The sequence below is a fragment of the Streptomyces sp. ADI95-16 genome, assembly GCF_003721495.1.
In the GTDB taxonomy this organism is placed as follows: domain Bacteria; phylum Actinomycetota; class Actinomycetes; order Streptomycetales; family Streptomycetaceae; genus Streptomyces; species Streptomyces goshikiensis.
Window position 1 is genome coordinate 5,246,700 of the sequence record NZ_CP033581.1, and the last position, 57,176, is coordinate 5,303,875.

The 57,176-nt window shown below is 71.4% G+C and carries 52 protein-coding genes and 1 pseudogene (2 of these 53 cut by a window edge); 33 read left to right on the forward strand and 20 right to left on the reverse strand.

Annotated features, from left to right (window positions below; all coding sequences use genetic code 11):
• Positions 1-142, forward strand: the 3' portion of a protein-coding gene (locus EES41_RS23590) for a SpoIIE family protein phosphatase (protein WP_123080216.1). 2,414 nt of this gene lie to the left of the window's left edge; the window shows 142 of its 2,556 coding nt (coding positions 2,415-2,556); the start codon falls outside the window, past its left edge; its stop codon occupies positions 140-142.
• Positions 143-269: 127 nt separating this feature from the next.
• Here the strand turns inward: EES41_RS23590 and EES41_RS23595 are convergent, their stop codons facing one another.
• The 6 genes from EES41_RS23595 to EES41_RS23625 form a co-directional block, all read right to left on the reverse strand.
• Complete coding sequence (locus tag EES41_RS23595) at positions 270-989, reverse strand: PspA/IM30 family protein (RefSeq protein ID WP_123080217.1); 720 nt, start codon at positions 987-989, stop codon at positions 270-272.
• A gap of 50 nt (positions 990-1,039) precedes the next feature.
• Positions 1,040-3,097 (reverse strand): TPM domain-containing protein, encoded by a 2,058-nt coding sequence (locus EES41_RS23600; protein WP_254211782.1) that lies wholly within the window; start codon positions 3,095-3,097, stop codon positions 1,040-1,042.
• A 280-nt stretch (positions 3,098-3,377) separates the two neighbouring features.
• A complete protein-coding gene (locus EES41_RS23610; RefSeq protein ID WP_123080220.1) occupies positions 3,378-4,151 on the reverse strand; it encodes a succinate dehydrogenase/fumarate reductase iron-sulfur subunit in 774 nt (257 codons plus the stop codon).
• Positions 4,148-6,046, reverse strand: a complete 1,899-nt coding sequence (locus tag EES41_RS23615) for a fumarate reductase/succinate dehydrogenase flavoprotein subunit (RefSeq protein ID WP_073795197.1) — start codon at positions 6,044-6,046, stop codon at positions 4,148-4,150. The genes EES41_RS23610 and EES41_RS23615 overlap by 4 nt, the downstream gene beginning before the upstream one ends.
• A gap of 1 nt (position 6,047) precedes the next feature.
• Positions 6,048-6,869 carry a hypothetical protein gene (locus EES41_RS23620; RefSeq protein ID WP_073795198.1) on the reverse strand — a complete coding sequence of 274 codons (822 nt, stop codon included), beginning with the start codon at positions 6,867-6,869 and terminating at the stop codon, positions 6,048-6,050.
• A 51-nt stretch (positions 6,870-6,920) separates the two neighbouring features.
• Entirely contained in the window at positions 6,921-7,148 is a 228-nt protein-coding gene (locus EES41_RS23625; protein ID WP_008737273.1) for a hypothetical protein, read from the reverse strand.
• A 370-nt stretch (positions 7,149-7,518) separates the two neighbouring features.
• Between EES41_RS23625 and EES41_RS23630 the strand changes: the two genes are divergently transcribed.
• The 8 genes from EES41_RS23630 to EES41_RS23665 all read left to right on the forward strand — a co-directional run bounded on the left by EES41_RS23630 (position 7,519) and on the right by EES41_RS23665 (position 19,333).
• Positions 7,519-9,891, forward strand: coding sequence for an ABC transporter family substrate-binding protein (locus tag EES41_RS23630; protein WP_123080221.1), 2,373 nt, complete (start codon positions 7,519-7,521; stop codon positions 9,889-9,891).
• 329 nt (positions 9,892-10,220) lie between these two features.
• Positions 10,221-12,125: a translational GTPase TypA gene (typA, locus tag EES41_RS23635; RefSeq protein ID WP_008737269.1), complete on the forward strand. Its 1,905-nt coding sequence runs from the start codon at positions 10,221-10,223 to the stop codon at positions 12,123-12,125.
• 438 nt (positions 12,126-12,563) lie between these two features.
• Positions 12,564-14,183 (forward strand): ABC transporter substrate-binding protein, encoded by a 1,620-nt coding sequence (locus EES41_RS23640; protein WP_008737265.1) that lies wholly within the window; start codon positions 12,564-12,566, stop codon positions 14,181-14,183.
• Positions 14,184-14,277: 94 nt separating this feature from the next.
• On the forward strand, positions 14,278-15,222 hold the full coding sequence (locus tag EES41_RS23645; protein WP_008737263.1) for an ABC transporter permease: 945 nt from the start codon (positions 14,278-14,280) through the stop codon (positions 15,220-15,222).
• On the forward strand, positions 15,215-16,171 hold the full coding sequence (locus EES41_RS23650) for an ABC transporter permease (protein ID WP_008737261.1): 957 nt from the start codon (positions 15,215-15,217) through the stop codon (positions 16,169-16,171). The genes EES41_RS23645 and EES41_RS23650 overlap by 8 nt, the downstream gene beginning before the upstream one ends.
• A gap of 13 nt (positions 16,172-16,184) precedes the next feature.
• Complete coding sequence (locus EES41_RS23655) at positions 16,185-17,240, forward strand: ABC transporter ATP-binding protein (protein WP_008737259.1); 1,056 nt, start codon at positions 16,185-16,187, stop codon at positions 17,238-17,240.
• Positions 17,233-18,285 (forward strand): ABC transporter ATP-binding protein, encoded by a 1,053-nt coding sequence (locus tag EES41_RS23660; protein WP_008737258.1) that lies wholly within the window; start codon positions 17,233-17,235, stop codon positions 18,283-18,285. Before EES41_RS23655 ends, EES41_RS23660 begins: the two co-directional genes overlap by 8 nt.
• Before the next feature lie 127 nt (positions 18,286-18,412).
• Complete coding sequence (locus tag EES41_RS23665; RefSeq protein ID WP_037790886.1) at positions 18,413-19,333, forward strand: N-acetyltransferase; 921 nt, start codon at positions 18,413-18,415, stop codon at positions 19,331-19,333.
• Here the strand turns inward: EES41_RS23665 and EES41_RS23670 are convergent.
• The 6 genes from EES41_RS23670 to EES41_RS41580 all read right to left on the reverse strand — a co-directional run bounded on the left by EES41_RS23670 (position 19,300) and on the right by EES41_RS41580 (position 27,432).
• Positions 19,300-19,932 (reverse strand): GNAT family N-acetyltransferase, encoded by a 633-nt coding sequence (locus tag EES41_RS23670; protein WP_123080222.1) that lies wholly within the window; start codon positions 19,930-19,932, stop codon positions 19,300-19,302. The two genes, EES41_RS23665 and EES41_RS23670, sit on opposite strands and share 34 nt — an antisense overlap.
• On the reverse strand, positions 19,920-21,719 hold the full coding sequence (locus EES41_RS23675; RefSeq protein ID WP_123080223.1) for an ABC transporter ATP-binding protein: 1,800 nt from the start codon (positions 21,717-21,719) through the stop codon (positions 19,920-19,922). The genes EES41_RS23670 and EES41_RS23675 overlap by 13 nt, the downstream gene beginning before the upstream one ends.
• Positions 21,716-22,705 (reverse strand): thiopeptide-type bacteriocin biosynthesis protein, encoded by a 990-nt coding sequence (locus EES41_RS23680; protein WP_164495933.1) that lies wholly within the window; start codon positions 22,703-22,705, stop codon positions 21,716-21,718. The genes EES41_RS23675 and EES41_RS23680 overlap by 4 nt, the downstream gene beginning before the upstream one ends.
• Positions 22,706-22,719: 14 nt before the next feature.
• Complete coding sequence (locus EES41_RS23685) at positions 22,720-24,054, reverse strand: lanthionine synthetase C family protein (protein ID WP_123080225.1); 1,335 nt, start codon at positions 24,052-24,054, stop codon at positions 22,720-22,722.
• Entirely contained in the window at positions 24,051-27,179 is a 3,129-nt protein-coding gene (locus tag EES41_RS23690) for a lantibiotic dehydratase (RefSeq protein WP_123080226.1), read from the reverse strand. The genes EES41_RS23685 and EES41_RS23690 overlap by 4 nt, the downstream gene beginning before the upstream one ends.
• A gap of 91 nt (positions 27,180-27,270) precedes the next feature.
• Positions 27,271-27,432 carry a hypothetical protein gene (locus EES41_RS41580; protein WP_164495935.1) on the reverse strand — a complete coding sequence of 54 codons (162 nt, stop codon included), beginning with the start codon at positions 27,430-27,432 and terminating at the stop codon, positions 27,271-27,273.
• A gap of 416 nt (positions 27,433-27,848) precedes the next feature.
• Here EES41_RS41580 and EES41_RS23695 point away from each other — a divergent pair, with 416 nt between their 5' ends.
• Genes EES41_RS23695 through EES41_RS23715 form a run of 5 tightly spaced genes read left to right on the forward strand, consistent with a single transcriptional unit; the run spans position 27,849 to position 33,631 of the window.
• On the forward strand, positions 27,849-29,483 hold the full coding sequence (locus tag EES41_RS23695; RefSeq protein ID WP_123080227.1) for an ABC transporter substrate-binding protein: 1,635 nt from the start codon (positions 27,849-27,851) through the stop codon (positions 29,481-29,483).
• Between the two features lie 30 nt (positions 29,484-29,513).
• A complete protein-coding gene (locus tag EES41_RS23700; RefSeq protein ID WP_008737237.1) occupies positions 29,514-30,437 on the forward strand; it encodes an ABC transporter permease in 924 nt (307 codons plus the stop codon).
• Positions 30,430-31,464: an ABC transporter permease gene (locus EES41_RS23705; RefSeq protein WP_245252342.1), complete on the forward strand. Its 1,035-nt coding sequence runs from the start codon at positions 30,430-30,432 to the stop codon at positions 31,462-31,464. The genes EES41_RS23700 and EES41_RS23705 overlap by 8 nt, the downstream gene beginning before the upstream one ends.
• Before the next feature lie 12 nt (positions 31,465-31,476).
• Positions 31,477-32,451 (forward strand): ABC transporter ATP-binding protein, encoded by a 975-nt coding sequence (locus EES41_RS23710; RefSeq protein ID WP_123080228.1) that lies wholly within the window; start codon positions 31,477-31,479, stop codon positions 32,449-32,451.
• Positions 32,444-33,631: an ABC transporter ATP-binding protein gene (locus EES41_RS23715; protein WP_123080229.1), complete on the forward strand. Its 1,188-nt coding sequence runs from the start codon at positions 32,444-32,446 to the stop codon at positions 33,629-33,631. The genes EES41_RS23710 and EES41_RS23715 overlap by 8 nt, the downstream gene beginning before the upstream one ends.
• Positions 33,632-33,650: 19 nt before the next feature.
• Here EES41_RS23715 and EES41_RS23720 read toward each other — a convergent pair whose 3' ends face one another.
• A complete protein-coding gene (locus EES41_RS23720) occupies positions 33,651-34,151 on the reverse strand; it encodes a DinB family protein (RefSeq protein WP_164495936.1) in 501 nt (166 codons plus the stop codon).
• Between the two features lie 333 nt (positions 34,152-34,484).
• Between EES41_RS23720 and EES41_RS23725 the strand changes: the two genes are divergently transcribed.
• The 8 genes from EES41_RS23725 (at position 34,485) to EES41_RS23760 (ending at position 42,201) form a co-directional block, all read left to right on the forward strand.
• Positions 34,485-34,679, forward strand: coding sequence for a hypothetical protein (locus tag EES41_RS23725; RefSeq protein WP_008737225.1), 195 nt, complete (start codon positions 34,485-34,487; stop codon positions 34,677-34,679).
• 70 nt (positions 34,680-34,749) lie between these two features.
• Positions 34,750-35,646 (forward strand): N-acetyl-1-D-myo-inositol-2-amino-2-deoxy-alpha-D-glucopyranoside deacetylase, encoded by an 897-nt coding sequence (mshB, locus tag EES41_RS23730; RefSeq protein ID WP_123080231.1) that lies wholly within the window; start codon positions 34,750-34,752, stop codon positions 35,644-35,646.
• Positions 35,643-36,041 carry a DUF6113 family protein gene (locus EES41_RS23735; protein ID WP_123080232.1) on the forward strand — a complete coding sequence of 133 codons (399 nt, stop codon included), beginning with the start codon at positions 35,643-35,645 and terminating at the stop codon, positions 36,039-36,041. The genes mshB and EES41_RS23735 overlap by 4 nt, the downstream gene beginning before the upstream one ends.
• Positions 36,042-36,406: 365 nt before the next feature.
• Positions 36,407-38,473 (forward strand): hypothetical protein, encoded by a 2,067-nt coding sequence (locus EES41_RS43130; RefSeq protein ID WP_367995785.1) that lies wholly within the window; start codon positions 36,407-36,409, stop codon positions 38,471-38,473.
• Positions 38,474-38,664: 191 nt separating this feature from the next.
• Entirely contained in the window at positions 38,665-39,624 is a 960-nt protein-coding gene (locus EES41_RS23745; RefSeq protein WP_123080233.1) for an ABC transporter ATP-binding protein, read from the forward strand.
• On the forward strand, positions 39,618-40,373 hold the full coding sequence (locus EES41_RS23750; protein WP_123080234.1) for an ABC transporter permease: 756 nt from the start codon (positions 39,618-39,620) through the stop codon (positions 40,371-40,373). Before EES41_RS23745 ends, EES41_RS23750 begins: the two co-directional genes overlap by 7 nt.
• Before the next feature lie 86 nt (positions 40,374-40,459).
• Positions 40,460-41,587, forward strand: coding sequence for a sensor histidine kinase (locus EES41_RS23755; RefSeq protein ID WP_123082655.1), 1,128 nt, complete (start codon positions 40,460-40,462; stop codon positions 41,585-41,587).
• Entirely contained in the window at positions 41,584-42,201 is a 618-nt protein-coding gene (locus EES41_RS23760; RefSeq protein WP_123080235.1) for a response regulator transcription factor, read from the forward strand. The genes EES41_RS23755 and EES41_RS23760 overlap by 4 nt, the downstream gene beginning before the upstream one ends.
• Before the next feature lie 370 nt (positions 42,202-42,571).
• Here EES41_RS23760 and EES41_RS23765 read toward each other — a convergent pair whose 3' ends face one another.
• Together EES41_RS23765 and EES41_RS23770 are read right to left on the reverse strand one after the other, a co-directional pair.
• On the reverse strand, positions 42,572-43,375 hold the full coding sequence (locus tag EES41_RS23765) for a transglutaminase-like domain-containing protein (RefSeq protein ID WP_123080236.1): 804 nt from the start codon (positions 43,373-43,375) through the stop codon (positions 42,572-42,574).
• Positions 43,372-44,355: a GNAT family N-acetyltransferase gene (locus tag EES41_RS23770; protein ID WP_123080237.1), complete on the reverse strand. Its 984-nt coding sequence runs from the start codon at positions 44,353-44,355 to the stop codon at positions 43,372-43,374. The genes EES41_RS23765 and EES41_RS23770 overlap by 4 nt, the downstream gene beginning before the upstream one ends.
• Before the next feature lie 117 nt (positions 44,356-44,472).
• Here EES41_RS23770 and fdxA point away from each other — a divergent pair, with 117 nt between their 5' ends.
• Positions 44,473-44,799, forward strand: a complete 327-nt coding sequence (gene fdxA / locus EES41_RS23775; protein WP_008737202.1) for a ferredoxin — start codon at positions 44,473-44,475, stop codon at positions 44,797-44,799.
• 146 nt (positions 44,800-44,945) lie between these two features.
• The gene (dapC, locus tag EES41_RS23780) at positions 44,946-46,040 is read left to right on the forward strand and encodes a succinyldiaminopimelate transaminase (RefSeq protein ID WP_123080238.1); all 1,095 of its coding nucleotides are present in this window, start codon (positions 44,946-44,948) and stop codon (positions 46,038-46,040) included.
• Positions 46,041-46,128: 88 nt separating this feature from the next.
• Here dapC and EES41_RS23785 read toward each other — a convergent pair whose 3' ends face one another.
• Complete coding sequence (locus tag EES41_RS23785; protein WP_123080239.1) at positions 46,129-46,455, reverse strand: ATP-binding protein; 327 nt, start codon at positions 46,453-46,455, stop codon at positions 46,129-46,131.
• A gap of 226 nt (positions 46,456-46,681) precedes the next feature.
• Positions 46,682-47,653, reverse strand: a complete 972-nt coding sequence (locus EES41_RS23790) for a hypothetical protein (RefSeq protein ID WP_123080240.1) — start codon at positions 47,651-47,653, stop codon at positions 46,682-46,684.
• A gap of 87 nt (positions 47,654-47,740) precedes the next feature.
• On the opposite strand from EES41_RS23790, the gene dapE reads away from it, so the two are divergent.
• Together dapE and EES41_RS23800 are read left to right on the forward strand one after the other, a co-directional pair.
• Complete coding sequence (dapE, locus tag EES41_RS23795; RefSeq protein ID WP_123080241.1) at positions 47,741-48,820, forward strand: succinyl-diaminopimelate desuccinylase; 1,080 nt, start codon at positions 47,741-47,743, stop codon at positions 48,818-48,820.
• A 64-nt stretch (positions 48,821-48,884) separates the two neighbouring features.
• Positions 48,885-49,643: a TIGR00730 family Rossman fold protein gene (locus tag EES41_RS23800; protein WP_123080242.1), complete on the forward strand. Its 759-nt coding sequence runs from the start codon at positions 48,885-48,887 to the stop codon at positions 49,641-49,643.
• A gap of 13 nt (positions 49,644-49,656) precedes the next feature.
• Here EES41_RS23800 and folP read toward each other — a convergent pair whose 3' ends face one another.
• Entirely contained in the window at positions 49,657-50,517 is an 861-nt protein-coding gene (folP, locus tag EES41_RS23805) for a dihydropteroate synthase (RefSeq protein WP_008737191.1), read from the reverse strand.
• 85 nt (positions 50,518-50,602) lie between these two features.
• Here folP and EES41_RS23810 point away from each other — a divergent pair, with 85 nt between their 5' ends.
• A complete protein-coding gene (locus EES41_RS23810; RefSeq protein ID WP_123080243.1) occupies positions 50,603-50,950 on the forward strand; it encodes a DivIVA domain-containing protein in 348 nt (115 codons plus the stop codon).
• Positions 50,947-51,534 carry a DNA-3-methyladenine glycosylase I gene (locus tag EES41_RS23815; RefSeq protein WP_123080244.1) on the forward strand — a complete coding sequence of 196 codons (588 nt, stop codon included), beginning with the start codon at positions 50,947-50,949 and terminating at the stop codon, positions 51,532-51,534. Before EES41_RS23810 ends, EES41_RS23815 begins: the two co-directional genes overlap by 4 nt.
• A 6-nt stretch (positions 51,535-51,540) precedes the next feature.
• Here EES41_RS23815 and EES41_RS23820 read toward each other — a convergent pair whose 3' ends face one another.
• Positions 51,541-52,344 (reverse strand): enoyl-CoA hydratase/isomerase family protein, encoded by an 804-nt coding sequence (locus tag EES41_RS23820; protein ID WP_123080245.1) that lies wholly within the window; start codon positions 52,342-52,344, stop codon positions 51,541-51,543.
• 333 nt (positions 52,345-52,677) lie between these two features.
• Between EES41_RS23820 and EES41_RS23825 the strand changes: the two genes are divergently transcribed.
• Complete coding sequence (locus EES41_RS23825; RefSeq protein WP_003966491.1) at positions 52,678-52,845, forward strand: DUF3117 domain-containing protein; 168 nt, start codon at positions 52,678-52,680, stop codon at positions 52,843-52,845.
• 169 nt (positions 52,846-53,014) lie between these two features.
• Here EES41_RS23825 and EES41_RS23830 read toward each other — a convergent pair whose 3' ends face one another.
• The gene (locus tag EES41_RS23830; protein ID WP_123080246.1) at positions 53,015-53,677 is read right to left on the reverse strand and encodes an O-methyltransferase; all 663 of its coding nucleotides are present in this window, start codon (positions 53,675-53,677) and stop codon (positions 53,015-53,017) included.
• A gap of 190 nt (positions 53,678-53,867) precedes the next feature.
• Here EES41_RS23830 and sigE point away from each other — a divergent pair, with 190 nt between their 5' ends.
• The 4 genes and pseudogenes from sigE to EES41_RS23850 all read left to right on the forward strand — a co-directional run.
• A complete protein-coding gene (sigE, locus tag EES41_RS23835; protein ID WP_174261724.1) occupies positions 53,868-54,644 on the forward strand; it encodes an RNA polymerase sigma factor SigE in 777 nt (258 codons plus the stop codon).
• A pseudogene (locus EES41_RS23840) lies at positions 54,641-55,138 on the forward strand (zf-HC2 domain-containing protein); the annotation flags it as partial. The gene sigE and the pseudogene EES41_RS23840, both read left to right, overlap by 4 nt.
• Positions 55,139-55,381: 243 nt before the next feature.
• Positions 55,382-56,767 carry a S1C family serine protease gene (locus tag EES41_RS23845; protein ID WP_123080248.1) on the forward strand — a complete coding sequence of 462 codons (1,386 nt, stop codon included), beginning with the start codon at positions 55,382-55,384 and terminating at the stop codon, positions 56,765-56,767.
• A gap of 134 nt (positions 56,768-56,901) precedes the next feature.
• Positions 56,902-57,176 carry the 5' portion of a sec-independent translocase gene (locus EES41_RS23850; RefSeq protein WP_123080249.1) on the forward strand. The gene runs 172 nt beyond the window's last position, so 275 of the gene's 447 nt are visible here — the first part of the coding sequence; the start codon lies at positions 56,902-56,904; its stop codon lies off the right edge, out of view.

Genomic DNA, 57,176 nt, shown 5'->3' on the forward strand with positions numbered 1-57,176 from the left:
GGTCGGCATGCTGTCGGCGGGCTGGGGCACGCGGCGGACCCACCGGGGGAAGACGGTGTGGTTCGAGCTCCCGCTGCCGGGGGCTGACGGGGAGTCCGTCTCGGAGCTGTCGGCGGAGCAACTGCTGAACATGTACGGCTGACCGGGTCCCTCCGGGGGCGTGCCGATCCCATGCCGGTGCCGGTGCCGTGCCGCCCGTGCCGACCCCGTGCCGCCCGTGCCGGGGGCCGGCCCCCGGACCCGGCCCTCCAACGGCTGGACGGGCCGGATCAGCGGGACTTGAGGGCCGCCAGGCGGGCTTCGATCTCCGAGGACGTGCCGAGGTCGTCCAAGGCTTCGAACTGGGCGTCCAGGGAGGAGGCCGCCAGTTCCTGCTTGCCCAGGGCCTTGGCCTCCTCCCGGCGGACCTTGTCCTCGAAGCGGGCCAGGTCGCTCGTCGGGTCCATCACGTCGATGTTCTTCACCGCGTCCATCATCGTGTTCTGCGCCTGCGCCGTCTTCGCCCGCGCGACCAGCTCGTCGCGCTTCGCCTTCAGCTCCGTCAGCTTGTTCCGCATCGAATCCAGCCCGGACTTCAGCTTGGCCACGACCTCCGTCTGCGCCGCGATCGTCGGCTCCGCCGTCTTCGCCTCCTTCTCCGACTGGAGCTGGCGGCCCAGCGCGACCTTCGCGAGGCCGTCGAACGTGTCGGCGCTGCCGGCGTCCCCCGCCGCCCCGGACGCCCGCAGTTCGTCCGCCTTCCGGCTCGCCGCGAGCGCCTTGCGGCCCCACTCCGCGGCCGCGTCCACGTCCTCCGTGTGGTCCGCCTCCAGCATCCGCAGGTTGCCGATGGTCGTCGCGACCGCCGTCTCCGCCTCCGTGATGTTGTTCGTGTAGTCGCGGATCAGCTGGTCCAGCATCTTCTGCGGATCCTCCGCCTGGTCCAGCAGGGCGTTGATGTTGGCTTTCGCCAGCTGGGTGACGCGGCCGAGGACGGTCTGCTTGCTCATGATCGTGATCTCCTTGGGTGAAGGGGTGCGGCGCATCGGTCGCGGCCGCCTCAGAAGCGGCCGCCGCCGCCCATCCGGCCGCGCGTGCCGCCGCCGCCGAAGGAGCCCGGGCCGGGTCCGCCGCCCCCGCCGAAACCGCCGCCGCCGAAACCGCCGCCGCCGAAGCCGCCCCGGCCGCCGCCGCCCCCGCCGCGCAGGATCTCGCCGAGGATGATCCCGCCGAGCACCGCGCCGCCCATCCCGCCGCCCTGCCGCCGGCCGCCACCGCCGGCGTAGGGGTCCTGGTAGCCCCGTACGTCCTGTTCCGCCAGCTGCTGCGCCTGCCGCGCCAGCGCGTCCGCCTGCTGGGCCTCGGCGAGGGCCGCCGCCGGATCCGAGTCCGTCAGGGCCAGCGACCGCTCCAGGTGGCGCTGCGCCTCCGCGAGCCGGGTCCGGGCCTGGCTGCCGACCGCGCCCCGGCTGGTGGTGACGTAGTCCGCCGCCGCGCCGATCGCGCTGCGGGCCGTCAGCAGCGCCTGGTCCAGCAGCGCCACCGCCCGCCGGCGCCCCGATTCGCGCTCGCGCGCCCCCGCCAGGGCCTCGTCGAGGGCCGCGTCCGCCTCCTCGGTGCGCCGCAGCGCGTCGATCGGGTCGTAGCGGCCGCCCGCCCGCTCCCGCCGTACGTCGGCCAGGACCGCCTCCGCCCGGCCGATCCGGCCGCGCAGGTCCGCCGTGGAGATCCCCTCGGCGGTGCCGCTCAGCAGGCCGCGCGCGTCCGCGAGGTCCGTCTGCGTCTCGGTGAGCGCGCCGTCCAGTTTCCCGGCCGCCTCCGCGAGTTCCTTCGCCCGCCGCTCCACCGCGTCCACCAGGGTCGCCACCTGGTCCACCGCGCCCTCGGCGGCCCGTACGTGCACGGCCGCCCTGCCGTTGTCCCCGGCGTCGATCGCGACCCGCGCCTCGCCGAGGTTGGTCGTCGCGAACAGCAGCCGGGCCTTGGCCTGTTCGGCGTTGGAGGCCACCGGGGCCGAGGCCGAGTCCGCGTACCGGCCGGCGAGGGCGGTCAGGGTGGCCTCCGCCGTCGTCGTACGGCCGGCCAGCTCACTGAAGTGCGCCTCTACGGTGGCCAGCGCCGCCGGGGCGTTCTTCTCCAGGTCCCGCAGCCGGTCGAAGTCCGCCGACTCGGCGTCGAGCCGCCGGTTCGCCTCCGTACAGCGGGCCACGATCTCGTCCAGCATCCGCCGCCGGGTCGCGTCGTCCTCCGGGTAGGCGTCGTCGAGCTGCTGGCGCAGCCGGAAGGCCTGGGTGAGCTCGCTCTTGGCGTGCTCCAGGGCGGCGGTGAAGGTGCCGACCGCCTCGTCGCCGAACTGGGCCGAGGCGAAGCCGAGTTCCTCGGTGCTGGTGCGGACCGCGTCGTCGGTGTCCACCAGCAACGCCTTGGCCTTGGAGTCGAGTTCCGGCAGCGGCAGGGCGGTCGTGGTGGCCGGCTGGGCGCCCCAGCCGGTGGTGCCCCTCGTACCGGCCCCGGTCCTGCGCCGGCGCCGGGTGTACGCGAACGCCCCGAGGGCGCCCGCCGCGCCGACGACGACCACCGGGAGCACGAAGTCCCCGGCCCCGCTCTGGCCGCCCGCCCCGCCGCCCGGGTCCGCCTCGCCCGGGGTGATCTTCGGGACGGGTACGGGCTGCCCGCCGAGCACCGCGGCGTAGCCGTTCGCCGCGCCGATCGCGGCGCCCGCCCAGTCGTTCTGCCGCAGGGCGGGCTCGATGGCGGTACGGGCCACCGCCGCGAGCTGCTCCTGGGTGAACCCGGAGTCCACGTCGGCCGAATAGGCGTACTGCCGGGCCCCGGTCGCCACCGCGAGCAGTACGTCGTCCTGGCCGAGGCCGTTCTTCTGCGCGGTGGCGTCGGCCCAGCTCTGGGCGGAGCGGCCGGAGAAGTCGTTCACGTAGGTGACGAAGAGCTGGATCTTCCGGTCCGCGTACAGCTTGTCAAGCGCGGCCACGACGGCCGGCCGCCGGTCGCCGAGGGCGCCGACGCGGTCGGTGATCTGGCCCTGCGCGGACAGCGTGACGGGATCGTCCGCCCGGGCCGAAGGCGCCCCGGCCACCCCCCACCCGCCGAACGCGAGCAGCGCGGCGGCGAGGGCGGACAGCGTCCTGCTACTCGGCGGGGTCACATTTGGGAGATTATGGGCGCTTCCCCGCCCCCGCACCCGGAGTGGCCCCGACCGGGCGGGGGCGGGGCCACCCCCGCCGGTTCGGGGAGGCGGAGGGCGAGGGCGACGCCGTCGCCGGAAGGCGCGGCGGCGCCCTGGAGGGCGGTGTGCTCCCCCTGCCGGACCGGGCGGCCGGGCGTCATGCCCGGGCCCGCCGGATGATCCCCCACCCACACCGTGCGTTCGGCCGGGGCCGCTACGGGGTGGTCCGGCGGCGGATCTTGTTCCCGAGCCACACCAGCGGGTCGTACGCGCGGTCCACGGCTCGCTCCTTCAGCGGGATCAGCGCATTGTCGGTGATCTTGATGCCCTCGGGGCAGACCTCCGTACAGCACTTGGTGATGTTGCAGAGGCCGAGCCCGTGGTCCTCCTGGGCGGCGCGCTTGCGGTCCAGGCCCGCCTCCTGCGCCGCGTCCAGCGGGTGCATGTCCAGTTCGGCCACCCGCATCAGGAAGCGCGGTCCCGCGAACGCGGGCTTGTTCTCCTCGTGGTCCCGCACCACATGGCAGGTGTCCTGGCACAGGAAGCACTCGATGCACTTGCGGAACTCCTGCGAGCGCTCCACGTCCTCCTGCCGCATCCGGTACGCGCCCGGCGCCACCCCCTGCGGCGGCACGAAGGCCGGCACCTCCCGCGCCTTGCGGTAGTTGAACGACACGTCCGTCACCAGGTCCCGGATCACCGGGAAGGCCCGCAGCGGGGTGACGCTGATCGTCTCCTCCCGGGTGAAGGCCGACATCCGGGTCATGCACATCAGCCGCGGCCGCCCGTTGACCTCCGCGCTGCACGAGCCGCACTTGCCGGCCTTGCAGTTCCAGCGGACCGCCAGGTCCGGGACCTGGGTCGCCTGGAGCCGGTGGACGATGTCCAGGACCACCTCGCCGTCGTGCACCTCGACGGTGAAGTCCCGCAGCTCGCCGCCCTCCGTGTCGCCCCGCCAGATCCGGAAGCGGGCGTCGTAGGTAGTCACTCGTAGAGCTCCTCTTCGGCGAGGTACTTGACCAGCTCGTCCTTCTCGAACAGCGCGAGCAGGTCGGGGCGGATGGGTTCGGTACGGGTGCGGACGAGGGCGATCCGGCCGGCCGCCGGATCGGCGGGCGCCGGGTCCACCGGGCGGCACAGCAGGTTCACCGGCCGCCAGTCCCGCTCCATCGAGGGGCAGTCCTCGCGGGTGTGCCCGCCGCGGCTCTCGGTGCGTTCCAGGGCCGCGCGGGCCACGCACTCGCTGACCAGCAGCATGTTCCGCAGGTCCAGGGCGAGGTGCCAGCCCGGGTTGAACTGCCGGTGCCCCTCGACGCCGGCCCGGGCCGCCCGTACCCGCAGGGCGGCGAGCCTCTCCAGGGCCTCGGCCATCTCGCCCGCGCGGCGGATGATGCCGACCAGGTCGTTCATGGTCGTCTGGAGCTCCTGGTGGAGCGTGTACGGGTTCTCCGCGCCCTCGTCGGCGTGGAACGGGGCCAGCGCCTCCGCGGCGGCCGCCTCGATCTCCGCCTGCGACACTGCGGGGCGGCCGGCGGAGGCGGCGTACCCGGCCGCGTGCAGCCCGGCGCGGCGCCCGAAGACCAGCAGGTCGGAGAGGGAGTTCCCGCCGAGCCGGTTCGAGCCGTGCATGCCGCCCGCGACCTCGCCCGCCGCGAAGAGCCCGGGGACCCCGACGGTGGCGGCGCTGTCCGAGTCGACCGCGATGCCGCCCATCACGTAGTGGCAGGTCGGGCCCACCTCCATCGCCTCGGCGGTGATGTCCACGTCCGCCAGCTCCTTGAACTGGTGGTACATCGACGGCAGCCGCCGGCGGATCCGCTCCGCGGGCATCCGCGTCGACACGTCCAGGAACACCCCGCCGTGCGGGGAGCCGCGGCCCGCCTTGACCTCGGAGTTGATGGCCCGGGCCACCTCGTCGCGGGGGAGCAGCTCGGGCGGGCGCCGGTTGTGGTCCGGGTCCTCGTACCAGCGGTCGCCCTCCTCCTCGGACTCCGCGTACTTCTCCTTGAAGACGTCCGGGACGTAATCGAACATGAACCGCTTGCCCTCGCTGTTGCGCAGCACCCCGCCGTCGCCGCGCACCGACTCGGTGACGAGGATCCCCTTGACCGAGGGCGGCCAGACCATGCCGGTGGGGTGGAACTGCACGAACTCCATGTTCAGCAGGGGAGCCCCGGCGAGCAGGGCCAGCGCGTGGCCGTCGCCCGTGTACTCCCAGGAGTTCGAGGTGGTCTTGAAGGACTTGCCGATGCCGCCTGTGGCCAGCACCACCGCCGGGGCCTCCAGGACGAAGAACCGGCCGGACTCGCGCTCGTAGCAGAAGGCCCCCGAGACCCTCGGCCCTTCCTTCAGGACCCTGGTGACCGTGCACTCCTGGAAGACCTTGAGCCGGGCCTCGTGGTCCCCGTACTCCTTGAAGTCCTCCTGCTGGAGCTGGACGATCTTCTGCTGGAGGGTGCGGATCAGCTCCAGGCCGGTCCGGTCGCCCACGTGTGCGAGGCGCGGGTACTCGTGCCCGCCGAAGTTGCGCTGGGAGATCCTCCCGTCGGGCGTGCGGTCGAAGAGCGCGCCCCAGGTCTCCAGCTCCCAGACCCGGTCCGGGGCCTCCTTCGCGTGCAGCTCGGCCATCCTCCACTGATTGAGGAACTTGCCCCCGCGCATGGTGTCGCGGAAGTGCACCTGCCAGTTGTCGCCCTCGTTGACGTTGCCCATGGAGGCGGCGATCCCGCCCTCCGCCATCACGGTGTGGGCCTTGCCGAACAGGGACTTGCAGATCACGGCCGTACGGGCGCCCCGCTCGCGGGCCTCGATCGCGGCCCGCAGTCCGGCGCCTCCCGCGCCGACCACGACCACGTCCCACTGCTGCCGGTCGACTTGAACCATGTCAGAAGATCCTCGGGTCGGTGAAGGTGCCGCTGGCCAGCAGGTACACGTAGAAGTCGCACAGGGCCACGCTGATCAGGGAGGACCAGGCCAGCAGCATGTGGCGGGCGTTGAGCCGGCTGACCCACCCCCACAGCCGGTAGCGCACCGGGTGCTTGGAGAAGTGCTTCAGGCGGCCGCCCATGATGTGCCGGCAGGAGTGGCAGGACAGCGTGTACGCCCAGATCAGCGTGATGTTGACCAGGAACAGCAGGGTTCCGAGGCCCATGTGGCCCCACGCGTAGTCGCCGTCGCGGAAGGTCAGCACGGTGTCGTACGTGAGGATGCCCGCGACGGGCACCGCCGCGTAGAAGAAGTACCGGTGCGCGTTCTGCAGGACCAGCGGGAAGCGGGTCTCACCGCTGTACGCGGCGTGCGGCTCGGCGACGGCGCAGGCGGGCGGCGAGGCCCAGAAGCCCCGGTAGTACGCCTTGCGATAGTAGTAGCAGGTCAGCCGGAAGCCGAGCGGGAAGACCAGGATCAGCAGGGCGGGGGACAGGCCCCACCAGCTGCCGAACAGGTCCAGGTTCGGGCCGCCGCGCATCTCCCGGCAGTTCTCCGCGAGACACGGGGAGTAGAACGGCGAGACGTACGGGGCGGCGTAGTAGTCGGCGTTCGCGAAGGCCCGCCACGTGGAGTAGACGATGAACGCGAGCAGCCCGGCCGCGGTGCCGGCGGGGGCCAGCCACCACCGGTCGGTCCGCAGGTGCCGGGCCGCGATCGCGGCGCGGGTGGGGCCGTGGACGCCGGTCGGCTGCCGGGATGGTTCCGTACCTGTGGCCAAAGGGAACTCCGGGTGGAGTGATGAAGGGTGACCGGGGGTGTGCGGACCGGATCAGGGCGCCCGGCGGTTCCGGGCACCGAGACCCTCGTCGTCGGTATCCGTCCACAGCGAGCTGTCGTACGGGGTGTCGGGGATGGTCACCATCCCCGACGGGTCCGGGGGCGCGGATCCGCCGCCCGCCGGGGGCCGGTGCGCGGCCTGCCGCTCCAGCCGCTCCACCTTGCGGGTGAGCTCGTCCAGGTTCCGCCGTACGGCGGTCAAATCGTCTTGCAGGGACATGACTTGCCCTCACTTCCGCGGGGTGCGGTGGCAACGCTCATGTGCGCCTGAGAGTGTCGCGCCTCCCGTCCCCGGTTGTGAAGGGACGTGCGGGGATTGCGGGCGCGCAGGCGCGATCCGTGCGCCCCTCCCCGCCCCCTTCCCCTCCCCTTCCCGGGGGTCCGCACCCGCGTCCGGCGCCGCGGCCGCAAGCCGGATTGGTCCGCACGGGTGGGGTTGGCGGCGTGGCGCGGGCCCGCTGCGGGAGGTCCGGCGGGCGGTGGATTTCAGTGGGTTCCGGCACCCAGTGTGATCAGCTCCATATACCGCCAAACGTGATCAAGCCGCCTGAGCCCCCGCTTCCCCACGCCCCGCCCCGGAGGTACCACCCATGTCCCAGAGAAGGCGCAGGTCCTTGGCGTTCCTGACCTCGGGAGTCCTCGCACTGCCGCTGCTCGCGGGCTGCGGCGCGGGTGACGAGGAGGGCGGTCCCGTCGCCGCCGGACAGGACATCGCGATGACCTCCCGCGACAGGGTCGCCGACGGCGGGGTCGTGCGCTGGGCCGTGGACACCCTCCCCGACACCCTGAACACCTTCCAGGCCGACGCGGACGCCACCACCGCCCGGATCGCCGGGGCGGTGCTGCCGCAGCTCTTCGTCATGGACGCCAAGGGCCAGCCGGTGGCCAATCCGGACTACCTGGAAAAGGCCGAGATCGTCGCACGCGAGCCCAAGCAGGTCGTCCTGTACAAGCTCAACCAGCAGGCGGTGTGGAGCGACGGCCGGGAGATCGGCGCCGCCGACTTCGTCGCCCAGTGGCGGGCCCTGAACGGCAAGGACTCGGCCTACTGGACGGCCCGCAACGCCGGGTACGAGCGGATCGAGAAGATCGAGCGCGGCAAGACGGACCTGGAGGTCAAGGTCACCTTCGCCAAGCCGTACACCGACTGGCGCTCCCTGTTCACGCCGCTCTACCCGAAGCAGGTCACGGGCACCCCGGACGCCTTCAACGAGGGGGCCCGCGGCGCCCTCAAGGTCACCGCCGGTGCCTTCAACCTCGGCGCCGTCGACAAGAAGACCGCCACCGTCGCCCTGACCCGCAACGCGCGCTGGTGGGGCCGGCCCGCCAAGCTGGACACCCTGGTGCTGACGGCGGTGCCCCGGGCGGAGCGGCCGGCCGCGCTGGCCGCCGGCAAGCTCGACATGGCGGAGATCGACCGCACCGGCGCCGACCGGATCGCGCTGGCCCACCGGGACGCGAAGGCCGCCCAGGGGGCCGAGGGGGCCGGTGGCGCCCCGGCGCACGGGCCCGGGGCCTCGGTGACCGCCGCGCAGGCCACGATGTCCTGGGCGATCGCCTACGGCGCGGACGAGAGCAAGGCCAAGGAGGAGCAGGCCAGCCGGGCCGCGAACGCCGAGGCCGCCAAGAAGTACGCCGAGGAGCAGAACGCCCTGCGCACCTTCGCGGTCCGCAAGTCCCTGGAGCCGGCCTACACCCAGCTCGCCATGAACGGCGCCTCGGGGCCGCTGGCCGACGAGCGGGTCCGGCGGGCCGTGGCCCGGGCCCTGGACCGCAAGGCGCTGGCGGAGATCGTCCTGAAGCCGCTGGGCCTGCCCGCCAAGCCCGTCGGCAGCCACCTGGCCCTGGCCGGGCAGCCGGCGTACGCCGACAACAGCGACGCCCTCGGCGGCCAGGACACCCAGGCGGCCCAGGCGCTGCTCGCGGACGCGGGCTGGAGGCGGGGCGGGAAGATCACCGAGCCGTCGGGCGCGAAGGCCGGCCCCGAGGCGAGCTCCGAGGACGACGGGAAGACCCCGTCCGGGCCGGGCACGGGGAACGACGGCCTGTACGTCGTTGGCCAGGACGACGAGCGCAACGGCGACGAGCGGGGCGGGGACGAGCAGGGCGGGGCCGGGAACCCGGAGGACGCCCGGCCCGCCGCCGGTCCCGGACTGTCCCCGGCGCTCACGGTCACCCCGCTCGCCGCCCAGCAGCAGGCCTCGCTGCTCGCCCAGGCCGACGTGGCCCGGGCGGCCGCCGGCCCGGACGCGGCGCGGGACACCGCCACCACCGACACCGACACCGACACCGACGCCAAGGGCGCCCCGGTCCGCGAGGGCGACGGGGCCGGGCAGGGGAAGGCCTCCGCGGCGCCCGCCCCGGCCAAGCAGGCCCGTACCTCCGGCAGCATGCTGGCCAAGGACGGCAAGGCGCTCAGCCTGCGCTTCGTCCTCCCCTCGGGCCCCGGCTCGGAGTCGCTGCGCGCGGTCGGCGAGCGCATCGCCCAGATGCTCCAGAAGGTCGGCATCCAGGCCGAGCTGAAGAAGGTCGCCGACGAGAGCTTCTTCAAGGACCACATCGCCTCGGGCCAGTACGACCTGGCGCTCTACTCCTGGCCCGCGACCGCCTACCCGGCCACCGACGCGCGGCCGATCTTCGCCAAGCCGGAGCCGGCCGCCGACGGCTCGCTCCTCGTCGAACAGAACTACACCCGGGTCGGCACCGACCACATCGACCAGCTGTTCGACCAGGCCCTCGGCGAGCTGGACGAGGGAGCCTCCCGCGATCTGATCCGCAAGGCGGACGCCCGGATCTGGGCCGCCGCCGGATCCATCCCGCTCTACCAGCGTCCCGAGCTCGTGGCGGTCAAGCCCAGCCTGGTCAACGCGGGTGCCTTCGGCCTCGGTGCCCCCCGTTTCCAGGACATCGGCTGGAAGAAGTCCCCGGCCGCCACGGAGAAGAACGCCAAGGAGAAGAAGTAGTGACAAAGAGGTGCCAGTCAGGTTGACCCGCGGGTCACAAGCTCAGATGTGACTCAATTCCCTTGCCCGCCGGACACCCCGGCGGGCAAGGTCGTGCGTACCCGTTGACCCGCGTGTTTCCCGTAGTTCCACTGCTCCACCGATGCCCGGGACCCCCCACCCCAGACCCGGTCCTCCTCAGTCATCCGGCCTCTTGACAGACCCCCCGGCGGGCAGTTCCCGCCACGCGACGTACGATGGGGTAAGGCCGTGGCAGGTTTTCCGCCCGGTCGAGGCGCGCGTGCCGGACCGTACGCGACGCCATCCACGATCCCGGGAGAAGCGCCGAAGTGCCCACGCGCCACGACATCCGTAACGTCGCCATCGTCGCCCACGTCGACCATGGCAAGACGACCATCGTCGATGCCATGCTCAAGCAGGCCGGTGCCTTCGCCGCCCACCAGCACCTCGACGACCGCATGATGGACTCGAACGACCTGGAGCGTGAGAAGGGCATCACGATCCTCGCCAAGAACACGGCGGTGAAGTATCACCCCAAGGACGGCGGGGCCCCGATCACGATCAACATCATCGACACCCCCGGCCACGCCGACTTCGGTGGTGAGGTCGAGCGCGGTCTGTCGATGGTGGACGCCGTAGTCCTGCTGGTGGACGCCTCCGAGGGTCCGCTGCCCCAGACCCGCTTCGTCCTGCGCAAGGCCCTGCAGGCGAACATGCCGGTCATCCTCTGCATCAACAAGACGGACCGCCCGGACTCCCGGATCGACGAGGTCGTCAACGACACGTACGACCTGTTCCTGGACCTGGACGCCACCGAGGAGCAGATCGAGTTCCCGATCGTCTACGCCTGTGGCCGTGACGGCGTCGCCTCGCTGACCAAGCCCGAGGACGGCACCGTCCCCGCGGACAGCGACAGCCTGGAGCCGTTCTTCTCCACCATCCTGGAGCACGTCCCCGCCCCGGTGTACGACGACGAGGCGCCCCTCCAGGCCCACGTCACCAACCTGGACGCCGACAACTTCCTCGGCCGCATCGCCCTGGTCCGCGTCGAGCAGGGTGAGCTCCGCAAGGGCCAGACCGTCGCGTGGATCAAGCGTGACGGCACGATCTCCAACGTCCGCATCACCGAGCTGATGATGACCGAGGCGCTCACCCGCAAGCCGGCCGAGGTGGCCGGCCCGGGTGACATCTGCGCGGTCGCCGGTTTCCCCGACATCATGATCGGTGAGACCCTGGCCGACCCGGAGAACCCGATCGCGCTCCCGCTGATCTCGGTCGACGAGCCGGCGATCTCCATGACCATCGGTACGAACACCTCCCCGATGGTCGGCCGCGGCGGCAGCGGCAAGGGCGCGGACGCCAAGTCCGCGGTCAAGGACCGCAAGGTCACCGCCCGCCAGGTCAAGGACCGTCTGGACCGCGAGCTGATCGGTAACGTCTCGCTCCGCGTCCTCGACACCGAGCGCCCGGACGCCTGGGAGGTCCAGGGCCGCGGTGAGCTCGCGCTCGCCATCCTGGTCGAGCAGATGCGCCGCGAGGGCTTCGAGCTCACCATCGGCAAGCCGCAGGTGGTCACGCAGGAGATCGACGGCAAGACCCACGAGCCGGTCGAGCGCATGACGGTCGACGTCCCCGAGGAGCACATGGGCGCGGTCACGCAGCTCATGGGCGTCCGCAAGGGCCGCATGGACAACATGTCGAACCACGGCTCCGGCTGGGTCCGCATGGAGTTCGTCGTCCCGTCGCGCGGCCTCATCGGCTTCCGTACGGAGTTCCTGACGAACACCCGCGGTACGGGTATCGCCCACTCGATCCACGAGGGCCACGAGCCGTGGTTCGGCCAGCTGGTGACCCGTAACAACGGTTCGCTGGTCGCCGACCGCGCCGGTTCGGTCACGCCGTTCGCGATGATCAACCTGCAGGAGCGCGGCGTCCTGTTCACCGAGCCCGGCACCGAGGTGTACGAGGGCATGATCGTCGGCGAGAACTCGCGCTCCGACGACATGGACGTGAACATCACCAAGGAGAAGAAGCTCACCAACATGCGTGCGGCTTCCGCGGACAACACCGAGAACGTGGTGCCGCCCCGCAAGCTCTCCCTGGAGCAGTCCCTGGAGTTCTGCCGCGACGACGAGTGCGTCGAGGTGACCCCGGAGGCCGTCCGCATCCGCAAGGTCGTCCTGGACCAGAAGGAGCGCTCGCGCACCGCGTCGCGCGCCAAGTCCGGTAAGTAGTACCGGGGTTCCCCAGGCGGCGCCTGGGGACCGCCCGTAGCCCGGCTGACGAACAGCCCCTCCCGTCACAAGTGTGGTGACGGGAGGGGCTGTTCGCGTTTGTCAAGCGGATTATTGCGTTCAGGTGTCCGCATTCCGACCGTGACACTCCGGAAGGTGAGCTAACCGTCCGTTTCGCACGTGTCTGTCTCCTATCTGTTTGTCCGGATTTCGGGTTTTCGCCATGCGGTGATGTTGTGAAAACGAGACCACTTAAGTGTGGTTTACGGTCTGGGCGTCCCTGAGGATGGCTCCATTGAGCTCGGGTCAATGGGTCACGCGCTGTGGGGAGCGCCGACTCACGAGCACACACGATGGGACCGGATTTCGCTGTCAGGGGTGTCAGCGGGAGCCGGGTCCTTCACGTATCGACAGTGACTCCTGAGGAGGCAATTACCCATGCGCGGAGCAACGAGCGCCAAGTGGGTCGCGGGTGCCGTCGTCGTGGCGATGGCCGCTACGGCTTGCAGCACCAGCAAGGACAACGCAGGCGAGGGTGGCGGCAACATCACCGTTCAGCTTGGTGAGCCGCAGCACGGCCTGGTCGGTCAGAACACCGCCGAGTCCGAAGGTGCCGAGGTCCTCCACGCGCTCTTCACCGGTCTGGTCAACTACGACAACAAGACCAATGAGCCGAAGCTCGCGGTCGCCGAGTCCATCGAGACCACGGACTCGAAGACCTGGACGATCAAGATCAAGGACGGCTACACCTTCCACAACGGCGAGAAGGTCGACGCCCAGTCGTTCGTCCGCGCCTGGAACTGGGGTGCCAACCAGGACAACGCCGCCGAGGGCCTGCCGTTCTTCGCGAAGATCGACGGTTCCGACGAGCTGGCCCCGGGCAAGGACAAGAAGCCCACCGCCAAGGAGCTCAAGGGCCTCAAGGTCGTTGACGAGAAGACCTTCACCGTCACGCTGAAGGAGTCCTTCTCCCAGTTCAAGACGATGCTGGGCTACAACGCCTTCTACCCGCTGCCGAAGGCCTTCGAGGCCGACCCGAAGAAGTTCGGCGAGGCCCCCATCGGCAACGGCGCCTTCCAGATGGACGGCGTCTGGGACCACAACAAGCAGATCAAGGTCAAGCGGTACGACAAGTACCCGGCCGAGGGTCGCGCCAAGCTGTCCGGCGTCACCTTCAAGATCTACGACAACCTGGACACGGCGTACAACGACCTGCGCGCCGACAACATCCAGATCCTGGACAAGCTCCCCATCTCGGCGATGGCCACCGTCTCCCAGGAGTTCGGCGACCGCTACATCTACAAGCCCGAGTCCGGCGTCGGCTACCTCGGCCTGCCGCTCGAGCAGAACCCCGAGACCTTCGGCAAGCTCGAGATCCGCCAGGCGATCTCGATGGCCATCGACCGGGACGCCATCGGCAAGAGCATCTTCAACGGCACCCGCAAGCCGGCCGACGACTTCATCAGCCCGATCGTCCCCGGCTACCGCAAGGGCGCGCTCGGCGAGTTCGGCACGTACAACCCGGCCAAGGCGAAGGAGATCTTCGAGAAGGCCGGCGGCATCCCGGGCAACAAGATGGAGCTCGGCTACAACGCCGACGGCGGCCACAAGGAGTGGATCGAGGCCGTCGCGAACCAGCTGAAGCAGAACCTCGGCATCGAGGTCACCGCCAAGCCGTACGCCAAGTTCGGCGACATGCTGGACGACCTGGGCGCCTCGAAGTACAAGGGCGCGTTCCGCATGGCGTGGTCCATGGACTACCCGGCGGCCGAGAACTACCTCCGTCCGATCTTCTCGAAGGTCGCGATCGAGAACGGCTCCAACTACGGCCACTACAAGAACGACGAGTTCGAGGCCGTCATGAAGCAGGCGGACGAGGCGAAGGACCCCGCGGAGGGTCTGAAGCTGTACCAGAAGGCCGATGACATGATCATCCACGACCTTCCGTATATCCCCGTCTTCACCTACATGTCTTCTTCGGCCTACTCCAAGTCCGTGAAGAACGTCGAGGTCGACGCCCAGGGCCGCATGGACCTGGCGAACGTCGAACTCAACTGACACCCCTCTTCACCAAGGGGATCGCGGGGGCGGGCAGGCGGAATCAGGTTTCCGCCCGCCCGCCCTTTCCCCCTGCTCTTCCGTTGGAGGTCTGATGGGCCGCTACCTCATCCGCCGACTCGTACAGGCGATCCCTGTGCTGCTCGGTGCCACGTTCTTGATCTACGTATTGACCTTCTGGCTCCCCGGCGACCCGATTCAGGCAATGGCCGGAGAGAAGAAGGCCGATCCGCTCGTCGCGGCGATGCTGCGTGAGAAGTACCACCTCAACGACCCCTTCCTGGCGCAGTACTGGAACTACATCAGCAACGTGTTCCAGGGTGACTTCGGTGAGACTTTCAACGGCCGCAAGGTCTTGGACCTCATCACCGATGCGTTCCCCTACACAATGAACCTCGCCATCGTCGCCTTCATCATCGAAGCGGGCGTTGGCGTGACCGCAGGTGTCATGGCAGCTCTCCGCCGGGGCAAGTTCCTTGACCAACTGGTCCTGCTCTCCACCCTGATGGTCATCTCCATCCCGGTATTCGTCACCGGCTTCGTTCTGCAGCTCTCGCTCGGCGTCCAGCTCAAGAACAGTTGGGGAATCGACTTCTTCGCTGTTTCCTTCAACGAGTCGGACGGCCTCCGCGCGTACATTCTTCCCGCGTTCGTACTCGCCTCCGCTTCGCTGGCGTACGTGGCGCGACTGACTCGTACCAGTCTCATGGAGACGATGCGATCGGACTACGTGCGCACGGCAACGGCGAAGGGCCTCCCTCGCCGCCGCGTCGTCGTGAACCACGCACTGCGCAACGCGCTGATTCCGATCATCACCTTCCTCGGTGCCGACCTGGGTTCCCTCATGGGGGGTGCCGTCATCACCGAGCGCATCTTCAACATCCACGGCATCGGCGGCTTGATCGCCCAGTCCATTCACTTGCAGCAGGGCACGGTCCTGGTGGGAGTCGTGACCCTCCTCGTCCTCGTCTACGTCGTTGCGAACCTGGCTGTGGACCTTCTGTACGCCGTGCTCGACCCGAGGATTCGCTATGCGTGACACAACCACGGCGGGTGACAAGATGGCCGACACCCAGACCGCCAGCGCCCCCCCGACCGGCGCGCCGGGCGCACGGACCGAGAAGAAAGAGCGGGTCGCCAGCCTCTGGTCTGACGCCCTGTCCGACTTGCGCCGCAACCCGGTGTTCCTGGTCGGCGCATTCCTGGTGGTGTGCCTGCTCGTGCTTTCCGTCGTGCCGCAGTGGTTCACCGACGCCAGCCCGTTCGGGTCCAGCGCCACATGCAAGTTGCAGGACTCCCTCAGGCCTCCCAGTGGTGACCACTGGTTCGGCTTCGACGTCCAGGGCTGCGACGTTTACACCCGCACGGTGTGGGCCACCCGCAACTCCGTGATCGTCGGCATCGTGACCACAAGCCTCGTCGTCGTGGTCGGTGGCGTCCTCGGTCTGATAGCCGGCTGGATCGGTGGCTTCGTTGACAGCATTTTGTCCCGTTTCACCGAGATCTTCTTCGCCATCCCGCTGCTCCTCGGCGGCATGCTGATCATGTCGGGTCTCGGCACGGGCAACGCCTGGACCGTTTCGGTTGTCATGGCGACCCTCGGCTGGCCGCAGATCTTCCGCATCATGAGGTCATCGGTTCTCCAGAACAAGAACAACGACTATGTGATGGCTGCTCGCGCACTCGGCGCGGGAAGCCTGCGCATCACGATGCGGCACATCCTGCCGAACGCCGTCGCCCCCGTCATCGTGGTCGGCGCCATCAGCCTCGGTGTGTACATCGGGGCCGAGGCGTCACTTTCCTACTTGGGTATCGGCGTCCAGCCGCCAGAGATTTCGTGGGGCTTGATGGTCAGTGACGCTTCCGTCCGCTGGCTGCAGGCACCTCACGTGCTCCTTTTCCCGGCCGCAGCGCTGAGCATCACCGTGCTCGCGTTCATCATGGTCGGCGACGCGGTGCGCGACGCCCTCGACCCGAAGCTGCGCTGAGGAAGGGCGTACGTTGACCATCATCGACAAGACCTCGAACGTCCCCGCGCCCCGATCGGCGCCGGAGGGCACCCCCCTTCTCGAAGTGCGCGACCTGCACGTCGAGTTCCACACCCGCGACGGTGTCGCCAAGGCCGTGAACGGGGTCTCGTACTCCGTGAGCGCGGGCGAGACCCTCGCCGTCCTCGGCGAGTCCGGTTCCGGCAAGTCCGTGACGGCGCAGGCCATCATGGGCATCCTGGACATGCCCCCGGGCAAGATCCCGCACGGCGAGATCCTGTTCCAGGGCACCGACCTGCTCAAGCTGCCGACCGAGGAGTTCCGCAAGGTCCGCGGTTCGAAGATCGCCATGATCTTCCAGGACGCGCTGTCCTCGCTGAACCCGGTGCACACCGTCGGCGCCCAGCTCGGCGAGATGTTCCGCGTCCACCGCGGGATGTCCAAGAAGGACGCCACGGCCAAGGCCGTCGAGCTCATGGACCGCGTGAAGATCCCCGCCGCCAAGGCGCGCGTGGGTGACTACCCGCACCAGTTCTCCGGCGGTATGCGCCAGCGCATCATGATCGCCATGGCGATGGCCCTGGAGCCCGACCTGATCATCGCCGACGAGCCCACCACGGCTCTCGACGTGACGGTCCAGGCCCAGGTCATGGACCTGCTCGCGGAGCTCCAGCGCGAGATGAACATGGGCCTCATCCTGATCACCCACGACCTCGGCGTCGTCGCCGACGTCGCGGACAAGATCGCCGTCATGTACGGCGGCCGGATCGTCGAGACCGCCCCGGTCCACGAGATCTACAGCCGCCCCGCGCACCCGTACACGCGCGGCCTGCTCGACTCGATCCCGCGCCTGGACCAGAAGGGCCAGGAGCTCTACGCGATCAAGGGCCTGCCGCCCAACCTGCTGAACATCCCGAGCGGCTGCGCGTTCAACCCGCGCTGCCCGAAGGCCCAGGACGTCTGCCGCACCGACGTGCCGGTCCTGCACTCGGTCACCGAGCAGGACGGCACCGAGATGCCGGGCCGCGGCAGCGCGTGCCACTTCTGGAAGGAGCAGCTCCATGGCTGAGCTCACCAAGAACGCCACCGAGCGCGAGCCGATCCTCCAGGTGCGCAACCTGGTCAAGCACTTCCCGCTGACCCAGGGCATCCTGTTCAAGAAGCAGGTCGGCGCGGTCAAGGCCGTCGACGGGGTCTCCTTCGATCTCTACCGCGGTGAGACCCTCGGCATCGTCGGCGAGTCCGGCTGTGGCAAGTCCACCGTCGCCAAGCTGCTGATGAGCCTGGAGAAGGCCACCGCCGGCGAGGTCTTCTACAAGGGCCAGGACATCACCAAGCTGTCCGGCAAGGCCCTGAAGGCCGTCCGCCGCAACATCCAGATGGTGTTCCAGGACCCGTACACCTCGCTGAACCCGCGCATGACGGTCGGCGACATCATCGGCGAGCCCTTCGACATCCATCCCGAGGTGGCCCCGAAGGGCGACCGGCGCCGCAAGGTTCAGGAGCTCCTGGACGTCGTCGGCCTGAACCCGGAGTACATCAACCGGTACCCGCACCAGTTCTCCGGCGGCCAGCGCCAGCGCATCGGCATCGCCCGCGGCCTCGCGCTCAACCCGGAGATCATCATCTGCGACGAGCCGGTCTCCGCGCTCGACGTGTCGGTGCAGGCCCAGGTCATCAACCTGATGGAGAAGCTCCAGGACGAGTTCGACCTGTCCTACGTCTTCATCGCGCACGACCTCTCGATCGTCCGGCACATCTCGGACCGCGTGGGCGTCATGTACCTCGGGAAGATGGCCGAGATCGGCTCCGACGCCGAGATCTACGAGCACCCGACGCACCCCTACACCCAGGCGCTGCTGTCGGCCGTCCCGGTCCCGGACCCGGGCGCCCGCGAGGGCCGCGAGCGGATCATCCTCACCGGTGACGTCCCCTCGCCTGCCAACCCGCCGTCGGGCTGCCGCTTCCGCACCCGCTGCTGGAAGGCCCAGGAGAAGTGCTCCGTCGAGGAGCCGCTGCTGGCGATCCCGGAGCGCTTCAAGGGCCTGGACACCCTGGCCGCGCACGAGTCGGCGTGCCACTTCGCGGAGGAGAAGGCCGTCCTGGCCGTCTGATCTCCCGCGGGACGCACGTCTTGTCAGGGCGCCCGGTACCGGATCGTTCCGGTACCGGGCGCCCTGACGCGTGGGCGGGCACGGAAACCGGTTGCCTTCGGGGCCCGCCGCCACCGACAGTGGGCCGATGACCGACATGCTGACCGTCCGACCCGCCGGGCCCGGGGACGCGTCCGACATCTGCGCTCTGCTCAACGCCGTCGACGTCATCGAGATCGGCAGACCGGAAACGGACCTCGGCACGGTCAAGGCCGACCTGCACCACCCCGGCGTCGACCTGGCCAGGGACTCCTGGCTCGCCTTCCGGGCCGGCCGGCTCGTCGCCTACGCGCTGGTCTGGGCCGACGCCGGGCCCGGGCGGGTCGACGGCGACCACTACGTGCTGCCCGGCGACCCCGAGGCCGCCGTACGGCTCCTGGAGCTGATGGAGGTCCGGGCCCGGGTCATGGCCGCCGTCGCCTCCGAGACCCGCCTGCGCATCCACCTCAACGTGAAACCCACCCTCGACCTCTCCCTGCTTGCCGACCGTGGCTACCGCACCGTCCGCCGCCACCAGGTGATGACGCGAGCCCTCGACCCTGACACGGACCTGCCCCCCGCCCCGCCCACCGGGGTCACCCTGCGCGACTGCGCGAACGACGAGGTCGACCGGCGCCGGGCCCACGCCTTGATCGAGGACAGCTTCGCTGCTCACTTCGGACACGTGGTACGCGGGTACGAATCCTGGCTGGACCACATCGGCGCCCTTGACTGGTCCCTGGTCTGGATCGCCTCCCTGCCCGTCCAAGGCGACGTTGCCGTGCTCCTCACCCGCGACGACCGCACCCGCATGGGCTGGCTCAGCCACATCGGCGTCCGCGCGGACGTCCGCGGCCGGGGCATCGGGGGATTCCTCCTGCGTCACGGCTTCGCCGCCTACGCGGCCCGAGGTCGCCGGTCGGTGGGACTGAGCGTGGACACCCTCAATGAAACCGGTGCGCTCGGACTCTACGAGGCGCACGGTATGGCCCTGCACTACGCGGTTGACACCTGGGAGCTCGCAGGGTGAGCGGCGGGGGGGCTCATCCGCCCCTCACTGTAGGGGAGCTGCGGTGCCACCCCGGCGTCCTGCGGCAGCAGGGACGTCAGCCAGGCGTCCCTGCGGGTCCCGTGCTGGATGACGCGCGAACGCAAGGTGCCCTCCAGGACGAAGCCCGCCTTGCGCACGACGGCCAGCGAGGCGTCGTTGCCAACCTCGATGACGCTCTCTACCCGATCCATCCGCAGGTCCTCGAACACCCAGCGCGCCACCCGGCGGACGGCTTCCACGGTGTAGCCCAGCCCTCGTTGGCCGGGAACCGCCCAGGCGCCCATGGACGCGAGGTTCTCGGAGCGGCAGACCCAACTGAGCCCGAACACGCCGATTACGCCGATGAGTTCGCCGGTTTCCCGGACATGCGTCCCGAAGATGTAGTTGGTGTCGTCGGCCCAGCCGGATGCACACGTACGGGAGACGAATGCCATGGCCTGGTCCTCGGTACCCGGCTCCGGCACCGTAGTCCACCGGCGGATCGCCGGATCCCGCCAGGCACCCGCGATCACCGGGGCGTCCCTCGGCTCCAGCGGCCTGAACGCCAGCCGCTCGCTGGTCAAGGTCACCGGCTCCATGTCTTCTCCGCTTCCTTGTTGTCGTAGTCGACCAGTTCGGCGTACCGGCCGCCGCGTGCCAGGAGTTCCTCGTGCGTGCCGCTCTCGATCACGCGGCCGTTGTCCAACACCGCGATCAGGTCCGCATTCCGCACGGTTCCCAGGCGGTGCGCGATGGTGAACGTCGTCCGGCCGGCCGACAGTGCCTCCAGCGCTCGCTGGACGGCCGCCTCGGTCTTCGTATCGAGGGCGCTCGTCGCTTCGTCGAGGACCAGCACCGCCGGATCGCGCAGCAGCACGCGAGCGATGGCCAGCCGCTGCCGTTCCCCGCCGGAGAACCTGTGGCCACGCTCTCCGACCCGGGTCGCGTACCCGTCGGGCAACGACATCACGAAGTCGTGGATCTGTGCCGCGCGGGCCGCTTCCTCGATCTCGGCGTCGGTCGCGGACGGACGGGCGAAGCGCAGGTTGTCCGCCACGGACGCGTTGAAGAAGTACGGTTCCTGCGACACCACACCCACCGCTCGGGACAGCGACCGGACGGAGAGGTCCCGGACGTCGACCCCGTCGATGGTTACCCGGCCTGCGGACACGTCGTAGAGCCGCGGCACCAGGTACCCGAGCGTGGTCTTCCCCGCCCCCGTCGGGCCCACCAGTGCCACGCTACTGCCCGCTGGCACGGACAGGGTGACGTCCCGCAGCGCCGGGTCCAGACCATCGGCGTAGCGGAAGCCGACGGACTCGAAACGAACCTCGCCGCGCGGCGCGGATAGCGTCACCGGCGCCCCAGACTCGGGGATCTCCTCCTCCAGGTCCAGGTAGGCGAAGATGCGCTGGAACACTGCCAAGGAGGACTGGATCTGCACACCGGCACTCATCAGCTGGGTGGCGGGCCAGGCCAGTGCCTGCTGGAGGGTCACGAACGCGACAAGCGTCCCGATGGACGGCGCGCCGCCGCCCAGCCCGTACAGCACCCCCGCCGCCCAGTACAGGAGTACCGGCATCGCCCCCATCACCATACCGATGGAGGACATCCGCCAGCGGCCGGCCAGCGCCGTGCGGGTTTCCAGCGCTCCGAGCCGCCGGGACTCGGCGGCGAAGGCGTCCAACAATTGCTCCCGGCGCCCCATGGTGCGGCCGAGCAGAATTCCGCCCACGGACAGGAAGTCGGTGACCGTGCCACCCACTACCGCGAGCTGTTCCTGCCGTTCGCCGGTGACCATCCGGCGCTCTTGGCCCACCCGTCGGCTGACCCACACGAAGGCCACGAGAAGGGGGAGGGAGAAGCTCGTCAGCTTCCAGTCCAACAGCAGCATCCCGGCCAAGACCGCCACGACGCCGGTTGCGTTCGTGACCACGGAGGTAGCGGTGGAGGTCACCGTCGCCTGCATCCCGCCCACGTCGTTGACCACCCGGGACTGGACGTCACCGACCCCGGTGCGGGTGAAGAAGCCGAGTGACATGCCCTGGAGCCTGTCGTAGACCCGGGTCCGCACCTTGTGCATGACGGCCTGACCCGTCCGGGTCGCCAGGGAACCGCGGACCACGTCCAGGACGTTCGTCAGCACGCAAATCGTGAGGATGCCCAGCGCCAGCACCGTGAGGAGCCTCACCCGGTTCTGCGGCAGGGCGGTGTCGATGATGCCACGCAGCAGGAACGGCCAAGCGGCGGAGGCCACGGCGTCCGCGAGGATGGTCAGCAGGATCAGCGCCGCCTGTTTGCGATACGGACGGAACAGCTCCAGCAGCTGTCCCGCCGGGACGTGTTCCTGCGCGGCCGGCTCCGTGTTCCGCTTGCGGGGGCTCACAGCACCGCCAGGTTCTCGGGGCCCGACAGGGCCTCAGTGACGGCGATCTGACGTTCCATGGGCAGGCGTGCCCGGTTCCAGTGGTGGACGACGAGGAAGGCGGCTGCCTCCCGCGGGCCGACGCGGGCACCGGGGCGCTGGAAGTACGTCTCCTGCCAGTGGGCGCACGCGTGGCGCACGGCCGCGCGGTACTCGCCGAGCGCCTCCAGGCGCTGCGGATCCAGCAGCGAACGCAGACGCTCCGGGTCCGCCCACAAGCGGCCCAGGCTCTCGGCGGTCCGCTGCCAGGACAGCGGCGGCTCCCCGGCGAACCGGCGGTGTGCCCGTCGGCGCAACAGGTCCCAGATCTCGCGGTCCTCCCAGCCGGACACACCCAGTTCCTCGAAGAGGGCGCGGGTCATCAGCAGGGACAGGGCCCAGGGCGGGCCGGTGCGTACGGCCGAGGCGTGCTGCTCGGCCCACAGGAGGGAGTCGGCGGTGAAGATCCGGTGCACGCTGTCCATCGAGACCGGCCCGCCAAACAGGTGCTCCTCGGGCTCGTAGACGGCTGCGGACCAGCTCGCGACACAGCCTTGGTCCTGCCATACGCTGGGCGCCGCCAGATGGTCGGGTTCCGCCGTTGCGTTCGGTCCCGTCCGGAATCGCAGGCGCAGGCCTGGGGCCTTGTGAACAAAGAAGAAGGCGTCGATCTCCCCGGTGTCCAGCGCCTCGCGGCCAAGGCGGACTATCCGCGCGTACAGCTCCCCGCGGTCCGCGCCGACAGGGCGGAGCCTGAACTCCGACCAGCTCGGCCCGGCTGCCGCCCGGTGCAGCGCAGCCAGGCCTGCTGCGATGAACACGTCTCCGAGGCGTGCGAGCCGCGGGTCGGCGGGGGTGTGTGGAGTGCTGTACCGGTCGGCCGTACAGCGCAGAAACTGAGGCAGGGTGAGGCCGTCGGTTCCGGGCACCGGTTCGGCGGGAGTGGGAGGTTCGGGAGTAAGGGTCATGGCGGCTCCCCCGCTCATGTCGCCAGCAGGGCGGCGTCCCAGAGGGAACTCGCACCGCCGTCCGCGTAGGCGTCCAGTGCCAGGGCGATGCCGGCCGCGCCCTCCAGGAACCCGGGGAAGTCGCCGCCCACGGGGGAGTTGAGCATCTCCACCCGATAGCCGAAGGCGTACTCCGGGCGGAAGCGGGCGACGATCGCTGCGGCCAGATCGTCGCGCATGCCGCAGATGACGCCGGGCTCGGGCGAGGGTTCGGTGAAGTACCCCAACATGTGCAGGGTGCCCGCCAGGCCGTGGCACAAGCCGGACTCGACGAGTCCGCAGCCGGAGAGCGGTGTACCCGCCAGGGCGGCCACGGCCCGGCGAGCCCTTTCCACCTGGTCCGGCCAGCCGAAGCTCTCCCCTGCCAGCTGGAGCGCGCGGGCCACGCCGGGGGTCCCGTAGCACCAGGAAGGGCGGGGGCGGTGAATGCCCTCCACCCGACCGGCGAACCACTCCTCCCTCGAAACGATCCCGGGCCAGAAGGGCCCGTACGCGTCGTTTTCCTCGAATCGTCCGAGCACCGAGATCAGCTGCTCGGCGGCCTCGCGTTGTCCTTTCACCACGACGCCTTCCCGGTGAGCGAGGGCCAACAGAGCGAGCGGACCGGTGATTCCGTGGGCGATCCCGAGGTTCAAGTGGCCGTGCTCCCGGACGGAGGCAGAGCCGCGCCCGTCGCTGGAGGGCGGCCCGTCGGCCCACAGCCCCGGCGGCGTTGCCGTCTCCGGGTCTCCGACGGATCGGGCCATCGCCACCAGCGTTTCGAGGACTCGGGTGAGAGAGTCACGGCAGGTGCCGCCCCGAAGCAGCAGGCTCCGGCCGAAACCGGACAGCCCGCTGATAACGTCGTACCGGCTCATGGTGCCCCGGGGCTCCCGGCGTACCAGCTCGCACCAGCCGTCCGCCTGAGCCGCCACCTGTGGGTCCAGGGATGCGAGGGCCCTGCCGTAGCCGCCCGTGGCTCGGCGTGCGCACTCCATCGCGAAGGAGAGACCGCAGACGTCCCCGTACAGGCCGACTTCCGTCCTGTCGGCCTCCTGCCGAAGAGCCTCAGAACGGGCGAGGTGTCCGTGGGCGAGTGCGGCATTGACGGGATCCCGCGTGACGCGAGAGCTGAACAACAACGAGATTCCCGCGTGGCCCCGGCCCAGGGAAGGCGGGCTCCAGTGCAGTTCCGAGGAGGTGAACACGCCAGGCACGCCTGTGGCCGCAGCGACGGCCCCGGCGTCGGCGAGCCGTCCGGCGATCGTGTCCGCGACGCGCCGCGCGGCGTCGTGGTGCAGTGGCGCCGGAGGCAGGGTCGTCGGTGTCATGACTGCGTCTTCCCGTTCAGGGCCCGGCCGAGTTGCTGCCGTGCCACGTGTCCTAGCAGCACGATTGCCCGGGATTCGCTCGCCAGGTCGTTGCCGATCAGCCGGTTGTGCTGCATGTGGAGAAGACTGACCAGTGCTGTGTCGCGTCTGCGGTCGGCCCGGTGGCCGGCATCGCCGGACAGCCCCAACTCGCGGCCGAGCCCGCTCGGTTCCCGCCAGAGCGTCTCGATCCCGGGGATCCCGCAGGCGGCCGCCAGGTTCGCGGCGGTCCGGCCCGGTTGGATCAACCGGGCCGCTGCCTCGACGTCGCCCCGCGTCACGGAGCCATCCGTGCACTTCGGGAACTGGCGAGCGGCCCAGCCCCGCCAGTCCCAGTCGCCGAGCGACTCCAGCAGCATCGCGTGCCCGGCGCACAGCATCAGGTGGAGGGGGACCGGGCTGCGGCCGGAACCGAGCAGGGTGAGCTGCGCGACGGCCGTCCGGCTGTCCCGGCAGAAAACCTCCTCTGCCGCGTCCAGAGCCCGCGGTCCGCCGTACCGCGTTGTTTCCGGCTCGTATGCCTGCGCGCTGAACTCTCGGAGCAGCCCGGTCTCCCGTGCGCGGTGCAGGTGTTCCAGGACGATCTGGCGCACGACTGCGGCCGAGGCCGCGTCCGGCGAGCGCAGCCGCAGGCGCACATGCGGCTCCGGGGAGAAGTAGCGCAGGTAGAACCAGCGGTCGACTGTATCGGTGACCTGCGCGGTCAGGTCGCCGAGTCCACGCACGAGGGCGTCGTGGGCCTCAAGGACGGCGTGGATGTGGATGCTGGTCCACAGGCTGCCGACCGGGTGCCGCTCCGGCACACAGATCGTCTTCGCAGCCACGGGCACGTGCGGCGCGCGGGGCGGCCGGGGCGGGTGGGCGACCAGGGGTATGCAGATCTCGTTGCTCCGCCCGGCTGACCAGCCGTGCCCGAACCCCAGGGCCCGCGGTGTCTCGGTGAGGACGAGGTCCTCGCGCGCGAGGTCGCGGCGCAAGACCTCACGGTGGAACGAGTCGCGCAGGTCGATGCCGTATGCCTTGTCGCCGCTGACGACCGTGACCTCATCGTCTACCCGCACCTCCCGGCGCCAGTGGTCGACGGCCCGACTCCAGTCGTCTCTCTGGTTCGTCAGGTGGCGCATCTCCGGGCTCGGCCGCCAGGTCAGCGGCGAAGCGACGACCTTTCCGATCCGGACCCTGGGCTGCCAGGGCGAGAGGCCGTAGCCGGCCCAGTCCCAGGGCTGCCAAACCTTGCGCTCACCGGTGAATCGGAGCTCGCCGAGGAACCGGGCGAGGTTGGGGGCGACAGATGACATGGAGAGCATGTGCGGCACGACGGGACGCACTTCGCGGCCGGAGTCCGGCAGGAGCAGGCGCAGGCGTTCGCCGTCGGATTCCACAACGAGGGTTCTCCAGTCGATGTGCCTGTTGCCGTTGCCGGCCGGGAAGGCGCCGACAGGTATGTCGTACCGGGTGAGCTCTGGCACCTGCACGACGTTGAGCAGCCGTGGGATCTGGGGCCGGAAGACGACCTGAGCAGTGATCGCGTCATCGGCCCCGGCCGGATCCACGAGCCGGGCGACGGCCTCCTCGGTCCTGCTGACGTAGGCGAAACGCGCCGCCGTGGCCCCCGCGAGACCCGCGCCGACCATGGGCGAGGCCAACAGCCGGAAGTCGCCCGCGTCGATGCCCTCGGCGCTGTCGGCGAGGAGTTGGAAGCACAGGTCCAGGGAGTGTGGCAGCGCACTGGGGCGTGAGTCGATGGTGATCCGGGCGATGTCTTCGTCAGAGAGGACGAGTTCACGGTCAGGGTTGACAACGCCCCGCTGAATAAGGGCGGCGATCCGCTCCAGCCGGTCGCCCGGTCTCTCGCCCTCCAGCGCCCGCTCGTGGACGTACAGTCGGGGATCGTTGCTCACCCGGGGGTTGAGGTAGCCGCTGGGGTACCCGAGGCCACGATGCGGATCGATCAGGTCTGGCAGCCGGACGGCGGCGCCTTCCCCGTATTTCTCGACAAAGGCCTCGTAGTACGCGCGCATCCGGCGGTGCGACTTGCCCTCGGGGGCGATCCGCCAAAGGGCTCCGGCGTACGCCTCGGCCTCCGCGAGAACGGCCCGGGGCAGTTCGACCTCGGCCGGAGACCGCAGGTCCACCTGCGCGACGGACCGGCCGTCGGGGTGGACAGCCCGCCCGGCGTCCTCCAAGGCCGTCCACGCTCCGGCGCCGTCGCCGGGTGGAGCCGAGCGGTAGTCGACCAGAGCGGACAGTACGTCGCGCAGGCCGGCGGCCTCGTCGGAGGAGGGGCCGAGCACGGACATCGTGCGAGCCAGGAACTTCTCGTCGATCAGACGGGGAGAGAGCGAAGTCAGGAGGACCTCGCTGCGGACCAGGGACAGCAGAACCCCGTCCAGCCGCTCCTCGCCCGCTGTGGGGAAGACCTTGACAGCATCCGCGAGTAGATCCCCATATCTCAGGGTTGTCCGTGCGCGGTCGCGTATCCAGGCCGTCAGGGTGGTGTGGCGCAAGGAGAGTTCCCGGCCCGTGGCCGGGGTGCCGTCCACCGGGGAGGCCGTCACGTAGGGCAGGACGAGTCGGTCCCCGCGGACAGTGCACAGGTCGTTGGCCACGACGTCGACGGCTCGCCGTACCGCAGGCAGGGCGAGCCAGGAGTCTGCGGCGCCGGCCAGCCAGCCCGCGTCAAGGCGGACCGCCTTTCGCGCGGTACCGGTGAACACGGCCCGCGCCCGGTCACCCGTCCGCACCTCGGCCACGCCCGCGTGCAGTCCGAACGGCGTGGGGCGCCCCGTGATGCGCAGGAAGTAGCGGGTGAGAGAGACGGCCGTGCTCAGAAGGTTCTTCCGGCTCATCACCGCACGGCGTTCCACTTTGGCGAGCGCCGAAGCCAATGAGACGCTGGACACGGCGACGGCTTCCCGAAAAAAATCGTCCTTCATCATTTCCTGGATGTAGGAAATTAATTGCTCACTGTCGGGGAGTTCGCCGTCTCCGGATCGGGGAGGGCTGGAGCGGAGTCCGTCCGGCGCGAGCGATGAAATCCTGAGGAGTATCGGTTCGGTGGCCTGGAAGTAATTTACGGATGTCATATGGAGAGCACTTTCTGAGCGCTGAGGGCCGCCGCGCCAAGGATGGGCGCGGCGGCCCCTTAGCGGAGCTCCGTGCTCCGCAGGCCGGCGACTAACAGCAGATCGGGCCCTGTACGTTGCCCTGCGCGAAGTTGTTGGTCGTGTTGGCGGGCTCGCAGGTGACCGAGGTGAATCGGGCCACGGGGGTGATCGGGGTGTTCGGGTCGCCGGTGAGGACCGTCTGAATTTCGAGGTCGAAATCAGAGAGGTCCATCGTCGGAGTCGAGAGAAGTGTTGCAGAGGTCATTCTGGGCTCCTCATTCCGAATTGCAAGGGCCGTTGTTCGGCCTTTTGTGATCCTAGGTTGGCGTTTCTCGGGGTGTCAAGGGATTAAAATCTTGTCGCCTTTTCAATTGGAATGAAAGAGAAATTGACCAACTCTAATGCATGAAAGGGTGTGGTAGGTGGTGGCTGAGGGAGCTTGAGGTGGAATGGCTCATTCGCCCCGCTTGGGGTGACCTTCTGACTGATTCTCGGTGGTGTGCCGCGTTCGGGTCCGCCACGCTGTCACTCCCACGGGTGGCAGCCGCGTGACGCGAGGGTGCAATCGGTCCAACCGGAGGTGTATGGGACCCCTCATAGGGTGACATTGGCCCCTAAGTGAGACTTGGGACCCCTAGGAGGCACTCCATGCGCGGAGCCACCCACGCCAAGTGGGCCGCATGTGCGGTGGCCGTCGCCCTCGCGGCGACGGCCTGCGGCGGCGGTAGCGACGGCGGCGGAGGCGGTGGCGGCGGCGCGGGGGTCGTCAGCTCCTCGTGGGGTGACCCGCAGAACCCGCTGGAGCCGGCCAACACCAACGAGGTGCAGGGCGGCAAGGTCCTCGACATGCTCTTCCGGGGCCTGAAGCGGTACGATCCGAAGACCGGCGCGGCCCTCAACATGATCGCCGACAAGATCGACACGACGGACAGCCAGAACTTCACCATCACCCTGAAGGACGGGTGGAAGTTCAGCAACGACGAGCCGGTCACCGCCCAGTCCTTCGTGGACGCCTGGAACTACGGCGCCGACGTGCGCAACAAGCAGAACAACTCCCCGTTCTTCTCCGACATCGTCGGCTACGCGGACGTACACCCCGCCTCCGGTGAGCCCAAGGCCAAGACGATGTCCGGACTGGTCGTCAAGGACCCCAAGACGTTCACGGTCGCCCTGAAGAACAAGTTCTCCACCTGGCCCGAGACCCTCGGCTACCAGGCCTTCTCCCCGCTGCCCAAGGCCTTCTTCACCGACCACGCCGGCTGGCTGAACAAGCCGGTCGGCAACGGCCCGTACCTGGTGGACTCGTACACCAAGGGCACCGGCATGAAGCTGCGCGCCTGGAGCGGCTACCCGGGCCCCGACAAGGCGCTGAACAGCGGAGTCGACCTCAAGGTCTACACCGACAACAACACCGCCTACACGGACCTGATCTCCGGGAACCTCGACCTCGTCGACGACGTTCCCGCGCAGCAGCTCAAGAACGTCAAGAACGACCTCGGCGACCGGTACATCAACCAGCCGGCCCTGATCATCCAGACCCTCACCTTCCCGCTGTACGACCCGCAGTGGAGCAAGGAGGGCATGGAGAACGTCCGCCGCGGCATCTCCATGGCGATCAACCGCGACGAGATCACCAAGCAGATCTTCCGCGAGACCCGCACCCCCGCCAAGGACTGGACCTCCCCGGCCCTCGGCCAGAAGGGCGGCTTCAGCGCCACGCTCTGCGGCGACGCCTGCAAGTACGACCCGGCCGCGGCCAAGAAGCTCATCCAGGACGCCGGCGGGCTCCCCGGCGGCAAGGTCACGCTGACCTCCAACGTGGACACCGGCTCGCACCGCGACTGGATGGACGCCGTCTGCAACAGCATCAACAACGCGCTCGGCGAGGGCCCGGTCTGCACGGTCAACCCGGTCGGCACCTTCGCCGACTTCCGCAACCAGCAGAGCTCCTTCAAGCTGACCGGCCCCTTCCGCTCCGGCTGGCAGGCCGACTACCCGCTGATCCAGAACTTCCTTCAGCCGCTCTACTACACCGGCGCCTCCTCCAACTACGGGAAGTTCAGCAACCCGGACTTCGACAAGCTCGTCGACGAGGCCAACCAGGAGAGCGACGCGGCCAAGGCCATCACCAAGTTCCAGGACGCCGAGAAGATCCTCGTCCAGCAGATGCCGTCCATCCCGCTCTGGTACCAGAACGGCAGCGCCGGCTACGCCGAACGCCTCACCGACGTGGCGCTCAACCAGTTCAGCGTCCCCGTCTACAACGAGATCAAGGTCAGCTGACCCACCGTCGGATCGATCCTGGAGCAGTCCATGGGACGTTATGTGATCCGGCGGCTGCTCCAGATGATCCCGGTGTTCATCGGCAGCACGTTCCTGATCTTCTTCATGGTGTACGCGCTCGGCGACCCCGTCGCGGCCCTCTTCGGCGACAAGGCGCCCGACCCGGCCACCGCGGCGCGCATCCGCAAGGACCTCTACCTCGACCGCCCCCTGTGGCAGCAGTACCTCCACTACATGGGCCAGATCTTCCAGGGCGACTTCGGCACCGCCTTCAACGGCCAGCCCGTCACCGAGCTGATGGCCTCCGCCTTCCCCGTCACCCTGCGCCTGACCCTCGTCGCGATCTTCTTCGAGATCGTCATCGGCATCACCCTCGGCGTGATCAGCGGCCTGCGCCGCGGCAAGTCCGTCGACACCTCCGTGCTGGTGCTCACCCTCGTCGTCATCTCCGTGCCGACCTTCGTGACGGGCTACCTGCTCCAGTACCTCTTCGGCGTCAAATGGGGCTGGGTGCGCCCCACCGTCTCCCCGGACGCCCCGCTGAACGAGCTGATCCTGCCCGGCATCGTCCTCGCGCTGGTCTCCCTCGCCTACGTCACCCGGCTCTCGCGCACCTCCATCGCCGAGAACGTCAAGGCCGACTACGTCCGCACCGCCACAGCCAAGGGCCTGCCGCGCCACCGGGTCGTCACCCGGCACCTGCTGCGCAACTCCCTCATCCCGGTCGTCACCTTCATCGGCACCGACATCGGCGCGCTGATGGGCGGCGCCATCGTCACCGAGCGGATCTTCAACATCCACGGCGTCGGCTACCAGCTCTACCAGGGCATCCTGCGCAACAACTCGCCGACGGTCGTCGGCTTCGTGACCATCCTCGTCATCGTCTTCCTGGTGGCGAACCTGCTCGTCGACCTGCTCTACGCGGTCCTGGACCCGAGGATCCGTTATGCCTGAGCCGGAGCGGCCGGAGCCGCCCGAGCGCTACGAGCCCCCCGCCTACGACCCGCTGCAGCCCGGAAAGGGAGAAGCCATCGCGCCCACCGGCCAGGGAGGGCCCATAGACCTCGCGCTGGACGAGGCCGAAAGCCTCGAAAAGCCCCTGGGCGACGACCCCACCGGGCCCGGGCCGCGGGAGAAGGCCCGCTCCCTGTGGTCCGACGCCTGGCACCAGCTGCGCCGCAACCCGGTCTTCGTCATCGCCTCGTTGGTGATCCTCTTCCTCGTGGTCATCTCCATCTGGCCACAGCTCATCGCCAGCGGCGACCCGCTCCAGTGCGAGCTGTCCAAGTCCCAGCAGGGCGCCGAGCCCGGCCACCCCTTCGGCTACGACACCCAGGGCTGCGACGTCTACACCCGCACCGTCTACGGAGCCCGCGCCTCCATCACCGTCGGCATCTGCGCCACCGTCGGCGCGGCCCTGCTCGGCTCGGCCCTCGGCGGGCTCGCCGGGTTCTTCGGCGGCTGGGGCGACTCGCTGCTCTCCCGGGTCGCCGACATCTTCTTCGGCATCCCCGTCGTCCTCGGCGGCCTCGTCTTCCTGTCCGTCGTCACCAGCACCACCGTCTGGCCGGTCGTCGGCTTCATCGTGCTGCTCGGCTGGCCGCAGCTCGCCCGCATCGCCCGCGGCTCGGTCATCACCGCCAAACAGAACGACTACGTCCAGGCCGCCCGGGCCCTCGGCGCCGGGAACGGCCGGATGCTGCTGCGGCACGTGGCCCCCAACGCGGTCGCGCCCGTCATCGTCGTCGCCACCATCGCCCTGGGCACGTACATCGCCCTGGAGGCCACCCTGTCCTTCCTCGGCGTGGGCCTGCGCCCGCCCACCGTCTCCTGGGGCATCGACATCTCCAACGCCGCCTCCCAGATCCGCAACGCCCCGCACATGCTGCTCTACCCGGCCGGCGCGCTGAGCGTCACCGTGCTCGCCTTCATCATGCTCGGCGACGCGGTGCGCGACGCCCTCGACCCCAAGCTGCGCTGAGGAGTGGGCACCATGCTGCTCGAAGTCCGCGACCTCCACGTGGAGTTCCGTACGCGGGACGGGGTCGCCAAGGCCGTCAACGGCGTCAACTACTCGGTGGCCGAGGGCGAGACCCTCGCCGTGCTCGGCGAGTCCGGCTCGGGCAAATCGGTGACCGCCCAGGCCGTGATGGGCATCCTCGACACGCCGCCGGGCCGGATCGCGGGCGGCGAGATCCTGTTCAAGGGCAAGGACCTCCTGAAGATGAAGGAGGACGAGCGCCGGAAGATCCGCGGCGCCGGCATGGCCATGATCTTCCAGGACGCGCTGTCCTCGCTGAACCCGGTGCTCAGCGTGGGCGCGCAGCTCGGCGAGATGTACGAGGTCCACCGCGGGATGTCCCGCAAGGCCGCCCGGGCCAAGGCCGTCGAGCTGATGGAGCGGGTGAAGATCCCGGCGGCCAGGGAACGCGTGGGGGACTATCCGCACCAGTTCTCGGGCGGCATGCGCCAGCGCATCATGATCGCCATGGCGCTGGCCCTGGAACCCTCCCTGATCATCGCCGACGAGCCCACGACCGCACTGGACGTCACCGTGCAGGCCCAGGTGATGGACCTGCTCGCCGAGCTCCAGCGCGAGCTGAACATGGGCCTCATCCTGATCACCCACGACCTCGGGGTCGTCGCCGACGTCGCCGACAAGATCGCCGTCATGTACGCGGGCCGGATCGTCGAGTCGGCGCCCGTCCACGAGATCTACGCCGCGCCCGCCCACCCGTACACCCGCGGCCTGCTCGACTCGATCCCGCGCCTGGACCAGAAGGGCCAGGAGCTCTACGCGATCAAGGGCCTGCCGCCGAACCTCCTCGCCATCCCGCCCGGCTGCGCCTTCAACCCGCGCTGCCCGATGGCCCGGGCCGCCTGCCGGGCCGAGGTGCCGCCGCTGGCGGAGGTCGCCCCGGACCGCGCCAGCGCGTGCTTCTTCTGGAAGGAGTGCGTCGGTGCCTGAGCCGATCCTCGAAGTGCGCGACCTCGTCAAGCACTACCCGCTGACGCAGGGCATCCTCTTCCGGAAGCAGATCGGCGCGGTCAAGGCCGTCGACGGAGTCTCCTTCGAGCTGCGGGCCGGTGAAACCCTCGGCATCGTCGGCGAGTCCGGCTGCGGCAAGTCCACCGTCGCCAAGATGCTGGTCAACCTGGAACGCCCGACCGCCGGCTCGATCGCTTACAAGGGCGAGGACATCACCAGGCTGTCCGGCCGCGCCCTGAAGGCCGTCCGGCGCAACATCCAGATGGTGTTCCAGGACCCGTACACCTCGCTGAACCCGCGCATGACGGTCGGCGACATCATCGGCGAGCCCTTCGACATCCACCCCGAGGTGGCGCCCAAGGGCGACCGGCGCCGCAAGGTCCAGGAGCTGCTCGACGTCGTCGGCCTGAACCCGGAGTACATCAACCGGTACCCGCACCAGTTCTCCGGCGGCCAGCGCCAGCGCATCGGCATCGCCCGCGGCCTGGCCCTGCGGCCGGAGATCATCGTCGCGGACGAGCCGGTCTCCGCGCTGGACGTCTCCGTCCAGGCCCAGGTGGTCAACCTGCTGGCGCGGTTGCAGAGCGAGTTCCGGCTGTCCTACGTGTTCATCGCGCACGACCTCTCGATCGTCCGGCACATCTCCGACCGGGTGGGCGTCATGTACCTCGGCCGGGTCGTGGAGATCGGCACCGACACCCAGATCTACGACCACCCCACCCACCCGTACACCCAGGCCCTGCTCTCGGCGGTGCCCGTCCCGGACCCGCGGGCCCGCGCCCACCGCGAACGGATCATCCTCACGGGGGACGTCCCCTCGCCGGCCAACCCGCCGTCGGGCTGTCCCTTCCGCACCCGTTGCTGGAAGGCGGAGGAGCGCTGCGCGAAGGAGGTCCCGCTGCTGGCGGTCCCGGAGGCGTTCCGGCCGGACCCGGCGGTGGGTCCGGCGGCGGACCGGGTGGCGGATCCGGCGGCCGACCGGGCGGCCCATCCGGCGGCCCACCCCTCGGCCTGCCACTTCGCGGCCGAGAAGCGGGTGGTCCCGGGACCGGGAGACCTCATGCCGCCGCCCGCACCCCCGCCGGTCGGGCCGGGCGGCCCCGGCGGGCCCGATGTGCCCGATGTCCCCGATGTGCCCGGTTCGCCGCCGAAGGAGTAGCCGGGGCCCGCGCCCCCGGTCAGTCCGGCAGCAGGCCCAGCTGGCCCACGTGGGCCAGGGAGTCCGCCAGCTGGGCGGCCAGCCGGGCCTCCACGGACTCGGCCGTGCCGAGCGTCGGGCTCGGGGCGGTCCGGGCCAGGTCCCCGGCCGGGGCCGCCGCCAGGTAGCGCTCCACCCGGTCGTGTACGGAGTCCAGGTAGCCCAGCAGCACCGCCGCGCCGGGGGCGCCCGCGCCCCGGAAGGCGGCCGCCTCGGCGGGCGTGTGCCCGTAGCCGGTGTCCGAGGGGTCCGCCGGGCGGCCGAAACGCGCCGCCCAGCCCTGCTCCACGTACACCTGGGGGAGCCCGGCGAGCTCCGACAGGTTCCGGTCCTGGCCGCGCGCGACGTGCCAGACGAGCCAGGCGGCGCTGTTCGCGTCCGGCCGGGGATCCCGGTCGAGCGCCCCGGCATGGACCATCCGGGTGAGTTCCGCCCGTACCTGTCGGAACATCAGCAGCGCCAGCCCCTGCCAACCGCTCATTTCTCGCCACCCCCGAAAACCGCTGTGAACCCTGCCGTCACCACCGTAACTCGGTTTACACGGCGGCAACTTGACCGTTTCTGTCCCGAGATCTGGCCCGTGCGGCCTGGCTGACGTGCGGCCGTGCGGGTGCCGACAGCCGGCCGGGAGGTGAACGAGCCCCCCGGCCGGCCTTTCCGTGCTCCTGAACATGCGCGGCATGCGCCCCTCGTGCTGCCGGATTTCGATCGATGCGCTGGTACGGAAAGTTATGATCGGTAGCGCACGGTGGGTATGAGTCCGCCGAGCACGAGTACGCGAACCGATGTCCGCTCGACGTGGAGGTGAAACGCCGTGGCACTATCGATCTCTGCCGTGGTGCTGCTGGCGATCATCGTCTTCCTGCTGGTGCGCAGGTCGGGGCTGAAGGCCGGGCACGCGTGCGTCTGTGTGCTGCTCGGCTTCTATCTGGCGAGCTCTTCGATCGCCCCCACCCTCAGTCAGCTGACCACGAACGTGGCCGGCATGATCAGCGGCCTCAAGTTCTAGGCGGTCGCCCGGTCGGGCCGGCCCGCGGCCGGTCCGGCGGCGCCGGGGGGACACCCTCTACGCTGACCCCATGAACGGTCTTCCCGCCCGTCGTCTGCTCCTCGTGCACGCGCACCCGGACGACGAGTCGATCAACAACGGCGTCACCATGGCCAAGTACGCCGCCGAGGGCGCCCACGTCGCGCTGGTGACCTGCACCCTCGGCGAGGAGGGCGAGGTCATCCCGGCCGCGCTCGCCCACCTGACGGCCGACCGCGAGGACGCCCTCGGTGCCCATCGGATCGGCGAGCTCGCCGCCGCCATGGCCGAACTCGGCGTCACCGACCACCGGTTCCTCGGCGGCCCCGGCCGCTTCCGCGACTCCGGGATGATGGGCACCGAGCAGAACCTCCGCCCCGGGGCCTTCTGGTCCGCCGACGTGGACGAGGCCGCCGGGTACCTCGTGGAGGTGATCCGGGAGCTGCGCCCGCAGGTGCTCGTCACCTACGACCCGGACGGCGGGTACGGGCACCCCGACCACATCCAGGCCCACCGCGTCGCCGTCCGCGCCGCCGAGCTGGCCGAGGAGGCGTCGTACCGGCGCGACCTCGGCGAGGCGCACCGGATCTCGAAGGTCTACTGGAACCGGGTGCCGCGCTCGGTGGTCGAGGAGGGCTTCGCCGCGTTGCGGGCCGCCGGCGGCATGGCGGCCTTCCCGCAGCCGGCCGCGCCCGAGGACGTGCCGGGGGTGATCGCCGACCGGCGGATCACCACCGAGATCGAAGGTGACGAGGCGTCGGTGGCGGCGAAGGCGGCCGCGATGCGGGCGCACGCCACGCAGATCGTCGTGGACCGGCCCTTCTTCGCCCTGTCGAACAACCTGGCGCAGCCGCTGTTCGCCCGCGAGTACTACGAGTTGGTGGCGGGCGAGCCGGGCGCTCCGGCCGGCGAGCGAGAGCGCGACCTGTTCGCCGGGGTGACGGCGTGACGGGCGGGATGGCCGGCGGCGGGCTGACGCCGGCCCGGATCGCGGGCTGCCTCGGCCTGTTGGTCGCCGGGGCGGTGGTCGGCGCGGCCGGCTGGCTCGCGCTGGACCTCTGGTTCCCGGGTGGGCTGCTGCTGGCCCTGGCGGCCCTCCTCGGACTCTTCCTCGGGAGCCGGATCGCCCTCGGCGGCGGCATCGGGGTGGGCGCCGCGGCGGCCGGCTGGTTCCTGTCCTACGTCCTGCTCAGCGCCCCGCGCTCCGAAGGGGACTTCCTGCTCAGTTCGTCCGGAATCAGCCTGTACGCATACCTTTTGGGCGGGACGGTGCTGGCTGTGATCTGTGCCACGGTGCGCGGCCCGTACGACCGGCCCGTTCCGGCCCCGCGGCCGCGGGGCTGACAAGTCGTCGGGCTCCGTTCCCGGACGGGTATCGGCTGGTTGACGACGGGTCGGCGCGGCTCGGACGCCGCTGTTGCGGGCGTGCGCGGGGGGCTTGCGGGAGGTCAAGAGGAATCCCTGATTCCCTGGCGTCAATTGCGCGCGGGCGACGGCCAGTATGGTGGACGGGCCGCCGAGCTGCCCGCGCACGGTATGACGGGCGGCGGAGCCAACCGGGAGAACCTGCCTTGAGTCGTGAAACTGACAGTTCGTCCTCCGGGCCCCAAGGGCGCGGTGGAGCCGCTTACCCCTCGGGTACGCCGCCGTATGGAACCGGCCAGTATCCGTCCACGGACGCTGCGGCGACCACCCCGGAGGAGAACCCTGTGACGTCGAAGCCGTCCACGCCCGACACCGACGGGCCGAAGACCGAGACCACCCTGACGACCCGGATCCGGATCAACATCCCGGGTTCGCGGCCGATCCCACCGGTCGTGGTCCGCAAGCCGGTCGCCGCCGCCGACGCCGAGGCCGGCGCCGCCGAGGCCGCCCCGGCGCCCCCGCGCGAGCCGAAGCCGAACGGGCGGCCCCGGCCGACCCGGGTCGAGGCGGCGCCCGAGCCCGGCGACGGGCCGGTGCGCGCCGCGCTGCCGCCGTCGTCCTCCGCGCCCGCCGGGGGACGGCCGCCCGCTCCCGCGCAGGGGCAGGCCCCCGCGCCGGCCCCTGGCGAGCCCGCCGAGCCCGCCAGCAACTGGTTCGCCCCGCGCAAGGCGGCCCCCGCCCCGCCCGCGGCCCTGCCGACCCGGCAGCCCGGCGCGAGCGCCGGCTACCCGAACCCGGCGGGACAGCGGCCCGGCAACCCCGGCAGCCCCGGCAACCCGGGCGCTCCCGCCGCCGGCGGCCGCCCGGCGGGCTACCCCTCCGCGCCCGCCCCGGCGGGCCCGGGCTCGGGCGCGCCCCGCCCCGATGCCCGTACGGCCGGGCCCGGCGCGCCCGCGGGTCCCGGATTCGACGGACGCCCCGACGGCGGCTACGGCCGCCAGCCCGGCGGGAACGGTTTTCCCCCGGCCGGCGCGGGCCCGCGGTCCGGCGCACCCGGCGCGGGCTACGCCCAGGCGCCCACCGCACCCACCGCCCCCGGCGGGCCCCGCCCCGGAGCCGGATATCCGGCCGCGCCCACGCCCGGCGGCCCGGGCGTCGGCGGCCCCGGCACCCAGGACTTCCCGGCGTACGACGGCGGCCCCACCACCGAGGCCTTCCCCCCCTACGCCGAGCCCGCCGGCCCCACCGGCGGCCCCGCCCTCGGGACCGCGCCCGTGGGCGCCGACGAGCCGGTCTGGCCCGGCCCGGACCTGAACGCCCCGGCGCCCGCCCCCGTACCGGGCGGCCCCGGCCCGCTGCCCGTTCCGCCGCGCGGACCGGAACCCGTCGCCCCGCCCCGGGACGCGGCGCAGCCCGCGAAGGGTGCCAAGGCCGCGGCCCAGCCCGCCAAGCCCGCCAAGCCCGCCAAGAAGGGCCGCTCCAAGGTCGCCCTGCTCGGCGGCGCCGTCCTCGGCCTGATCGGCGTGGCCTACGGCGCGGGCCTGCTCCTGAACCACTCCGACGTCCCCAAGGGCACCACCGTCCTCGGCGTGGACATCAGCGGCAGCCGCGACGAGGCCGTCGCCAAGCTCCAGCGGGCCTTCGGCAACCGCGCCGAGGCCCCGCTCCAGCTGAGCGTCGGCGGCAAGCAGGTCGAGCTGAAGCCGGACAAGGCCGGGCTCACCCTGGACGCCCAGACCACCGTCCGCAACGCGGCGGGCAGCGACTACAACCCCGTCACGGTCATCGGCTCGCTCCTCGGCAACGAGCGCAAGGCCGAACCCGTGCTGCCGAAGGACGACGAGAAGCTCCAGGTCGCGCTCCAGGAACTCGCCTCGACCTCCGGCACCGCGACCGAGGGCACCATCAAGTTCGAGCCGGGCAAGGCCGTCGCCGTCCCCGGCAAGGCCGGCACCAGCATCGACGTGGACGCCTCCGCGGAACTGGTCTTCAAGGCCTTCCAGGCCATGGTGGCCTCCGGCAAGGCCCCCGTGGCCGAACTCCCGGTCGCCACCAAGGAGCCCGTCGTCGGCCAGGAGGAACTCGACCGGGCCATGAAGGACTTCGCCGCCCCGGCGATGTCGCAGAACGCGGTCGTCACGGCGGGCGGCAAGTCCATCCCCTTCGGCCCGAAGGTGTCCCTCCCGAAGATCCTCAGCATGCAGGTCGTCGACGGCCACCTCGTCGAGAAGTACGACCTCGAAGCGCTCAAGCAGCTCTACGGGAACACCTTCGACGGGGTCATGATCATGCGCGGCACCGGCGAGAAGACCGCCGTCACCCCGCAGGACGTCGCGGGCGCCCTCGGCAAGGCCCTGCGCGGCAGGACCGTCGCCGAGCGGACCGTCACCATCGACACCAACCCGAACTGACCCGGACCGACCCGCACCGCCCCGCGCGGGCGCCGCACGGCCGAGCCCCCACCCGGACCCCGGGCGGGGGCTCCGCCGTACCGCGTCGTCCCACGTCGTCCCCTGTCACTCCGTGGCCATGACATCTGTCATCCGCAGCCCACGACCGGCGACACTGCCGCGCGCACCCCCGCACGGGCGATCCTCGACACATGACGACGACGACCGCGACGCACACAGCCGCCGCCCCGGACACCGGCCACCCCGGCGCCGTGGTGGGCTTCGAGAACGTGACCAAGAGCTACGGCGCCGTCCGGGCGGTCGACGGCCTCTCCTTCGCGCTCCACCCGGGCGAGACCGTCGCCCTCCTCGGCCCCAACGGAGCCGGCAAGTCCTCCACCCTCGACCTGCTGCTCGGCCTGCGCCCCGCCGACTCCGGCTCCGTCCGGCTCTTCGGCACCACCCCGCGCGAGGCCATCGCCGCCGGCCGGGTCGGCGCGATGCTCCAGACCGGCGGCCTGATGGAGGACGTCACCGTCCGCGAGCTGGTCACGCTCACCTGCGCCCTGCACCCGCGCCCGTACCCGGTGGACGAGGTGCTCAGCCGCGCCGGCGTCGCGGAGATCGCGGGCCGGATGGTCAACAAGCTCTCGGGCGGCCAGGAGCAGCGCGTCCGCTTCGCCCTCGCCACGGCCGGACACAATGACCTGATCGTCCTCGACGAGCCCACCACCGGCATGGACGTCACCTCCCGCCAGGCCTTCTGGGCCACCATGCGGGAGCAGGCCGCCGCGGGCCGCACGGTCCTGTTCGCCACCCACTACCTGGAGGAGGCGGACGCGATCGCCGACCGGGTGATCGTCCTGAACCGGGGCCGGGTCCTCGCCGACGGCACCGCCGCCGAGATCAAGGCGAAGGCCGGCGCCCGCCGGATCGCCTTCGACCTCGACGACTCCTCCGTGGACGAGACGGCGCTGCGCGGGCTCCCGCACCTGACCGGCTACGAGCGCCACGGCGACACCGTCAAGCTCCAGTCGAGCGACGCCGACGCGACCGTCCACGCCGTCTACGCCCTCGGGCTCTACCCCCGCAACCTGGAGGTCGCGGGCCTGGGCCTGGAGCAGGCCTTCATCGCCCTCACCGAGGCCGAGGAGGCCGACGCGTCATGCTGAACACCGGATCGACGAAGCTCATCAAGCTCGAAGTCACCCGCGCCCTGCGGAACAAGAAGTACCTGTTCTTCACCGTCCTCTATCCGGCCGCCCTCTTCCTGATGCTCGGCGGCACCCTGAGCGGCTCCACGAAGGTCATGGGCACCGAACTGACCATGCCCGCCTTCTACATGGTCGCCATGGCCTCCTTCGGCGCCCTGACGGCCGTCCTGGTGGGCAACAGCGAGCGGATCGCCAAGGAGCGCGAGTCGGGCTGGGTGCGCCAGCTGCGGCTGACCGCGCTGCCCGGGCGCGGTTACGTCCTCGCCAAGACCGCCAGCGCGGGCGTGCTCTCGCTGCCCGCGATCCTGGTCGTGTTCGCGGTCGCCGCCGTGGTGAAGGGCGTACGGTTCGACGTCTGGCAGTGGTTCGCCCTGACCGGCGCGATCTGGGCCGGCAGCCTGGTCTTCGCCGCCCTCGGCGTGGCCATCGGCTACCTGGCCAGCGGGGACAACGTCCGCCCCATCACGATGCTGTTCTACTTCGCCCTGTCGATCCTCGGCGGCCTGTGGATGCCCACCGCCGCGTTCCCGCAGTGGCTGCAGTCCATCTGCGAGTGGCTGCCGACCCACGCCTACGCCGGTCTCGGCCAGGCCATCGAGCTGGGAGGCGCGCCGCAGGCCAAGGACGTGGCGATCCTCGCCGTCTACTTCGTACTGTTCACCGGTGCCGCCGCCTGGCTGTACCGCAAGGACTCCCTGAAGGCGTGACGAGAGTGACGAGCCCGAGCAGCGTGACGGGGCCGGTGACCGAGACCGGCGGGACGGGGCGGGCGGGGCCGAAGGGCGGGCCCCGGATCGGGCTCCGGCCCGAGACCCGCCGGCAGAAGGCCGTGAAGGCGCTGTGGGTCGGCCTCTGGCTGGTCTACCTCAGCGCCCCCGTCACCGACCTCGTCAGCGGCGGACACAGCCTCGGGGCCCGGCTGCTCGGCGGCCTGGGCCTCGCGGCCTTCGTCGCCTCGTACCTGGTCCTGGTCTTCCGCACCGCCCGGCAGACCGAGGTGCGGCGCGTGCTGATCTCGGTGGCGGCGCTCTCGGTGACGGCCACGGTGCTGTCGCTGTCGCTGGGCCGCGAATGGCTCGTCCTGTTCGTGTTCGTGTCGGTCTCCTCCGGCGCCGCGCTGCCGGGGGAGATCTCCCGCTTCACGGTCCCCGGCGTTACCGCCCTGCTGGCGCTGACGGCCTTCGCGGTGCCCGGCGGCGACGAGTACCTCGCCGGGCTGCTGATCCCCGCGCTGATGGGCGGGTTCGCGATGGTCGGCATCCGCGCGATGATCCGCACGACCATGGAACTGCGCGAGGCGCGGGCCACGGTGGCGCAGCTCGCGGCCAACGAGGAGCGGCTGCGGATGGCCCGGGACCTGCACGACCTCCTCGGCCACTCGCTGTCCCTGATCACGCTCAAGAGCGAGCTGGCGGGGCGGATGCTGCCCGGGCAGCCCGACGCGGCGGCCCAGCAGGTCGCGGACATCGAGCGGGTCAGCCGGCAGGCGCTGGTCGACGTACGGGAGGCCGTGAGCGGCTACCGGCGGCCCACCCTGCCCGGCGAACTGGCGGGCGCGCGGACCGCGCTGACGGCGGCGGGCGTGCTGGCGGACCTCCCGGCGGAGCCGGTGGAGGGCCTGCCCGAGGAGGTGGAGTCGGCGTTGGCGTGGGCGCTGCGGGAGGCGGTGACGAACGTGGTCCGGCACAGCGGTGCGCAGCGCTGCACGGTCCGGGTGGAGCTCCTCCAGACCCTCGCGGGGAAGCTGGTGGAGCTGTCGGTCGCGGACGACGGCGGGGGCGGCGGAGCGCCGGTGCCGGGGAACGGCCTGACGGGCCTGACGGAGCGGCTGGAGGCGGTGGGCGGCACCCTGTCGGCCGGTCCGGCCGGAAAGAAGGGCTTCCGCCTGCTGGCCCGAGTCCCCCTAGGATCGGGATCATGAGCGCACTCCCCATCCGGATCCTCCTCGCGGAGGACCAGTCCATGGTCCGGGAAGCCCTCGCGGCCCTCCTCGGACTGGAGCCGGACATCGAGGTGTTGGCACAGGTCGCGCGCGGGGACGAGGTGCTGGCGGCGGCGCGGGCGCACGACGTGAACGTCGCGCTGCTGGACATCGAGATGCCGGGCATGACGGGCATCGAGGCGGCGGCGTCGCTGCGGACCGCCGTCCCGCACGTGAAGATCGTCATCCTGACGACCTTCGGCCGCCCGGGCTACCTGCGGGGCGCGATGGAGGCGGGCGCCTCGGCGTTCCTGGTCAAGGACGCGCCGGCCGCGCAGCTCGCGGACGCGGTGCGCAAGGTCCTCGCGGGGGAGCGGGTCATCGACCCCACGCTGGCGGCGGCCGCCCTGGCGGAGGGCGCGAACCCGCTGACGGACCGCGAACGGGAGGTCCTGCGGGCGGCGGAGTTCGGCGCGACCAACGCCGAACTGGCCGAGCGGCTGCACCTGTCCCCGGGGACGGTCCGGAACTACCTCTCGACGGCGATCCAGAAACTGGCGTCCCGCAACCGCGCCGAAGCGGTGCGCGTGGCCCGCGAGAAGGGCTGGCTCTAGCGCGGGCCCGGCGCCGCGTCCCGGGCCTGCGCCCCGGACCCCGTGCCCGCGCCCGGCGCCGCGTCCCGGGCCTGCGTCCCGGGCCTGCGTCCCGGGCCTGCGTCCCGGGCCTGCGTCCCGGGCCTGCGTCCCGGGCCTGCGTCCCGGGCCTGCGTCCCGGACCCCGTGCCCGCGCCCGTGCCCCGTGCCCCGGCCCCGTGCCCCGCGCCCGGGCTCCGGGCCGCGCCGGGTTCGGCCCGTTCCGGGCCCCGGACCCCGGCCTGTCCCGGGTCCGGCCTGTCCCGGGTCCGGGCTGTGGCGGGGCCGGCTCGTTCCGGGGCCGGGCCGGGTCGTGGCGGGTCCGGTCGGGCCGGGTACGAGCCGCTCCGGGTCAGTTCAGCAGGGCGCGAGCCGAGCCGGCCTCCGCGCGGATGCGGGCGGCGGCGCCGGGGTCGACGGCGTCCACGACCTCCGCGTACGCGTCCAGCTCGGCCGCCCCCGCCGTGAACTCGGCGCGTTCCACCAGCAGCCGGGCCCGCTCGTACCGCAGCGACGCCGGGTGCGAGGGCAGGAGGAGCGAGAGGTCCAGCGCCCACAGGGCCACCGCCGACTGCTCGGGGCGGGCCGAGGCCCACGCCCGGATGTTGTTCAGGATGCGCAGGACGATGTCCAGCGTGCGCGCCGGCTCCCGAGGGGCCCGCGCCAGCTCGGCCGGTCCGGCGCCCAGGGACGCGCCGCCCGCGAAGGGGTCCACGACCACGCCCTCCTCCGGATCCCCGAAGCCCACCACGAAGTGCCCCGGCAGGGCCAGCCCGTACACCGGCGCCCCCGCCCGCCGCGCGACCTCCGTCCACACCACGGACAGCAGGATCGGCAGGCCCCGGCGCCGCCGCAGCACCTCGTGCAGCAGCGAGGACGAGAGCCGTTCGTAGTCCGCCGGGGTGCCGTGGAAGCCCAGCCGCCCGCCGAGGAGTTCGGTCACCGCCGACGCCCACGCCCTGGCGCCGCGCAGCCCGTACGGCAGCATCCCCGCCAGCCGGTCCAGCTCGATCTGCGCCCAGTCCATGGCCCGTTCGTCCAGGTCCGGGTCCGCCTCCGCCGCCAGCAGCAGGCACAGCGCCGCCAGGTCCGGCCGCTGCGACCGCGCCTGTGCCGCGAACCGCTCCCGCCTCTCCCGCGCCGCCCCGGAACTCACGCCGCCGCCCGGAAGTGGTGGTACATGTGGTGCGTCGTGAAGCCCATCCCGTCGTACAGGCCCCGCGCCCCCGGGTTGTCCGCCTCCACCTGGAGCCACGCCGCCGACGCGCCCTCCTCCAGCGCCCGCCGCGCCAGGGCCGCCATCACGGCCGTCGCCAGGCCCCCGCGCCGGTGCTCCGGGTCGACCTCGACCGCCCCGAACCCGGCCCAGCGCCCGTCCGCCACCATCCGCCCGATCGCCCGGCCGGGCAGCGTCGCGAACCACACCGACGGGCCCTCCACCAGCATCCGCCGGGCCAGCCGGGGGTCGCGGACCTTCCCGTACCGGGCCAGCCACTCCTCGTCCGGGACCCGGGTCAGCCGTACGTCGTCGGCCGCCGCGGCGTCCAGGTCGCCGACCGGCGCCAGCGCCCCGACACGGACCTCCGCCGACACCTCGTTCACCCAGCCCCGCGCCTCCAGCTCCGCGCACAGCGCCTCCTGGGTGCCCACGGCCCCCGTCGCGGCCTGCACGTACGCCGGGAGCCCGCGCTCCGCGTACCAGGACGTCACCCGCGCGAGTGCTTCGTCCAGCGGTGCCCCCGGGTCGCCGAGCGGCAGCACGGAGTTGGCGCGTCGGGTGAACCCCTCGGACGCGCGCAGGACCCACTCGCCCAGCGGCTCGCTCTCCAGCGGCACCCAGGCCCGCGCGGTGATGCGGGCCAGTTCCTCGAAGGAGGCCGCGGGGCCCCGGCGCCGGGCCGGCGCCGGGGGTACGACCTTGCCCGCCACCAGTGACGATTCCTCGATGCGGACCGTCTTCGCGTTCTTCTGTGTGATCACGAGCACACCCTCGTTCCAGGATGTGAGAACCCCTACCGCGTCACTGAACCCGGGGGGTCCGCCGCGCCCCGGATCCACCCGTCGTACAGACACTCGTTTACCCACGTCAGCGGGGGTGATACGGATCTCCAGCAGTCCACCGGCAGTGATTTCCACAGCTCTGTCCGCCCCTCCTGTTCGGATCGTGCCCGGGAACGGAGATACTAGGTGTGGGCATCGACGACGCCGCGCTCCCGCGCGATATGGAAAGCCCTACCGAGGAGGAACGAGAGCGTGACCTACGTCATCGCGGAGCCTTGTGTCGACGTCAAGGACAAGGCATGCATCGAAGAGTGCCCCGTCGACTGCATCTACGAGGGCCAGCGGTCCTTGTACATCCACCCGGACGAGTGCGTCGACTGTGGTGCGTGTGAGCCGGTCTGCCCGGTCGAGGCCATCTTCTACGAGGACGACACCCCGGAGGAGTGGAAGGACTACTACAAGGCGAACGTCGAGTTCTTCGACGAGCTCGGTTCGCCCGGTGGTGCCTCCAAGCTGGGCCTGATCGAGCGGGACCACCCCTTCGTCGCCGCGCTGCCGCCGATGGGCGAGGGCCACTGACGCCCTGCGCCCCAGGCGCTTCGCGTGCTTCGGTCCCGTACGGCCCTCCGGCCGCGCGGGACCGAGCCGTTTCCGGCGCCGGGACCGCGGATCGCACCGCTCCCGCCGCCCCCACCCCTCCACGCCCCCAGAGAGAGCAGAGCACCGTGGCCGCACTTTCCGCACGTCTTCCCGCCTTCCCCTGGGACAAGCTGGAGCCGTACAAGGCGACGGCGGCGGCCCACGCGGACGGCATCGTCGACCTGTCGGTCGGCACCCCCGTCGACCCGGTGCCGCAGCTGATCCGGCGCGCCCTCGTCGAGGCCGCCGACTCCCCGGGTTACCCGACGGTATGGGGCACGGTCGCCCTGCGCGACGCGATCACGGGCTGGGTGCGCGGCCGCCTCGGCGCGAGCGCCGCCGGGCACCGCAACGTGCTGCCGGTGGTCGGCTCCAAGGAGCTGGTGGCCTGGCTGCCGACCCAGCTGGGGCTGGGCGCCGGGGACAAGGTCGCGTACCCGCGGCTCGCCTACCCGACGTACGAGGTCGGCGCGCGCCTGTGCGGCGCCGAGGCGGTCGTGTACGACGACCCGACCGAGCTCGACCCGGCGGGCGTGAAGCTGCTCTGGCTCAACTCCCCGTCCAACCCCACCGGGAAGGTCATCCCCAAGGAAGACCTGATCCGGATCGTGGCCTGGGCGCGCGAGCACGGCATCCTCGTCTTCAGCGACGAGTGCTACCTGGAGCTGGGCTGGGAGGCCGAGCCCGTCTCCGTCCTCCACGACGAGGTCTGCGGCGGCTCCTACGAGGGCCTGGTGGCCGTCCACTCGCTGTCGAAGCGGTCGAACCTGGCGGGCTACCGGGCGGCGTTCGTCGCCGGTGACGCCGGAGTGCTCCGCGAGCTGCTGGAGATCCGCAAGCACGGCGGCATGATGACCCCCGCCCCGGTGCAGGCGGCGACGGTGGCGGCGCTCGGCGACGACGCGCACGTCGAGGAGCAGCGCGGCCGCTACGCCGCCCGGCGTGCGGCGCTGCGCGGGGCCCTGGAGGCGCACGGCTTCCGCATCGAGCACAGCGAGGCCAGCCTCTACCTGTGGGCGACCCGGGACGAGCCCTGCTGGGAGACGGTGGCCCACCTCGCCGGGCTCGGCATCCTCGTCGCCCCGGGCGACTTCTACGGGGAGGCCGGCGAGCGTTTCGTACGCGTCGCCTTCACGGCCACGGACGAGCGGGTCGCGGCGGCGGTCAAGCGCCTCGGCTGACCGGGCGGCCCGACGGCCCGACGCCCTGACAGCCCGAAGGGCCGGGAGCTGGTGCTCCCGGCCCTTCGGCGCGTGCGCGGGGCGGTGGTCAGCCGCCCAGGCCGGCCAGCGGCAGCCCGCCCAGCGGCAGCTCCGGCGCGGCGGGCAGCCCCGAGGTGGGCAGCCCCGAGGTGGCCTGCCCGGCGGCCGGCAGACCGCCGAGCAGCGATCCGGCGGTGCCGGTGAGCTCGCCGGGCGCGGCCGGAACGGCCTGGGCGGCCGCGTCGGGGGCGGTGAGCCCGCCCAGCTGCGGAAGCTGCGGTACGGCGTCCAGGCCCGCGGCGCTGGCCGCGCCGGCCGCACCGACCACGGGAGCTGCGCCGGCGGCGAGCAGCAGCGCGGCGCGGGCGATCCGGCGGGTCAGGGGGAGGGTCATGATGCTCCTAAGCGGTAGCGGCTGAGTACGCCGTGTACAACCGCTCGTGGGGCGGGCGAAGTTGCGGACCCCGAAGGTAAAGGATCGGTAACGCATCGTTTAATCGGCTTCCGCGACAACCGCATTGGATGTGCGCCGACCAGGCCTTTGTGCCCCTCCCGGACCCCGTGGGGCGGCCGCGCCGGTCACCCCCGTGTGGGGGACGCCCCGTACACCTGAACGCGGCTCACTGGGCCACGAAGATCCGTACCTCGTTGTCGGTCGCGCCGTGCGGGTCCGCGCCGCCTGACGTGCCGGCGCCGCCCGTGTCCTGCCAGGTGCCCCTGGCCTCGCCCGCGACCCAGCCCTGCCTGGCGTAGGAGACCCGGGTGATGCCCAGGGAGCGCGAGTTGGCGACCGCCCAGTGCGCCAGCGCCTTGCCCCGGCGGGACTCGGCCTCGTCGCCGTCCGCCTTCAGGGGCAGGTTGATCTCCGCCTCCCCGCGCCGCTTGCCGGAGTCCCCGGCCGCGGCGGGTGCGCCGCCGGCCAGCACCTTCTTCCCGAAGATCCGCACCAGTTGGGTCCGTACCTTCTCCGGGTCGCCCGGCGCGGTGGGCGCGGGGCCGCCACAGGTCAGGGAACCCCGGCCGCCGAACGCCGCCGTCAGCACCATGGCGTCCGGCTCGTGCTTCGCGTACGCCTGCGGGAAGCCGCTGCGCTGCACCTTCTGCGCGGCCACCGTCAGCGGGAGCCGCGAGTAGCCCGGGACCTCGACCAGGTGGTCGTAGAAGATCCCCGACGAGTACACCGGGTCCCTGATCTCGTCCGGGCTGCCCCAGCCCATCGAGGGCCGCTGCTGGAACAGGCCGAGCGAATCCCGGTCGCCGTGGTTGAGGTTGCGCAGCGCCGACTCCTGCATCGCGGTCGCCAGCGCGATGGTCACCGCCCGGTCCGGCAGGCCCTTGGAGACGCCGACCGCGGCTATCGTCGCCGCGTTCGCCGCCTGCTCCAGCGACATGTCGAACGACTCGCGGGTGCCGCCCCGCCCCGCCTCGTCCGCGCCGGTGAGCACACTGGCCGTGCAGTGCGGCCCGCCACCACCCTCGTTCGACTCGTACTGCACGGCGAGATATCCGGCGAGCGCGAGCAGGACGAGCAGGCCGGCGGCCTTGCGGCGCGGGCGACGGCGCCGCTGACGGGAGTGATCGCTCTGAGACACGCGGCCCACCGTACTTGAGCCATCTGACGCGTCCAGCGGCCGGACGTACCGGGCTTCGTCACACCACGGGGCGTTATGGTCAGAGCCATGTCCGAATCCGAGCTGGACCTCACCCTGGACGCCGCCGAGCTGACCGCCCGGCTCGTCGACATCCCCTCCGTGAGCGGGGACGAAAAGGTACTCGCCGACCTCGTGGAAAGCGCGCTGCGCGCCCTGCCGCACCTCACGGTGGACCGCCACGGCAACAACGTCGTCGCCCGTACGGACCTCGGCCGCGCCGAGCGCGTCGTACTGGCAGGTCACCTCGACACCGTGCCGATCGCCGACAACCTCCCGTCGCGCCTCGACGAGAACGACGTCCTGTGGGGCTGCGGCACGACCGACATGAAGTCCGGCGTCGCCGTACAGCTGCGCATCGCCGCGACCGTGCCCGAGCCGAACCGCGACCTCACCTTCGTCTTCTACGACCAGGAGGAGGTCGCCGCCGACCTCAACGGCCTGGGCAAGGTCGCCGAGGCCCACCCCGACTGGCTGACCGGCGACTTCGCGGTCCTGCTGGAGCCGTCCAACGGCGAGGTCGAGGGCGGCTGCCAGGGCACCCTGCGCGTGCTGCTGCGCACGGCCGGCGAGCGCGCCCACTCCGCCCGCAGCTGGATGGGCTCCAACGCCATCCACTCGGCGAGCCCGATTCTCGCCAAACTCGCCGCCTACGAGCCCCGCAAGCCGGTGATCGACGGGCTGGAGTACCACGAGGGCCTCAACGCGGTCCGCATCGAGGGCGGCGTCGCGAACAACGTGATCCCCGACGCCTGCACGGTGACGGTGAACTTCCGGTACGCCCCGGACCGCTCCGCCGAGGACGCCCTGGCCCACGTCCGGGAGGTCTTCGCGGACTGCGGCGTCGCGGAGTTCGTGGTCGACGACTCCTCCGGCGGCGCCCTCCCCGGCCTCGGCCACCCGGCGGCCGCGGCCTTCATGGAGGCCGTCGGCGGCCGCGCCATGCCGAAGTTCGGCTGGACCGACGTGGCCCGCTTCAGCACCTTCGGCATCCCGGCGGTCAACTACGGCCCGGGGGACGCCCTGCTGGCCCACAAGGTCGACGAGCGCGTCGAGACGAAGGCCATCTTGCACTGCGAGGAACGACTCCGCGCCTGGCTGACCTCCTGAATTCCGCCTCTCGTCACCTTTGTGCGCCTACCCTGATCCAACGATCAGCAGGAGGGAGCACATCATGGGCAACCCCGAAGGCAACGCTCGTCGCCGGCCCCAGGAGCAGCAGCTCGGGCCGGTGCTGCGCAGGCGGAGCCAGGTGCAGGCGGGCAGTACGACGGACCAGCGGCTGCTGGATTCGGACGGGCCCTCCGAGTGGGTGCACACCGATCCCTGGCGGGTCCTGCGCATCCAGTCGGAGTTCATCGAGGGCTTCGGCACGCTGGCGGAGCTGCCGCCGGCGATCAGCGTGTTCGGTTCGGCCCGCACCCCGGTGGACTCGCCGGAGTACGAGGCGGGCGTACGGATCGGGCACGCGCTCGTCGACGCCGGCTTCGCCGTGATCACGGGCGGTGGCCCGGGGGCGATGGAGGCGGCCAACAAGGGCGCCCGCGAGGCGAACGGCGTCTCGGTCGGCCTGGGCATCGAGCTGCCCTTCGAGCAGGGCCTCAACCAGCACGTCGACCTGGGGCTGAACTTCCGGTACTTCTTCGTCCGCAAGACGATGTTCGTGAAGTACAGCCAGGGCTTCGTGGTCCTGCCGGGCGGCCTCGGCACCCTGGACGAGATGTTCGAGGCGCTGACCCTGGTCCAGACCCAGAAGATCACCCGGTTCCCGATCGTGCTGTTCGGCTCGGAGTACTGGGGCGGCCTGATCGACTGGCTGAAGAACACGGTCATCGCCCAGGGCAAGGCCTCGGAGCGCGACCTCTACCTCTTCCACGTCACGGACGACGTGGACGAGGCGATCGCGCTCGTCACGAAGGAAGTCGGCAAGTAGGACCCGCCGGGCCTCAGGCCAGTCCCCGGCGGGCGACCGCCGGGGGCCGGTGGCCCTGGATCGAGCGGACCATGTCGAGGACCTGCCGCGTCTCCGCCACCTCGTGGACGCGGTAGACCTGGGCGCCCAGCCAGGCCGAGACGGCCGTCGTGGCCAGGGTGCCCAGCAGGCGCTCCTTGACCGGCGCGTCGAGGGTCTCGCCGACGAAGTCCTTGTTGGACAGCGAGACCAGCACCGGCCAGCCGGTGTCGGTCATCTCCGACAGCCGGCGGGTGGCCTCCAGCGAATGGCGGGTGTTCTTCCCGAAGTCGTGACCCGGGTCGATCATGATCCCGTCGCGGCGGACGCCGAGCGCGACCGCCCGCTCCGCGAGGCCCACCGTGACCCGCAGGATGTCCGCCATCACGTCCTCGTACGCCATCCGGTGCGGCCGCGTCCGCGGCTCGACCTCGCCCGCGTGCGTGCAGACCAGCCCCGCCCCGTGGCGCGCGGCGACCTCCGCCAGCTTCGGGTCCACGCCGCCCCACGCGTCGTTGAGCAGGTCCGCGCCGGCCGCGCAGACCGCCTCGCCGACCTCGTGCCGCCAGGTGTCGACGCTGATCACCACGTCCGGGTGGCGGCGCCGTACCTCGGCGACGAAGCCGACGGTGCGCCGGGCCTCCTCGGCCGCGTCCACGTGCTCGCCCGGACCCGCCTTGACCCCGCCGATGTCGATGATCGCGGCGCCCTCGGCCACCGCCTGTTCGACCCGGTCCAGCGCGGGCTCGTCGCGGAACGTCGCGCCCTGGTCGTAGAAGGAGTCCGGCGTCCGGTTCACGATGGCCATGATCACCGGCTCGTGGGTGTCGAACTCGCGCCTGCCCAGTCGCAGCATCCCGTTCTTTCCTCCTCCGGCGGCCCTCGCGCCTCGCTCGCGACCTTAACCTGATGGCTGAAGCCGCCCTCAGTCTGTCAGGGAGTTGATCGTGTTCTGGTTCTTGCTGATCGCGCTGGTCGTGGTCGTCGCCGCGGTCACCCTCGCGGTGGTCGGCGGCGGTTCGCAGGCCGTACTGCCCGAGGCCGAGCCGGACCGGGTGGCCGACGGGCTGCCGCAGGCCCGCCCGGTGGCGCGGGCCGACATCGACGCGCTGCGGCTGCCCGTCGCCGCGCGCGGCTACCGGATGGCCGAGGTGGACGACGTACTGGACCGGCTGGCGGCGGAGCTGGCCGAGCGGGACGAGCGGATCGCCCTGCTGGAGGCCTCGGTGGAGGCCGCCCGCGCCGGATCCGCGCCGGGACCCGACCTGACGAAGCGGGACGGGCAGTGACGGCCGTGGCCGGGGCGGACGGCGGGCTGCGCTGCCCGTGGGCGCTGTCCACGCCGGACTACGTCGCCTACCACGACACGGAATGGGGCCGTCCGGTCCATGGGGACGACGCCCTGTACGAGCGGCTGTGCCTGGAGGCCTTCCAGTCGGGGCTGTCCTGGCTGACGATCCTGCGCCGCCGGGAGGGCTTCCGGAAGGCCTTCTCCTCCTTCGAGATCGCGAAGGTCGCCGCGTTCGACGAGCGCGACGCGGAGCGCCTGCTCGCCGACGAGGGGATCATCCGGAACCGGGCCAAGATCGCGGCCACCCTCGCCAACGCCAAGGTCCTGGCCGGCTGGGAGCCGGGCGAGCTGGACGCCCTGATCTGGTCCCACGCCCCGGAGCCGGGCCGGGCCCCGCGCTCGATCGCCGACGTACCGGCGGTCACCGCGGAGTCCACGGCCCTGTCCAAGGACCTCAAGAAGGCGGGCATCCGCTTCGTCGGCCCCACCACGGCCTACGCGCTGATGCAGGCCTGCGGCCTCGTCAACGACCACCTGGCGGCCTGCGTCTCGCGGGAGACGGCCGCGCCGCCGCCGGCCTGACCGGGCTCAGCGGCCCAGGTACCGGGGCGGCTGCTTGGCGAGGAAGGCCCGGACGGCGATCCCGTGGTCCTCGGAGGCGCCGGCCCGGGTCTGGAGGACATCCTCGTGGGCCAGGGAGTCCGCGAGGGAGTGCGCGGCCCCGTACGCCAGGGACTCCTTCAGCGCGGCGTAGGCGACCGTAGGCCCGGCGGCCAGGGCCCGGGCGACCGACTCGGCCTCGGCGGCCAGCGACCCGGCGGGGACCAGGCGGTTGGCGATGCCCAGGTCGTAGGCCTCCTGCGCCGTGAGCGAGCGCGGGAAGAGCAGCAGGTCACTGGCGCGCGAGGCGCCGATCAAACGGGGCAGGGTCCAGGAGACGCCGGAGTCGGCGGTCAGCGCCACGCCCGCGAACGAGGTGTTGAAGGACGCCGTGTCGGCGACGACGCGGAAGTCCGCTGCCAGCGCGAAGCCGAAGCCCGCCCCGGCGGCGACCCCGTTCACGCCCGCGACCACCGGCTTCGGCATCTCGGTGAGCGCCCGCACGATGGGGTTGTAGTGCTCGGAGACGGTGCTCATCGTCAGCGTGGTGCCGTGCTCGCGGTCCGAGGCCAGGTTCCCGATGTGTTCCTTGAGGTCCTGGCCGACGCAGAAGGCGCGGTCGCCGGCGGCGGTGAGCAGCACGGCCCGTACCGCGGAGTCCCCGGCGGCGGCCCGGACCGCGTCGCGCAGGGCGACCTTGGCCTCCGTGTTCATCGCGTTCATCGCGTCGGGACGGTTGATCGTGATGGTCGCGAGTCCGTCGGTCACTTCGTAGAGCACGCTGTCGGCCATGGCAGGGGGTCCCCCTTCGTCGCGGGCTTGGCTACCGGCCGGTACCGGCCGGTGCAAGGGCCAGCATGGCGGACCGGACCGCCACCGGACATGTGATGTGCGTCAAAGAAAGCGAACGGCGGTCCCGGCGCGGAGCGGCGAAGTATCGCAGGCGGCTCCCCGAAATGAGTGGTTTTGGTCAAGCGCGTTGCACAAGCGTTCCCTGCCGATGTTGGTCATCGGGTCCTGACATGCGGGATAATGGCCAGGAAGCATTGTGTTCGATGCCGGGCATTAGGCGCCTGAATGGGGCCGTCGGCTGACGATGAGCTGGTTTCAGGAAGGGGAACGAGCATGGCGGCCATGAAGCCGCGGACGGGCGACGGCCCGCTCGAGGTCACCAAGGAGGGGCGGGGCATCGTCATGCGCGTACCGCTTGAGGGCGGCGGTCGGCTTGTCGTCGAGCTGACTCCGGACGAGGCGGACGCCCTGGGTGACGCCCTGAAGAAGGTCGTCGGCTAACCCGCTGACCGCACTTTCAGCAGTCTGAACTCTGCGCTGCCCCGATCGCTACCGGCGGTCGGGGCAGTGTTGTGTCCACCGGGTGCCACCCCCCCCGGTCCTCCCGTACGGCCCATCCGGTCCACCCGGTCTGTCCGGCCCATCCGGCCCGTGCGGTCCGTCCGGTCCGTCAGCGCCGGACCACGCACAGCAGGCCGTCGCCCACCGGGAGCAGCGCCGCCTCCAGGGCCGGGCTCTCGCGGACGGCGCGCAGCAGCTCGCGGACGCGGAGCACCTCGATGGGCTGGGCGGCGGAGTCGACCGTACGGCCGTCGGAGAAGACGCCCTCGAAGCAGACCAGCCCGCCGGGGCGCAGCAGGCGCAACGATTCGGCGAGGTAGTCGAGGGACTCGGTGGGGTCCCCGTCGCAGAAGACGAGGTCGTACCCGCCGTCCGCGAGCCGGGGCAGGACGTCGAGCGCGCGGCCGGGGATGAAGCGGGCGCGGTTGCCCGCGAAGCCGGCGGCGCGGAAGGCCTGGCGGGCGAAGGCCTGCCGGTCGGGTTCGGGATCCACGGTGGTGAGCACCCCGTCGGGGCGCATCCCGTGGAGGAGGTGGATGCCGGAGACGCCGGTTCCGGTGCCGATCTCCGCGACCGCCTTGGCGTCCGCGGTGGCGGCGAGCAGGCGCAGCGCGGCACCGGTGCCGGGGGAGACGGAGCGCAGGCCCGCTTCCCTGGACCGGTCGCGGGCCCATCGCAGAGCGTCGTCCTCGGCGACAAACGCGTCGGCGAACGCCCAGCTCGTCTGCCGGTTGCCGCTAATGACCCTCTCCTGTCCCCATAGTTGGCGCAACGGTGACTGTATCCGCTGACGTCGGGAACCCGCAGATGGGACCGGGCGTTGTGAAGGAGAGACGCCGGATGGATGAGGGATAGACAGGGACGGTGCCGGGCAGATCGCCGGTCCGGGGCCGTCGGGGAACTGAATGCCCGTGCAAAGTTACTGCAAAAACACTTATCCCAAGCTGACGGAGGGGGTGGCTATGGTAGGGACTCCACTGGACACCACCAGAGCCGACAGGGGAGGTGCGGCTGCGCCTGTGGATCGTGGGGGCGTGTTGAAACGCCTCTTCTGGTCATCGGGTGAGCCGAAATCCGTGACCTACATTGCTGACCGCTTCCACACCGCCACCGCAACCACCGCGACCTTCGCCACCGATGCGGGCTCGCAGGCGTGGACCCCTCCTTCCTGGGAGGAGATCGTCAGCACGCACAGCGCGCGGGTCTACCGCCTTGCCTACCGTCTGACGGGTAACCAGCACGATGCCGAGGACCTGACGCAGGAAGTCTTCGTCCGCGTCTTCCGCTCGCTGTCCACCTACACGCCCGGCACCTTCGAGGGCTGGCTGCACCGGATCACCACGAACCTGTTCCTCGACATGGTGCGCCGCAAGCAGCGGATCCGTTTCGACGCCCTCGGCGACGACGCGGCCGAGCGGCTGCCGAGCCGTGAGCCCTCCCCGCAGCAAGTGCTGCACGACACCCACTTCGACGCGGACGTGCAGCAGGCGCTGGACACCCTCGCGCCCGAGTTCCGCGCGGCCGTGGTGCTGTGCGACATCGAGGGCCTGTCGTACGAGGAGATCGCCGCCACCCTCGGTGTGAAGCTCGGCACCGTGCGCAGCCGTATCCACCGGGGCCGTTCCCACCTGCGCAAGGCGCTCAAGCACCGGTCTCCGCAGGCCCGCGCGGAGCAGCGCGCGCTGGCGGGCGCGGCCGTGGGCGCCCCGGGCGCCGGGGGAGAGGGCGGAGCCGAGTGAGCGGAGCCAGTCCGACCCCCGCCGAACAACACTTGGGCGACCGCCTCGCCGCCCTGGTGGACGGGGAACTCGGCCATGACGCGCGCGAGCGGGTGCTGGCCCACCTGGCCACCTGCGCCAAGTGCAAAGCCGAGGCCGACGCACAGCGCCGCCTGAAGACGCTGTTCGTGGAGAGCGCGCCGCCGCCGCTGTCCGCCGGGCTGCTGGCCCGGCTCCAGGGCCTGCCGGGCGGGGACCTCGACGGTTCCTCCGGGCTGCCCGGCCCGGTCGGTTCCGCCGGTTCCGCCGTTTCCCACGGCCCGCCCGGTGCTTCCGGTTCAGGTTCCTCGGCCCGTTCCGACCCCTTCGCCACCTTCGGGTACGCCGCGGCGGCGATGCCGCGCGAGGGTTTCCGTATCCACGAGGTGGGCCGCTCCCGGCGCCGCTTCGCGTTCGTCGCGGCCGGAGCGGTGTCGCTGGCCGCGCTCGCGCTCGGCGGCACCCTGCCGATCGAGACCGTCGAGCCCCAGGTGCGCGGTGACGTACCCGCCACGCGGCCCGGTCCCGCCGTGTCGGTGACCGATGCCGTCATCCTGGACCGGCTGCCCACCCCGAGCGTGGCGCTGCCCGGCCTGCGCCCCGGCGGACCACAGCCGCCGGTGCGGCCCTCGCAGACCCCGTCGGCCCGGCCCGTGTCCCTGTCCCGCTGACGGGGTGGGCCCCCGGCGGGCGCGCGGACCTGGTTGAATCTGCGGCAGATGCGCCGCCCGGGCGGTGCGCCAGGTACGCGGGGAGCGCCCATGTCCGACAGTCAGCAGACCGATCCGGCTCCGCTGTGGTGGAGCCGGCCCGACGGGCTGGCGGACGCGCGCCGCGACGGGGTCCCGGCCCCGCGCCCGCACGCCGAGGGTGACACCGGCGCGGGAGCGCCGTCCCCGGACCCGTCGGAGCCGGGGACGGAGGCGGAGTCCGGGGCCGGGCCGCGCTACGACCCCTGGGCCGTCCGCCCGCTGCACGTCGTGGACACCGGCAAGGTGCCGCGCGGGATCCGGATCTGGCAGGTCGTCGCGCTCAGCCTGGGCACCGCCCTGCTCGCCGGCGGCACCGGCGGCTACCTCGGCGTCCTCGCCGAGCGCCGCAGCAGCACCCGGCTGGAGCTCCCCCAGGCCGCCGCGGTCAGCCGGGACCGCGCTCCCGAGAGCGTCGCCGGGATCGCCGCCGGCGCCCTGCCGGGCGTGGTCACCCTGCACGTCAGCGGCGGCGGGGGCAGCGGCACCGGAACCGGCTTCGTCCTCGACCCGCAGGGCCACATCCTCACCAACAACCACGTGGTCGCCGACGCCAAGCGGATAACGGTCACCTTCAGCACCGGCGAGAGCGTCGGCGCCGAACTCGTCGGCCGCGACAGCGGCTACGACCTGGCCGTGGTCAAGGTGACCGGCGTCCGGGGCCTGCGGCCGCTGACGCTCGGCAACTCCGAGAACGTGAAGGTCGGCGACCCGGTGGTGGCCATCGGGGCGCCCTTCGACCTCTCCAACACCGTCACCGCCGGCATCATCAGCGCCACGGGCCGCCCCATCACCGCGGGCGGCGACAAGGGCGACGGCGGCGACGTCAGCTACGTCGACGCGCTCCAGACCGACGCCCCCATCAACCCCGGCAACTCCGGCGGCCCGCTCCTCGACGCCCAGGCGCACGTGATCGGCATCAACAGCGCGATCCGGGGCGCCGACGAAGGCCAGGACGGCAAGGAGGGGGCGCGGCAGAGCGGCAGCATCGGCCTCGGCTTCGCCATCCCGGTCAACCAGGGCAAGCGCGTCGCCGAGGAACTGATCCGCACCGGCCACGCCACCCACCCCGTCATCGGGGTCACCCTCGACATGCAGTACACCGGCGACGGGGCCCGCGTCGCCGCCAAGGGCGACGACGGCGCGTCCGCCGTCCCCGCCGGCCCCGGGGCGCGCGCCGGGATCAGACCGGGCGACGTGATCACCAAGGTGGACGGGCAGCGCGTCCACGGCGGCGACGAGCTGATCATCAAGATCCGGGCGCACCGCCCGGGCGACGCGCTGAAGCTGACGGTCCTGCGGGAGGGCCGGGAGCGCACCCTGGATGTGGTGCTGGGGTCGTCGAGCGGGGCCTGACGCGCCGGAACGACGTCTTCCGGCCGAACTCCGGTCGGGAAACGACTTTCGGGACCATTCGCGTGTAGTGGCCCGGCGAGAACGGCGGGTACCGTGGTCGGGGCCGGACGTGGAGAGATTCGAGGAGCGGCAGGGTGTTCAACGACATAGGCGGCCTTGAGCTGGTCACGATCGTGGTGCTGGCCATCCTCGTTTTCGGACCGGACAAGCTCCCCAAGGTCATCCAGGACGTCACCGGGTTCATCCGGAAGATCCGCGCGTTCTCCGACAGCGCCAAGCAGGACATCCGCTCGGAGCTCGGGCCGGAGTTCAAGGACTTCGAGTTCGAGGACCTGAACCCCAAGACGTTCATCCGCAAGCAGATGGGCGAGAACGAGGACCTCAAGGAGCTCCGCAGCAGCTTCGACCT

Excerpts from the sequence above, each read along its gene's own strand:
- EES41_RS23825 (WP_003966491.1), top strand. The coding sequence starts at position 52,678 with ATGGCGGCCATGAAGCCGCGGACGGGCGACGGCCCGCTCGAGGTCACC.
- EES41_RS23670 (WP_123080222.1), bottom strand. The coding sequence starts at position 19,932 with ATGGAGCCGGTGACCTTGACCAGCGAGCGGCTGGCGTTCAGGCCGCTG.
- EES41_RS23710 (WP_123080228.1), top strand. The coding sequence starts at position 31,477 with ATGCTGCTCGAAGTCCGCGACCTCCACGTGGAGTTCCGTACGCGGGAC.
- EES41_RS23660 (WP_008737258.1), top strand. The coding sequence starts at position 17,233 with ATGGCTGAGCTCACCAAGAACGCCACCGAGCGCGAGCCGATCCTCCAG.
- EES41_RS23705 (WP_245252342.1), top strand. The coding sequence starts at position 30,430 with ATGCCTGAGCCGGAGCGGCCGGAGCCGCCCGAGCGCTACGAGCCCCCC.
- EES41_RS23690 (WP_123080226.1), bottom strand. The coding sequence starts at position 27,179 with ATGACATCCGTAAATTACTTCCAGGCCACCGAACCGATACTCCTCAGG.
- EES41_RS23820 (WP_123080245.1), bottom strand. The coding sequence starts at position 52,344 with ATGGCCGACAGCGTGCTCTACGAAGTGACCGACGGACTCGCGACCATC.
- EES41_RS23720 (WP_164495936.1), bottom strand. The coding sequence starts at position 34,151 with ATGAGCGGTTGGCAGGGGCTGGCGCTGCTGATGTTCCGACAGGTACGG.
- EES41_RS23645 (WP_008737263.1), top strand. The coding sequence starts at position 14,278 with ATGGGCCGCTACCTCATCCGCCGACTCGTACAGGCGATCCCTGTGCTG.
- EES41_RS23680 (WP_164495933.1), bottom strand. The coding sequence starts at position 22,705 with ATGACCCTTACTCCCGAACCTCCCACTCCCGCCGAACCGGTGCCCGGA.
- EES41_RS23625 (WP_008737273.1), bottom strand. The coding sequence starts at position 7,148 with ATGTCCCTGCAAGACGATTTGACCGCCGTACGGCGGAACCTGGACGAG.
- EES41_RS41580 (WP_164495935.1), bottom strand. The coding sequence starts at position 27,432 with ATGGACCTCTCTGATTTCGACCTCGAAATTCAGACGGTCCTCACCGGC.
- dapE (WP_123080241.1), top strand. The coding sequence starts at position 47,741 with ATGTCCGAATCCGAGCTGGACCTCACCCTGGACGCCGCCGAGCTGACC.
- EES41_RS23700 (WP_008737237.1), top strand. The coding sequence starts at position 29,514 with ATGGGACGTTATGTGATCCGGCGGCTGCTCCAGATGATCCCGGTGTTC.
- EES41_RS23615 (WP_073795197.1), bottom strand. The coding sequence starts at position 6,046 with ATGGTTCAAGTCGACCGGCAGCAGTGGGACGTGGTCGTGGTCGGCGCG.
- EES41_RS23650 (WP_008737261.1), top strand. The coding sequence starts at position 15,215 with ATGCGTGACACAACCACGGCGGGTGACAAGATGGCCGACACCCAGACC.
- EES41_RS23595 (WP_123080217.1), bottom strand. The coding sequence starts at position 989 with ATGAGCAAGCAGACCGTCCTCGGCCGCGTCACCCAGCTGGCGAAAGCC.
- EES41_RS23695 (WP_123080227.1), top strand. The coding sequence starts at position 27,849 with ATGCGCGGAGCCACCCACGCCAAGTGGGCCGCATGTGCGGTGGCCGTC.
- EES41_RS23800 (WP_123080242.1), top strand. The coding sequence starts at position 48,885 with ATGGGCAACCCCGAAGGCAACGCTCGTCGCCGGCCCCAGGAGCAGCAG.
- EES41_RS23630 (WP_123080221.1), top strand. The coding sequence starts at position 7,519 with ATGTCCCAGAGAAGGCGCAGGTCCTTGGCGTTCCTGACCTCGGGAGTC.
- EES41_RS23845 (WP_123080248.1), top strand. The coding sequence starts at position 55,382 with ATGCGCCGCCCGGGCGGTGCGCCAGGTACGCGGGGAGCGCCCATGTCC.
- EES41_RS23665 (WP_037790886.1), top strand. The coding sequence starts at position 18,413 with ATGACCGACATGCTGACCGTCCGACCCGCCGGGCCCGGGGACGCGTCC.
- folP (WP_008737191.1), bottom strand. The coding sequence starts at position 50,517 with ATGCTGCGACTGGGCAGGCGCGAGTTCGACACCCACGAGCCGGTGATC.
- EES41_RS23745 (WP_123080233.1), top strand. The coding sequence starts at position 38,665 with ATGACGACGACGACCGCGACGCACACAGCCGCCGCCCCGGACACCGGC.
- EES41_RS23785 (WP_123080239.1), bottom strand. The coding sequence starts at position 46,455 with ATGACCCTCCCCCTGACCCGCCGGATCGCCCGCGCCGCGCTGCTGCTC.
- EES41_RS23750 (WP_123080234.1), top strand. The coding sequence starts at position 39,618 with ATGCTGAACACCGGATCGACGAAGCTCATCAAGCTCGAAGTCACCCGC.
- EES41_RS23640 (WP_008737265.1), top strand. The coding sequence starts at position 12,564 with ATGCGCGGAGCAACGAGCGCCAAGTGGGTCGCGGGTGCCGTCGTCGTG.
- mshB (WP_123080231.1), top strand. The coding sequence starts at position 34,750 with ATGAACGGTCTTCCCGCCCGTCGTCTGCTCCTCGTGCACGCGCACCCG.
- sigE (WP_174261724.1), top strand. The coding sequence starts at position 53,868 with ATGGTAGGGACTCCACTGGACACCACCAGAGCCGACAGGGGAGGTGCG.
- EES41_RS23760 (WP_123080235.1), top strand. The coding sequence starts at position 41,584 with ATGAGCGCACTCCCCATCCGGATCCTCCTCGCGGAGGACCAGTCCATG.
- EES41_RS23685 (WP_123080225.1), bottom strand. The coding sequence starts at position 24,054 with ATGACACCGACGACCCTGCCTCCGGCGCCACTGCACCACGACGCCGCG.